This window comes from Ignavibacteriales bacterium, from assembly GCA_026390595.1.
Classification (GTDB): Bacteria; Bacteroidota; Ignavibacteria; order UBA10030; family UBA10030; genus UBA9647.
Genome location: JAPLFQ010000025.1, coordinates 288,357 through 339,807, shown reverse-complemented (window position 1 = coordinate 339,807; position 51,451 = coordinate 288,357). Strand labels below are relative to the sequence as shown.

General features: G+C 53.8%; 46 protein-coding genes and 2 tRNA genes (1 of these 48 running past the window's edge). 7 read left to right on the top strand and 41 right to left on the bottom strand.

The genetic code is table 11. The features are described from left to right. From NTU47_15265 to NTU47_15200, 14 genes are all read right to left on the bottom strand, one after another. Window positions 1–1,522: hypothetical protein (locus NTU47_15265; GenBank protein MCX6135169.1), on the bottom strand; the 1,522-nt coding region annotated here is incomplete at its 3' end. Window positions 1,523–1,580: 58 nt separating this feature from the next. Then, the gene (locus NTU47_15260) at window positions 1,581–1,979 is read right to left on the bottom strand and encodes a response regulator transcription factor (protein MCX6135168.1); all 399 of its coding nucleotides are present in this window, start codon (window positions 1,977–1,979) and stop codon (window positions 1,581–1,583) included. Window positions 1,980–2,060: 81 nt separating this feature from the next. After that, the gene (locus NTU47_15255) at window positions 2,061–2,486 is read right to left on the bottom strand and encodes a response regulator transcription factor (GenBank protein ID MCX6135167.1); all 426 of its coding nucleotides are present in this window, start codon (window positions 2,484–2,486) and stop codon (window positions 2,061–2,063) included. A 63-nt stretch (window positions 2,487–2,549) separates the two neighbouring features. Next, entirely contained in the window at window positions 2,550–2,957 is a 408-nt protein-coding gene (locus tag NTU47_15250; protein ID MCX6135166.1) for a response regulator transcription factor, read from the bottom strand. A 1,407-nt stretch (window positions 2,958–4,364) separates the two neighbouring features. Then, a complete protein-coding gene (locus NTU47_15245) occupies window positions 4,365–4,727 on the bottom strand; it encodes a hypothetical protein (GenBank protein MCX6135165.1) in 363 nt (120 codons plus the stop codon). An 11-nt stretch (window positions 4,728–4,738) separates the two neighbouring features. After that, window positions 4,739–5,230, bottom strand: coding sequence for a hypothetical protein (locus tag NTU47_15240; protein ID MCX6135164.1), 492 nt, complete (start codon window positions 5,228–5,230; stop codon window positions 4,739–4,741). A gap of 268 nt (window positions 5,231–5,498) precedes the next feature. Then, window positions 5,499–8,657 carry an SPOR domain-containing protein gene (locus NTU47_15235; GenBank protein MCX6135163.1) on the bottom strand — a complete coding sequence of 1,053 codons (3,159 nt, stop codon included), beginning with the start codon at window positions 8,655–8,657 and terminating at the stop codon, window positions 5,499–5,501. Window positions 8,658–8,666: 9 nt separating this feature from the next. Beyond that, window positions 8,667–9,392 carry a hypothetical protein gene (locus NTU47_15230; GenBank protein ID MCX6135162.1) on the bottom strand — a complete coding sequence of 242 codons (726 nt, stop codon included), beginning with the start codon at window positions 9,390–9,392 and terminating at the stop codon, window positions 8,667–8,669. Window positions 9,393–9,399: 7 nt separating this feature from the next. Then, window positions 9,400–9,909 carry a hypothetical protein gene (locus NTU47_15225; protein MCX6135161.1) on the bottom strand — a complete coding sequence of 170 codons (510 nt, stop codon included), beginning with the start codon at window positions 9,907–9,909 and terminating at the stop codon, window positions 9,400–9,402. A gap of 15 nt (window positions 9,910–9,924) precedes the next feature. Then, window positions 9,925–10,461 carry a hypothetical protein gene (locus NTU47_15220; GenBank protein MCX6135160.1) on the bottom strand — a complete coding sequence of 179 codons (537 nt, stop codon included), beginning with the start codon at window positions 10,459–10,461 and terminating at the stop codon, window positions 9,925–9,927. Window positions 10,462–10,534: 73 nt separating this feature from the next. Further along, window positions 10,535–11,044 (bottom strand): hypothetical protein, encoded by a 510-nt coding sequence (locus tag NTU47_15215; protein ID MCX6135159.1) that lies wholly within the window; start codon window positions 11,042–11,044, stop codon window positions 10,535–10,537. 69 nt (window positions 11,045–11,113) lie between these two features. Then, window positions 11,114–11,614 carry a hypothetical protein gene (locus NTU47_15210; protein MCX6135158.1) on the bottom strand — a complete coding sequence of 167 codons (501 nt, stop codon included), beginning with the start codon at window positions 11,612–11,614 and terminating at the stop codon, window positions 11,114–11,116. A gap of 429 nt (window positions 11,615–12,043) precedes the next feature. Next, complete coding sequence (locus NTU47_15205) at window positions 12,044–12,544, bottom strand: hypothetical protein (GenBank protein ID MCX6135157.1); 501 nt, start codon at window positions 12,542–12,544, stop codon at window positions 12,044–12,046. A 384-nt stretch (window positions 12,545–12,928) separates the two neighbouring features. After that, window positions 12,929–13,429, bottom strand: a complete 501-nt coding sequence (locus tag NTU47_15200; GenBank protein ID MCX6135156.1) for a hypothetical protein — start codon at window positions 13,427–13,429, stop codon at window positions 12,929–12,931. 435 nt (window positions 13,430–13,864) lie between these two features. Between NTU47_15200 and NTU47_15195 the strand changes: the two genes are divergently transcribed. Both NTU47_15195 and NTU47_15190 read left to right on the top strand, forming a co-directional pair. Further along, window positions 13,865–14,596 carry a HAMP domain-containing sensor histidine kinase gene (locus tag NTU47_15195; protein ID MCX6135155.1) on the top strand — a complete coding sequence of 244 codons (732 nt, stop codon included), beginning with the start codon at window positions 13,865–13,867 and terminating at the stop codon, window positions 14,594–14,596. 17 nt (window positions 14,597–14,613) lie between these two features. Then, window positions 14,614–15,999 carry a sigma-54 dependent transcriptional regulator gene (locus NTU47_15190; protein MCX6135154.1) on the top strand — a complete coding sequence of 462 codons (1,386 nt, stop codon included), beginning with the start codon at window positions 14,614–14,616 and terminating at the stop codon, window positions 15,997–15,999. A 35-nt stretch (window positions 16,000–16,034) separates the two neighbouring features. Here the strand turns inward: NTU47_15190 and NTU47_15185 are convergent, their stop codons facing one another. From NTU47_15185 to efp, 6 genes are all read right to left on the bottom strand, one after another. Continuing rightward, window positions 16,035–16,712 (bottom strand): response regulator transcription factor, encoded by a 678-nt coding sequence (locus NTU47_15185; protein MCX6135153.1) that lies wholly within the window; start codon window positions 16,710–16,712, stop codon window positions 16,035–16,037. Beyond that, window positions 16,705–19,392 (bottom strand): PAS domain S-box protein, encoded by a 2,688-nt coding sequence (locus NTU47_15180; protein MCX6135152.1) that lies wholly within the window; start codon window positions 19,390–19,392, stop codon window positions 16,705–16,707. Before NTU47_15180 ends, NTU47_15185 begins: the two co-directional genes overlap by 8 nt. A 141-nt stretch (window positions 19,393–19,533) precedes the next feature. After that, complete coding sequence (gene gcvH, locus NTU47_15175) at window positions 19,534–19,914, bottom strand: glycine cleavage system protein GcvH (protein ID MCX6135151.1); 381 nt, start codon at window positions 19,912–19,914, stop codon at window positions 19,534–19,536. Between the two features lie 68 nt (window positions 19,915–19,982). Further along, complete coding sequence (gene accC, locus NTU47_15170) at window positions 19,983–21,320, bottom strand: acetyl-CoA carboxylase biotin carboxylase subunit (protein ID MCX6135150.1); 1,338 nt, start codon at window positions 21,318–21,320, stop codon at window positions 19,983–19,985. 72 nt (window positions 21,321–21,392) lie between these two features. Beyond that, on the bottom strand, window positions 21,393–21,866 hold the full coding sequence (accB, locus tag NTU47_15165) for an acetyl-CoA carboxylase biotin carboxyl carrier protein (protein MCX6135149.1): 474 nt from the start codon (window positions 21,864–21,866) through the stop codon (window positions 21,393–21,395). A gap of 87 nt (window positions 21,867–21,953) precedes the next feature. Continuing rightward, a complete protein-coding gene (gene efp, locus NTU47_15160) occupies window positions 21,954–22,517 on the bottom strand; it encodes an elongation factor P (protein ID MCX6135148.1) in 564 nt (187 codons plus the stop codon). Window positions 22,518–22,827: 310 nt separating this feature from the next. Here efp and NTU47_15155 point away from each other — a divergent pair, with 310 nt between their 5' ends. The 3 genes from NTU47_15155 to NTU47_15145 are packed head-to-tail and all read left to right on the top strand — an operon-like array spanning window position 22,828 to window position 26,138. Continuing rightward, complete coding sequence (locus tag NTU47_15155) at window positions 22,828–23,202, top strand: GxxExxY protein (protein MCX6135147.1); 375 nt, start codon at window positions 22,828–22,830, stop codon at window positions 23,200–23,202. 35 nt (window positions 23,203–23,237) lie between these two features. Further along, on the top strand, window positions 23,238–24,416 hold the full coding sequence (locus NTU47_15150; protein ID MCX6135146.1) for a PLP-dependent aspartate aminotransferase family protein: 1,179 nt from the start codon (window positions 23,238–23,240) through the stop codon (window positions 24,414–24,416). A 33-nt stretch (window positions 24,417–24,449) separates the two neighbouring features. After that, window positions 24,450–26,138 (top strand): glycoside hydrolase family 3 C-terminal domain-containing protein, encoded by a 1,689-nt coding sequence (locus tag NTU47_15145; protein ID MCX6135145.1) that lies wholly within the window; start codon window positions 24,450–24,452, stop codon window positions 26,136–26,138. 191 nt (window positions 26,139–26,329) lie between these two features. Here NTU47_15145 and NTU47_15140 read toward each other — a convergent pair whose 3' ends face one another. The 14 genes from NTU47_15140 to NTU47_15075 all read right to left on the bottom strand — a co-directional run bounded on the left by NTU47_15140 (window position 26,330) and on the right by NTU47_15075 (window position 42,523). Then, on the bottom strand, window positions 26,330–29,401 hold the full coding sequence (locus NTU47_15140; GenBank protein ID MCX6135144.1) for a T9SS type A sorting domain-containing protein: 3,072 nt from the start codon (window positions 29,399–29,401) through the stop codon (window positions 26,330–26,332). A gap of 571 nt (window positions 29,402–29,972) precedes the next feature. Further along, the gene (locus NTU47_15135) at window positions 29,973–30,491 is read right to left on the bottom strand and encodes a hypothetical protein (GenBank protein MCX6135143.1); all 519 of its coding nucleotides are present in this window, start codon (window positions 30,489–30,491) and stop codon (window positions 29,973–29,975) included. A 100-nt stretch (window positions 30,492–30,591) separates the two neighbouring features. Continuing rightward, window positions 30,592–32,073, bottom strand: coding sequence for a PAS domain-containing protein (locus NTU47_15130; GenBank protein ID MCX6135142.1), 1,482 nt, complete (start codon window positions 32,071–32,073; stop codon window positions 30,592–30,594). Between the two features lie 156 nt (window positions 32,074–32,229). Continuing rightward, window positions 32,230–33,459, bottom strand: coding sequence for a DUF1343 domain-containing protein (locus tag NTU47_15125; protein ID MCX6135141.1), 1,230 nt, complete (start codon window positions 33,457–33,459; stop codon window positions 32,230–32,232). 69 nt (window positions 33,460–33,528) lie between these two features. Next, complete coding sequence (locus tag NTU47_15120; protein ID MCX6135140.1) at window positions 33,529–34,065, bottom strand: NUDIX hydrolase; 537 nt, start codon at window positions 34,063–34,065, stop codon at window positions 33,529–33,531. 28 nt (window positions 34,066–34,093) lie between these two features. Further along, window positions 34,094–34,513, bottom strand: a complete 420-nt coding sequence (gene ndk / locus NTU47_15115) for a nucleoside-diphosphate kinase (protein ID MCX6135139.1) — start codon at window positions 34,511–34,513, stop codon at window positions 34,094–34,096. Window positions 34,514–34,707: 194 nt separating this feature from the next. Further along, window positions 34,708–36,315, bottom strand: a complete 1,608-nt coding sequence (locus NTU47_15110; protein MCX6135138.1) for an ATP-binding protein — start codon at window positions 36,313–36,315, stop codon at window positions 34,708–34,710. 199 nt (window positions 36,316–36,514) lie between these two features. Beyond that, window positions 36,515–37,537 (bottom strand): succinate--CoA ligase subunit alpha, encoded by a 1,023-nt coding sequence (sucD, locus tag NTU47_15105; protein ID MCX6135137.1) that lies wholly within the window; start codon window positions 37,535–37,537, stop codon window positions 36,515–36,517. A 124-nt stretch (window positions 37,538–37,661) separates the two neighbouring features. Then, window positions 37,662–39,077: an Asp-tRNA(Asn)/Glu-tRNA(Gln) amidotransferase subunit GatA gene (gene gatA, locus NTU47_15100; protein MCX6135136.1), complete on the bottom strand. Its 1,416-nt coding sequence runs from the start codon at window positions 39,075–39,077 to the stop codon at window positions 37,662–37,664. Between the two features lie 300 nt (window positions 39,078–39,377). Continuing rightward, the gene (tatA, locus tag NTU47_15095) at window positions 39,378–39,581 is read right to left on the bottom strand and encodes a twin-arginine translocase TatA/TatE family subunit (protein MCX6135135.1); all 204 of its coding nucleotides are present in this window, start codon (window positions 39,579–39,581) and stop codon (window positions 39,378–39,380) included. Window positions 39,582–39,598: 17 nt separating this feature from the next. After that, complete coding sequence (purQ, locus tag NTU47_15090) at window positions 39,599–40,312, bottom strand: phosphoribosylformylglycinamidine synthase subunit PurQ (GenBank protein ID MCX6135134.1); 714 nt, start codon at window positions 40,310–40,312, stop codon at window positions 39,599–39,601. Window positions 40,313–40,408: 96 nt separating this feature from the next. Beyond that, window positions 40,409–40,660, bottom strand: a complete 252-nt coding sequence (gene purS, locus NTU47_15085) for a phosphoribosylformylglycinamidine synthase subunit PurS (protein MCX6135133.1) — start codon at window positions 40,658–40,660, stop codon at window positions 40,409–40,411. 426 nt (window positions 40,661–41,086) lie between these two features. Continuing rightward, the gene (gene pssA, locus NTU47_15080) at window positions 41,087–41,851 is read right to left on the bottom strand and encodes a CDP-diacylglycerol--serine O-phosphatidyltransferase (protein MCX6135132.1); all 765 of its coding nucleotides are present in this window, start codon (window positions 41,849–41,851) and stop codon (window positions 41,087–41,089) included. A 21-nt stretch (window positions 41,852–41,872) separates the two neighbouring features. Then, on the bottom strand, window positions 41,873–42,523 hold the full coding sequence (locus NTU47_15075; protein ID MCX6135131.1) for a phosphatidylserine decarboxylase family protein: 651 nt from the start codon (window positions 42,521–42,523) through the stop codon (window positions 41,873–41,875). A gap of 732 nt (window positions 42,524–43,255) precedes the next feature. Between NTU47_15075 and NTU47_15070 the strand changes: the two genes are divergently transcribed. Continuing rightward, a tRNA-Gln gene (locus NTU47_15070) sits at window positions 43,256–43,328 on the top strand. A 35-nt stretch (window positions 43,329–43,363) separates the two neighbouring features. Here NTU47_15070 and NTU47_15065 read toward each other — a convergent pair. Then, entirely contained in the window at window positions 43,364–44,542 is a 1,179-nt protein-coding gene (locus tag NTU47_15065; GenBank protein MCX6135130.1) for an IS4 family transposase, read from the bottom strand. 376 nt (window positions 44,543–44,918) lie between these two features. Between NTU47_15065 and NTU47_15060 the strand changes: the two genes are divergently transcribed. Then, window positions 44,919–44,990: transfer RNA gene (locus NTU47_15060), tRNA-Glu, on the top strand. 339 nt (window positions 44,991–45,329) lie between these two features. On the opposite strand, the gene NTU47_15055 is transcribed toward NTU47_15060, so the two are convergent. From NTU47_15055 to NTU47_15030, 6 genes are all read right to left on the bottom strand, one after another. Continuing rightward, window positions 45,330–45,749 carry a T9SS type A sorting domain-containing protein gene (locus NTU47_15055; GenBank protein ID MCX6135129.1) on the bottom strand — a complete coding sequence of 140 codons (420 nt, stop codon included), beginning with the start codon at window positions 45,747–45,749 and terminating at the stop codon, window positions 45,330–45,332. 57 nt (window positions 45,750–45,806) lie between these two features. After that, window positions 45,807–46,927, bottom strand: a protein-coding gene (locus NTU47_15050) for an IS3 family transposase (GenBank protein ID MCX6135128.1) whose coding sequence is annotated in 2 segments (ribosomal slippage) — window positions 45,807–46,663 and window positions 46,663–46,927 — 1,122 coding nt in all. Because the reading frame shifts where the segments join, the coding sequence is not laid out codon by codon here. Window positions 46,928–47,102: 175 nt separating this feature from the next. After that, a complete protein-coding gene (locus NTU47_15045) occupies window positions 47,103–47,888 on the bottom strand; it encodes an outer membrane beta-barrel protein (GenBank protein MCX6135127.1) in 786 nt (261 codons plus the stop codon). 427 nt (window positions 47,889–48,315) lie between these two features. Next, a complete protein-coding gene (locus NTU47_15040) occupies window positions 48,316–49,164 on the bottom strand; it encodes a T9SS type A sorting domain-containing protein (GenBank protein ID MCX6135126.1) in 849 nt (282 codons plus the stop codon). 87 nt (window positions 49,165–49,251) lie between these two features. After that, window positions 49,252–51,411 carry a right-handed parallel beta-helix repeat-containing protein gene (locus NTU47_15035; GenBank protein ID MCX6135125.1) on the bottom strand — a complete coding sequence of 720 codons (2,160 nt, stop codon included), beginning with the start codon at window positions 51,409–51,411 and terminating at the stop codon, window positions 49,252–49,254. Window positions 51,412–51,436: 25 nt separating this feature from the next. Next, a protein-coding gene (locus NTU47_15030; GenBank protein MCX6135124.1) for a T9SS type A sorting domain-containing protein crosses the window boundary here: on the bottom strand, window positions 51,437–51,451 show its end. It continues 942 nt past the right edge of the window; only the last 15 of its 957 coding nucleotides appear in the window; its start codon lies off the right edge, out of view; the stop codon is at window positions 51,437–51,439.

Genomic DNA, 51,451 nt, shown 5'->3' with positions numbered 1-51,451 from the left:
TCCCTGTCAACGCCTGAGCATTCGTGGTGAATGTATGTACTCCGGTTCCGGCGGTGAATGTGCCGGTAGCGTTGTTCGTTATCCCGCCTCGAAACTCGATTGGCGAACTACCGGAATTGTTCCAAGTGCCACCGGCATTGACCGTCACAAGTCCTGTGAAGATCTTGGTGCCCGTAGCAGAAGAGATCGTCAGGTTGCCGCTCGTCCCTGCGCCAACAGTCGTCGTGCCCGTCACCGTCAGATTGAAGCCTGCTGCGGTGAATGTCGTCCCATTTCCGATCGACAGAGTACCACCGATGGTGGTAGCCACGCCCGTTGACACGGAGGCAGTACCTGTCAGCGTCACATTGTTGAAGGTCGTGGAACCTGTTCCACCGATGGTTTGCGGACTTGTCCCGTTAAACGATACAGTCGTCCCAGTGCTCGTAAACGTACCGCCGTTGTTCGTCCAGTTGCCGCCGACAGAATGTGTGAACGCGCCGCCGATCAAAGTCGCCCCGTTGTTGATGGTCAGCGGCACCCCGTTATTGAGGACTTTCGCCGCAGCCATGGTGATCGCGCCTGTGTTGGCGATAATGACTCCACCGGTCGCCGCGAACGGGGTTATCCACTCCTCAGTCGTGGCATTTCTTGCAGTAGCTGTGTTGTATTGAAGCGTTGCACTGCCGCCGTACGTCACGACTCCAGTCGTGACCGTAATGCCTGAAGCTGCATTCCCTTCCATCGAAAGGATGCCATTGACAGTCGGAGTAGTGGCAAACGTCTTTGTGCCGGTACCCGAAATCGTGAGGTTGTTGTAGGTCACGACCGCAGCAGTCTGCGCAGCACCGGTGTAGTTTACTGTGCTCGTACCGGCGGTAAACGTACCACCAGTCCCACTTATGCTGCCGGCAATGTTCAGCGTACTCGAACCGCCATCAAGAGTACCGGCCGTTCTTGTCCAAGCACCCGAGAACGTATGCGTCAGTCCGGCGCCGAAGTTGAGCGTCCCGCCTGTTCCATTGATGGTCAGTCCGGCACCACCAACATTGCCCTGGAACGTTGCCGTCCCCCCGGTCTTCGTCATCGACACCGTGCCCGTCGTCGTGAAGCCCGCGATGGAATGCGCCACCAGGGTTCCGGAAATTGTGACCCCGCCTGAGCCAGAGTATGCCCCTGCGTTGGTGAAATTGCAGCTTGCCAGCGTAAGCAGGAACGTACTCATGTTCAGCGTTCCACCGTTATCAATCTGAAGTGTGGAAGCCGTGGTAAGGTTTGCACCAATAGTCCACACCGCAGTGGCGGTCATGGTGGTACCACTCTCAATGATAAAAATGTCACCTGCAGTTGTAAAATTAGCAGGGTTTGTTCCACCACCACCACTTGTTGTCCCCCAACTGGTTGTAAGATGAGGTGATGTGGCATTTTTACCATAATAAGTCCCCGCCGTTGCCGTCGCACCCAGCGCGACAATGAGCAACGCCGTGAGTACAAACGCGGCAAGGCTCTTCCTCAGAGGCGATATGTGCCTGGTCTGACTCACGAGCGGGAACTAACCCTTGGATCGATATGTGATTTGTGTTCGAGCATTACCTTTTCAATTATGCCGCATTCACCGCCAGCGTTGTACGCCGCGCCTGCTCGTTCATCAGAACCGCGGTCAGCGCGTATTTCATGGAGTTTTTGTCGATGAAATCGTCCGCCCGGAATTCGCGAGCAGCCCGGCGATACACGTCGCTGTTGTGCATCGACAGAATGACGACGCGCGTCTCCGGTGACCGGCGCTTGATCTCGCGGGTGGCATCGAAGCCGTCCTTGTTCGGCATCTCCAGGTCCATCAGGACCAGGTCCGGATGCAGCTGTTCGGCCTTCTCGATTGCGTCGTTACCGTCTACCGCTTCACCGACGACTTCGAATCCGGGCTGCGATCGCAGAAACGCCCGCAGCGAATGCCGGAATCCTTCAAAGTCATCCACCAAAAGCACTTTGACTGTACACATATGGATCCTTTCGTTGAGTTGTATGAGTTGTGATTGATTGTTTGTCATCAAATTCTTGTGAGAGTAGTTTCCTGCTCATTTTCATTTGTTGGGAGCTGCAAAACCTGGTACCACCAGGCCCAAGGCCCCTTCGCCAAGCCTGCGCCGTTCATCGACCACGAGCGCCGCAAGGTCCTTCTTCATCGATCCTTTGTCGATGAACCCGTCCGCCGCCGAGCGCCAGGCCATCGTCCGATACGATTCCCCCGCTTCCTCGGAAAGGATGACGACACGGGTATTGGGAACCCTTACTTTGATCTCCCGGGTCGCCTTGAAACCGTCACACTCAGGCATGTCGTAGTCCATCAGGACGAGATCGGGGTGGAGCTTGACGGTCTGCTCGATGGCTTTGGCCCCGTTCGCGGCCTCACCGATGATCTCGACACCGTGTTGCTTTTTCAGAAACGACGCGAGCGAGCCCCTCAAACCATCGTGATCGTCGACAAGAAGCACTTTGAGCGTGACCATGTTTAATCCCTTCCGAACTAAGAGTAATGCTCAGAAAGCATCTAACTGAGCAATGTGTAAGAACTACTTGCCGCTGGCGACAGACACTTCTGCGAACGTAGGCGAGAATATTCCCTGACCAAACGTTGCCAGCAACCCGGACCTGATGGAGGATTTCACGATAAACCCGTCCGCCTGAACCTCTTCAGCCTGGTTGCGGTAGAATTCGCTGTCATGCATCGTGGCAATAACGACTTTCTTTTCGGGCCATTGGCTCTTGATGATGCGTGTGGCCTCCAACCCGTTTCGCCTTGGCATCGTGATGTCCATCAGGATGACGTCGGGGTCGCACGCCTCCATTTTCTCGATCACATCGACGCCATCGTCCGCTTCGCCAACCACGATAATATTTGGCAGCCGGCTGAGAAAATCACAGACAACCTTGCGGAAATCTCTATGGTCGTCGGCAATAAGAATTCTTATTGCGTTCACGATGCCTCCTGAAGTATATGATGGTTACACCACTCCTAATGATTCTGTGGTTCAAATGTGCGCGAGAAGAGCCTCGATAACCATAGGATATACACCGTAATTTGGGGAATACGGGCAAATACGCGTGTGACTACGGGTCACACCGTAGATAAACTGAGACACTCGGACTCGAACAATGCGAAAAAAAGCGATTTTGGGCATTCGCGAATGTTGAAATTGCGGGATCGAATTGGGGATGTGACACAGCACACGGGGAGGAAACGACGGCGGGCGATTTCTATGATTTCGCGGGAGGAAGTGCCGCAAAATCACGAAATGACGGGCGGTGAGAACACTGAGAGGAGTTGTTTGTGCAAGTTCCGAGAGTGGAACTCTCGCATGAGGTATGTCCGACAGTAGAACTGTCGGACAGCGAGGGTGGATGCCTGCCGTTCTTCGACAGTTGCACTGTTGAAGAAGGCCCATCCTAGAGTTCTACTCCAGGAGATCGAGCTTGATGATCGAGCAATCGAAGTCGCCTGCGTAGAATCTGAGAGTGGAACTCTCGCAACGGGTGGAGGCCGTCCAAAATGTAGGTCGAAATGTCATTTCGACCAGGTTGAGTTTCAAGAATCGTTCATATTCGTCATCTCTTGAACTTACTCCGACGGTTGAAAGTACTATTTGGACGGCCTCACCGGAGGGGATGTTTGTGTCCTCTCCTTCCAAACCCGCTCACTGATCGTGATCCCCGCCATACCACAGGCGGGCTGGTTCGCTCACGATCTCAAGGTGCTGTTCTTTGCCATGGTCGTCGGGAGATTCCAGAAATCGAAGGGAGGGACTTGGTCATTACGTCGGGAGCCGAGCTCCCGACGAGCGTGAGAGACCGAACGCAACTGATAATCAGAACATTGGACCATCAAATCGACGTGATCGTGTTGCGACTTCCGGATTGCTTCGTCCCGACAAACGTCGGGACTCGCAATGACGTGAAACATCAAGGGGTGACTTTGAAAGGTTGGGAATCATGACCCGTTTGAACAAGACGCACTCAGTCAATTGACCGGTCACTGCGAGCGAGCCTGATCCCACTCTCTTCCGGAAGGGACGAGCAAAGCCTGCCCGCCTCGGGCAATTCCAGAAGCAGGCGGGCGTGAGGTTTTTTTTGAGATAGCTCTTGGGCAGATCTGCGGGAGAACGCGGACGTGACGATACATCGCGCCAGTGGCGTTGCGGGAACGGTTCAACACAGAAGAACTATAGCGAAGGAGAATAGAGGCTATCTCAAAAACTCTCAAAGTCATTGCGAGCGATGCCCCGTAGGGGCGAGCGAAGCAATCTCACCAACGTATGCCGAGACAAAAGAGAGATTGCTTCGGCCAAAAGCGCCTCGCAATGACGTGGTTGGCGTTTTTGAGATACGTTCTACTCTGTCAACGTGAAGACAGCTTTTTCTGCGGGTGGTGTCTTGATGTTGAAAGACTTCACAGCAGGATATTTTGGTTTGTTTGCGGCGTACGTTTGTTCAGAGACTTCGAAACCCATTTCCGAAGCGGCAAGCGATCGTGAATCCGTGCCGACCGTGACTTTCAAAGGATTCGCACGCTCGAAGCCCGCTTCGCTCACAGCAACTGACGAGGCCTGTGCGCTTGCGAGAATAACCGGCGCAGACCGATGCACACCGAACGTCACCATCTGACTCGCCGAACTCGAGTTCTGTGCGGAAGCTTCGATCGTGACAATCGCCAACAGCGATGAGACTATGAGTATGTGCTTCAAGAACTTCATTACACGATCGATTAGTTTGTCAACGTAAGTGTCACCACGCGCGCATCGGCGGTGATTTGTCCGACTGATGCGTCTGCTGCGAAGGTATATGTGATCGACTGATCGAGATCGCTCCCCTTGGCCAGACCTGCGACAACTTCCACCGGGCTCATCGCGTTCGATACATCGACGAAACCGTTGCTCAATCCCCTCGAGCTCTCGAGCTTGATCATCAACCGTGTGCCGTTTGGCATCGCTGTGTTGATCGACGCGACGATTTTCATGTTGTCGATGTTCGTCATCATGCTGTACTTCGAACGGCTGTCGCTTATCGAAAGTTCTTCAGACCCCGCGTTGGCATCGGTGATGTACAACGCTCCGGGGTTTCCGCTTACGGCAATTTTTGTTATCGGCTTCACTTCGATGGTAAGCGACTGAACGACGCTCGTACCCGTTTGGGCGAGTGCGACCAGGGGAAAACAAATGCAGAAAATGAGTGACAATCTGAGGGATTTGGGGCTCATGCTCGCTAGGAAATAACGGAAATACTGTGTTAATGTCAAGTTCGGGAATGCGATTTGTTGGTTTGTTAGCATGCGTCAGGAGGGACAAAATAGGTGCCATAACTTCACCGGGGGAGAGCGTCCGCCACACGAGCAGAACCACTCGCAAATCTGTCGTTAAAAGCAGACTCTCAAAAAGTGTCTCAGGTGAGACAGTTGTAGTTTCTACAGAAAATGGATGGGGAATGCGGGTCGGATGATGCCGTCGTACGTAGACCAGGGAGGGGTTCTACTTCAGGTCACGTACTGCCTCGCAGGCGTTTTCAGCGGCTCTTCGTGACTTGAATCCGCCGAGGAGAACCCGATAGCTCAACTTTCCGTCGGGCAAAACGACTGTTCGAACGAACACGGCCAGCCTGGATTTCGGAACCAGAACAGCGGCGACGGAATCTGCAGATGATTTCTTCCGCCAATCTGAATGTTCAATACAGAAAATGAGTTTCTCAGGCCAGAACACCACGTTGCAAGGCATCTGCGCCGGCTTCTCGGCTCTTTGCACAGGGCTGATCGTTTGGTTCTTGATCTCCGTCTGGGGAGCTGGTATGACAGATTTCGGTTTCAGCGCGGCCGCCTCAGCGGGCTTCGCAACCTGCGGCACCGGCTCAATAATTTTCTTCGCGACCGGCGGCTGAGTCTTTTTCCCCTTGTCGGGCGATGTCGAGATCGTGACGCCCTGCGAGATCATCTGAATTCTCCGTCTCTTCGGCAGCGCCTTGAAAGTCTGTTCAGCGGACTGACCCGGAGCAACGTTCAGTTCAACCGCTTCTTTGTCGAAGTAATAATTCTGCGGGAGATTGCCGTCGGCTATGCGAAGTGTCCAGCGCCCGGGCCGAATGTTTGAAAACGCGAAGCGACCGCGACTATCTGTAACCCTGCGATTGACATCATCACCGCTCACGAGTTCCACGATAACATTTGGATGTCCTCCAAGCTCCACAATTGCCGGCTGCGTGGTGTCGTTCGCCGCCTGCTCCTTCGCACCGAACATCAGCACCGTCCCGGTCACGACAACTGACCGGCTGAGCGATACATCGAACCGGCTTTCTTCCCCGCCGACGATGGTCAACTCATGCGGAAGCTGCTGAAGTGTTACGCGATTCAAACCGACGGTCGTCATGTCGACCTGGATAAAGTACTTGTCCGGTTTGAGCGATGGGAAATTGTAGTCACCGTTGCGATCAGTGAGTGCGGTCGCGCCCCCCGCGTAGACGAGGACGTTCCGAACACCTGTCCCTTTTTCCGCATCCATCACACGTCCGATAAGCTGACCGCTGACAGTGCTGCGGGCGATCGGAACTCCGATCGGTACTGAATACTCGACGAGCCACGCAATTTCTTTCTTTTCGAATGACGGGCTGAAGATACTCTGCCGACCGCGGAATGCCACGGTGTGTCCCCAGGGAAACGAGTGATCGAATCCCACATCAAGCAGCGTGTACGATTGTTCCACAGCGCCCCACCCGCGGTTTCCGAAGATCGAAAGTGAGAACTGAGTTCCTTCACCGAGCAGAAGGTTGACACTGAAACTCCCCGCCAGACGCTCCTGCTGCTCGAACGTCGAGGGATCGCGGTCCTTTGTATACTCCGCCGAGAAACCGTAAGTCTGTCCCGAGAAGGGCTGGAGGCTCAGGTACGATGAGTACCGCTGGAACGGGTTTTTGATCCCCGCGATCTTGTCGTCCGTCGAACCGAGATCGGCACTTGCGATCACGGTGACCGCGGGGAGGTTGTAGCCGACACGGACCTGCCAGGTCTCCTCCTTACGGCGGAAATGCGGATCCGGCAGCAGGTCGTCCTGGTCATTCGTCCGGTAGTACACCGCCAGCAGATTCGAGATGCTGAGGCCTGCCTGATAATACCGGTCCCGCGGAGCGAGGAGAAGCGTCGTGTCGTGATCCAGATTCCGCTGCTCGTCCCTGTAGAATCCTTCGAGCCGGATGTCGCGCAGCGGCATCAGGTTGAAGCTGATATTCTTCAATTCGACGTCTTTGTAGTAGCCGCCATACTTCGTCCCCGCGCGTACATACCGGGTATCATAGGCGAGCCAGTTGGCAGATCCGGTCCACCGTGCGGAAAACGCATTGTCCGTTTGGCCGGAGAGGCTGCTCATCCCGTATTCGAGTTCCAACTCGCTCCTGTTCATCGGCTGAGCGAGAGTGCGAATCGTCACAACGCTGCTCGAACCCGGCTCCTGCTTTCCAAGATAATTCAGTCCGACCTGGGCGGCATCGAGAACGCGATAGTTCAGATAGCCGGCCCACTCCCTTTGCTTCGGCGAGAAAAACCGGGCCTCGTTGTAGAACGCTCCCGCCGACATCCTGTTCACTTTCACGTTCCCGCTTGCGCCGAAGCCATAGCGGTTGTATTCGGTCAGAGGGGTGAGGCTGAAATTCTTGTCCCCGACGAATGCTTCAAAGGACTTACCGATGTATGCGAGCTGATATTCATCGCGCCGTCCCAGGACCGATTTCTGCTGTATGTCCGGAGTCCTGATGAGGAGATCCAGCCGGTTCTCCTCGTTGTTCCCCAGCGGACCTGAGCCGGAAAGTTCAAGCTGAGTCCCGCGCTTTTCCTGCTCCCCCGCGAAGCGTATCAGCGCCCGAACCGGGAACCTGACGTAGCGTTCTTCCGATCCAGTGACCCGTGGAACCACTTCGACAAAACTGCTGGCCTTCGCGGTGTTGGCCGTATCCAGCTCGGCAGTGAGCTCAAGAATATCCTGCAACTTGGCCGTCAGCGCCGGGTCGGTAGATACTTTGACGCGGATCGTACGGGTCTCTCCGGGACCGACGTGAAGAGCTGCGGAGTCCGGCACGGCAGGGAATCCGGCACTCGAATGCGCCAACAGGCGCACCACGTTGGCGACGTTCCCCTTGTTGTTAAGCACGAACACTGAGGTATAGGCCTCACCGGCAACGGCGATGCGGGGTGACTCGATGAGCTTCAAACCCTGTTCCTTCACACCCGTGATCGCGATTGTCATCGTGACCTCGGCTGCTTCGGACGGATTGGACGGGTCCTTCACGCCGTAGCGAAGCGTATAGTCCCGGGCCGGTGATTCGGCAGGTATGGAAATGCTCAGGAGCCGGATGTCGCTCCCACCGGCTTCCAACTCAAAGGGAAAGTCCCTGGCGAGTCTCCGCCAACCGGAGGGAGTGACGACGGTTGATTCGAATCGCTTTCGGGATGAAGAGGTGTTGGTGACTCTGAAGCTCAGGGTGAGGAGTCTCCCCGGGGCAGTTTCAACCCGCGTACCGCTGCTGGGGACGACCTCCACAGAACGAGACTGGAACGCATGCGCCGACACGACATGCAGCGCGATGAAGAGGATGAAACAAAAAAATATCCGGCTTGGGAAAACCGGATATGTCAAGATGTGTCGTGTCACAAGTCCGTCTCAAAACTTCAACGTGTATTCAGCGCCATAGACATCTTGGCGGTACCGGACTCCGGAGAACTTCCCTTTGGATACACCCTTGTTGTCAAAAAGCTCGACATAGACGTCGGGCCGACTCCAGAGTTCACCGGAGTTTTCGATGTCGACCTGGAGGATCCGCTTCCCTCCCTCGTCCGGAAGCAGCTTGGTATCCATGAAATTGATCTTCTTGATGCCAGTCTGTGCAATGTGCGTGGCGATCTGGATACCGTACCGGATCGTCTGGCGGATTCCCATCTGGGACTTCTTGGGATCCTTGTTCACGGCAGATTCGGCAGAACCTTTGGCGATCCCTTCCACCATCAACATGCTCCAATACGATCCGACCAGCTTCGTTGTCGCCGTCTCTTCGGGAATCGTCACGGTGTAATTAATGCTGATAGTCGACTGCGGAGGGACTGTGGAATAGGAGGGGCTGAACGCGATCCATTTGGCGTTCGACCGGGCCACCGTCCCGGGATCGGCATAGTTGTTCGTTCCATCGCGGAAGAACATATAGTCGGTCTGATAGACCTTCACCTCCTGCGGTTCATTTGTGTCGTTCCGGACATTGATGATCCCTTCGTACTTCTCTCCGGCTTTCGCTTCCTTGTCGTTGCTCAGTTCTCCGATAACGGAAACCTGCGCCTGAGCGAAAAAGCACACTGCAAGCAGTGCAGTCGTGAGAATCAGAAAATGTCTTGTCATGGGAGTCCTATTGCACTTGCAGTGTGAACGTAACCGTGTGAGAGTCATTGCCCAACTCCACACTGTTGCCCTGGGCAAACGTCGCTGAAGCAGTGAATTGGAGGGTTATGGTTGCATTCGTCCACGCGCCGGTACTGGGGATGTCCTTAATGAAATCCACATCCAGCGCTCCGTCGACCAAGGTCACTTCCCCAGCGGCAGATCCACGTGTGACACCCGTCGCAAGAACTTTGAGTGTGAATGATTGCGTGGGGCATACCGTCCGGACTGTGATCTTCGCAATTGCACCCTTTTTCCAGTATTTAAGCGTACGTGACACGTCGACATCCGGCACCGGCTGTGCTCCCGCAGCACCAGTCGTGATCGTCGTCGCAACGTTCCCACTCATCGTTATGGTTCCGTTTTGAGCCTGAGTTCTTGTAACCAGTACTCCCGCCGCAAACAACACCATCAGGAGCAAAGCCCCCAGTCTTGTGTGGCTCTCTCGCGTGGTCACGGTCGACTTGATGTTTTTCATCTTGTTGACCTTCCCCTACTGCGTTGCTATGGTGAATGTAATCGTGTACGAATCCGATCCTGTCCCCTTTGAAGCAAGCGCATACCCCGAGTACTGAAGCGTGCAGGTTCCGGAGGATCGTCCAACATTCGTCATGAAATCTGTGTCGGTTGTGCTCACTGTTACTTCCGGTGCCGCCGTTCCCGTTGTCGGACTCACTGCGAGGACTTTCAGTATGTACTTCTGGGGGGGAACGGCGACAACCCCCCGCACAGAAATCTTCTTCAACGAGCTATTGATACCCCACAGAAGACTCGTCGCGGTGCTCGTCACAGGTCCCATGAGATCCACACCAGCAGTGACATTCGCGAGGCCGATCGTCAGGCTTACGTTTCCAGTCACAGCGACATTGGTAATTGTCGAAACCGAGACCGAGACGGTGCGAGATGCCGATCCGTAGGGCTGCGCCTGTACCGCTGGCGGGATACATATCAGGGCAACCAGGAATGTGAGCGGCACAAGAGATTTCATCAAGGGGACGGGATGTTGGATGCTGGTCAGTGAGCGAGTCATAGAGTTTTCGCCTCACCCAATATAGGGGCTATCAAAATGAGATTCAAGCGTGTCTCAGGATGGGAATCTGGAATCAACCGCCCGTGACAGTGTAGGTAATCACGTGTGTTTCCGTTCCAATCCCGTCTGAGACCTTGGCGGCTGCCACAAACCGGATCTTGCACTTCCCGTAGCTGCGGGTAACTCCTACAACGAGATCTCTGGTCGTGTTGTCGCTCAGCGTGATTTCGGGAGCGGCAACGCCGGTTGAGCCGGTGATGTCAAGGGCATGGACTTTCACGAGGAACCGCGGGGCAGAATTGTTCGAAGCGACGGTGATCTTCTTGTCGTCGCCGTTGGTAATCCATGTCAGGTTGCCATCCTCGTTGACCGCTTCAACCGGATTCCCCGTCTCAAGGGACGCCTGGTTGATCACCATCGTCACGGCACGCTGACTAACGTCGATCCTGTTGGTTTCGAAAACCTGGAGCGTGAGTGTCTGGCTCGTACTCGCTTCTTGTCCGAAAGCGGGAACCGAGGCCAGAATTCCGAGGGCTGCGGCTATCCAGATTCTCAGGGCGATTTTGCTATTTGAGTAGTTCATGGTCGTTCGATTCTATTTATTCCTGATACGATGCCTTTGAAGTTGGCATCTATCGAATCCACTCTTACGTTAGTTGGTCAGTGTCAATGTCACAACCTTCGCAGTCGAAGCAAGCGTGCCGGCGGAAGCGTTTGCACCGAAGGTGTAAGTGATCGTCTTGCTTGCATCGGCACCCAGAGCAATCGCAGTCACAACACTCGCCGCACTGGCCGGGGTCGTGGCAGAGATATCAACGTTTCCTGCACTCGTTCCCTTGACGCTCGCCAGGTTGATCTGCAGCGTGTAACCGGCTGCCAGGGCTGCGTCGAGGTTTGCTGTGATCTTTACGGTGGAGGCAAAATTCTGTGTGATGCTATAGTTGGTGGAAGCGTCTGTGACTGAGGTCAGTGCGTTCGTTCCGGCAGTACCTGTGGTGATGGTCATTGCGCCGGGGTTTCCGGAGGTTGCGATCTTGTAGACTGCATTGACAGCCAGGCTGACGTTCTGGGTTGCAGTGGCTTGCGCCATCGCGTTCTGAACCAGTGCAAAACTCAGGACCGCTGCTCCGACTATCGTGAGAACCTTCTTCATTGCATCCTCCAACTCTCTAAGATTGATGTTATTGGTGCTTTCTGTTATACAATGCACAAACGCCGTGCCAGTCCAAACGTGCTGATTTCCTTTGATTTTACAGTCCTTTCGTGAGCCTGGTGTCTCATAGTGATTCTGTGGTTCCATTTCGAGATCGCGAGGACTTTATGCGAACCTGTGCAATGCACTGCTTCTGCTGGTGCGTGAGCCCCACCTCGAATGGAGATCTGCGAGCTTGTCTCACCATGCGACTCCGTTTTTCAGTTTGCTCGACCGACGCAAGTCGGACCTTTCGAGTTCAATCCCGGAGTGACAAAGCGAACGGTGAGATGAGGCAATCGAGGAAGCCGTATAAAAACACAGAGAGGGCGTCAACTCCCACATTGACGGCCCTCTCCATGCTCGGAGGCAGCTGGTGAAGCGATACTCTTAGTTGGTCAGTGTCAGCGTCACAACCTTCGCGGTCGAGGCAAGCGTGCCGGCGGAAGCGTTTGCACCGAAGGTGTAGGTGATCGCCTTGCTTGCATCGGCACCGAGGCCAATCGCTGTGACAACACTCGCCGCACTGGCCGGGGTCGTGGCAGAGATGTCAACGGTTCCAGCACTCGTTCCCTTGGCGCTCGCCAGGTTGATCTGCAGCGTGTAACCGGCTGCCAGGGCTGCATCGAGGTTTGCTGTGACCTTCACTGTGTAGGCAAAATTCTGTGTGATGCTATAGTTGGTCGAAGCGTCTGTGACGGAGGTTAGTGCGTCTGCTCCGGCCGTTCCGGTCGTGACGGTCATTGAGCCGGGGTTGCCAGAGGTCGCGATTTTGTATACTGCGTTGACAGCCAGATTGAAATTCTGTGTTGCAGTGGCCTGCGCCATTGTGTTCTGTACAACTGCGAAACTCAGGACTACGAGGGCGATAACTACGATTGACTTTTTCATTGTTGGCTCCAAGTTAGATTTTTTTGTTTGAGGTTTCATATCTGCATTACACTTACTCAAAGCCCGTGCCAAATCGAAAGCAACTGTAAACACAGGGCAATTGCGATGAGAGCCGATCCGAAGCTGTCTCATTAGGCTCTTTATGATTCACTTTGAGACACTCCTGTATGACCTTGAATTAGCCATATTGTTTGGCCTTTTTGCTGTATTATCAGATACTGGAGGTCGCTGTCTCTTTGTGTCTCATCGTGAGACATAAACGGGTGTTTTTGAGTCTGCTCACGATGGTCATGGTCCAAGGCCGGCTAAAAATACGAAGGGGCCGTCAACTCCCAATTGACGGCCCCTCAGTCTTGCACGGAGGCGACGGGCTGTTCCGGCAGACTAGTTGGTCAGAGTCAATGTCACAACCTTCGCAGTCGAGGCAAGCGTGCCGGCGGAAGCGTTTGCACCGAAGGTGTAGGTGATCGTCTTGCTTGCATCGGCACCGAGGCCAATCGCTGTGACAACACTCGCCGCACTGGCCGGGGTCGTGGCAGAGATGTCAACATTTCCAGCACTCGTTCCCTTGACGCTCGCCAGGTTGATCTGCAGCGTGTAACCGGCTGCCAGGGCTGCGTCGAGGTTTGCAGTGATCTTCACTGTCGAAGCAAAATTCTGTGTGATGCTATAGTTGGTCGAAGCGTCTGTGACTGAGGTCAGTGCGTTCGTTCCGGCAGTACCTGTGGTGATGGTCATTGCGCCGGGGTTGCCGGAGGTCGCGATCTTGTACACTGCGTTGACAGCCAGACTGACATTCTGTGTGGCCGTTGCCTGCGCCATTGCGTTTTGTGCAACTGCGAAGCTCAGGACTACGAGGGCGATAACTACGATTGACTTCTTCATTGTTGACTCCAAGTTGGTATTTTTTGTTTGAGGTTTCATAGCTGCATGTAGTCCATCAATCCGTGTGCCAGAGAGCAGGAGCCCAATAAATCCAGAAGAAATTTGATCTGCTGTCTCATGACATGTCTCACCATGAGTATTCTGACTCATCCCGGTACACTGGTGACCATGACGAGTACCCGCCTTTGAAGTTGGGGGATTTTCCATTATATTCTATGGGTTTCGATGATTGAGTGTTTTGCGATCTCATTTTGAGAAACAGCTGCTCTGCGCCAGCAGTGACAGTGTTGTTTGCGCTCTCTTTTGCACAGTTTTGAGTCGTTAATCTTCTGGCATATCAATTGAGTGGATGTAGTGAAACATGATTGTGTCCGCGCGTGATTCCTCGCGATTCGAATGCAAAGAGGAGTGCAACGCGGTCCGAACATCATCCATATGATTGGTGAAACCGCCGTGACCATGAACGCTACGTTTGTCAACGACATCTGGAAGTCCGAATTTCTGACCCGCATCTCGCATGAAATCCGGACTCCTTTGACCACTATTATCGGGTATTCTGAGGTAATGCTCAGCGACCCGCAACTTCCCCAACATGCGAAGCAGGAATATGTAGAGATCATACGCAATGCGGGAAGGCGCCTTTCGGAGTTTCTCGATGAGTATCTCGAGTCGGAGGTCATCCAGCGGAACAAACAGCTTTCTGAAAAGCGGAGCGAGGATCTGTCGCTTCTCACACAGCGGGCGTGTGAAAGCATCGCTCAAAGCGCACAGGCGAAGGGTGTCACCATAGAGCAGCGCTGCCAGCCAGGCGTCTTTGTCGAGGGGGCTGATCCCGAGCGCCTCGTACAGATCCTGGAGAACCTGCTTACAAACGCACTGAGTATAGCGCCGGCGGGCGGACTCATCGAGATCAGCGCCGTACAGCGCCCGACGTCCGTGGAAATAGAGATCGTAAACCGGGACAGAGGTCTTCTGAGTGTCTCAGTCAGCGGCGTTAGTAACGCGTTTCGTTGGATACAGTCTCCCGGCATCGAGATTCATCACGAAGGGCTCGGTCTTGCATTTGCGAAACATGTTGTGGAACTTGAGGGGGGGTTGTTGAACGTTCAGGGATATGAACAGGGGCTTGCTTTCACACTCCAGTTCCCGAGAAGCGGGAATAACTAGGCGAGAAGGATGTACTTATGGCTCAAGAACGGCTCATTTATGTTGTCGATGACGAGGAAACCATCTCCAAACTGCTCGAACACTGGGTTACGAAGAAATGGGGATATCAGGCGCGGTGTTTCCCGACCGGCGAGGCATGTCTTGAAAACCTGAGCGCAGTACCGGATGTCGTACTTCTGGACATCATGCTGCCGGGCATCGGCGGTGTCGACACCCTGAAAGAGATCAAGAGCCAGTATCCGGACGTCCCGGTGATCATGCTCTCCGCTCAGGGAAAGATCGATGTGGCCATTGAAACGCTCAAGCTCGGAGCCACCGACTACTTCTCCAAGCCCGTCGATTTCGCCAAGCTGGAAATAAGCGTCAAGAACGCGATCCAGACTCACGACTTGTCAAGGGAAGTTGCCCGCTTGCGCGAGGCCGTGGGCAAACCGGTACACTTCGACAACATCATCTCCGACAACGGGGCGATGCAGGAAGTGTTCAAGCTTGTTCAGAAGGTGAAAGACAACGAGATTTGCGTCCTGATTCTTGGTGAAAGCGGGACGGGGAAGGAACTGATTGCGCGCGCCATTCACTACAATGGATCAAGAAAGAAGGATCCGTTCGTCGTCGTCAACTGCGCGTCGATTCCCCACGACCTCCTCGAGAGTGAGCTTTTCGGACACGAGAAGGGAGCCTTCACAGGGGCGCACCAGCGGCGAATCGGAAAATTCGAACAGGCTCAGGGGGGCACACTCTTCCTGGATGAGATCGGCGAACTCGACCTCAGCCTCCAGGCCAAGCTCCTTCGAGTCATTCAGAACAAGCAATTCGAGCGTGTCGGAGGGAACGAGACGCTGACCACGAACGTCCGCCTGGTATCGGCCACAAACCGCGATCTTGTGAAGGCCGTCTCACAGAAACTGTTCCGGGAAGACTTGTACTTCCGGCTGGCTACGTTCCCCATCATGCTTCCCCCGCTGCGCGAGCGGCGCTCCGACATTCTGCTTCTCGCAGAGACATTCCTGAAGAAGTTCACCGTCGAAGTATCGAAAACCGGACTAGGCTTCTCGAAAAAGGCCCTTAAGCTCCTCTATGAATATCCATGGCCCGGGAATGTCCGAGAACTGGAGAACGCCATCCAGAGGGCCGTCCTTATGGCAGACGGACCCGTCATCACCGACAAGGATCTCCCGCTGGCAGTTGTGACGTTCGGGTCACGCGAAGACGCGAGCAACAGCTCCCCGCTTTCCCTGGGACCGGAGCACGTGAGGTCGCTTGAAAAAGTCAAAGAGGAAAGCCTTCGTCAGGCTCTGAAAGCGACGGAGGGAAATATCGTTGAAGCGGCACGGCGGTTGAAGATTGGCCGGGCAACGATGTACCGGCTGATGAAGAAATTCAAGATCAACGAGAACCGATAGGAATTAATACGAGGGGCGGCCGCGTTTTAGGGCCGTCAGGATCTGAGCCCGTCCCCTTCCGCGATGATGCCGTGTTCAATGGCATAGCGCACAAGGTTCGCCAGGTCATGGATCTCGAGTTTCTGCATGAGGTTGGTCCTGTGCGTATCCACGGTTCTGGGGCTGATGAAAAGCTGATCTGCAATCTGCTGGTTTGTCAACCCGCTGGCCACGAGCGCGAGGATTTCCCGCTCTCTTCTCGTCAATGTCACATCCACCCGGGCAGCATCCTGCCCCCCCTTCTCGACGCGTTTCACATATCCTTCGGCCATCAGCTGTGAAATCCTCGGGCTGAAGAATTTTTCCCCCTTCGCCGCCGCGCGTATTGCCGTCGCCAACTCATCTTTTCCAGCGCTCTTGAGCACGTACCCCGACGCACCGGATTTCAGGATCTGGTAGACGTATTCCTCGTTCTCATGCATCGTCAGCACCAGGACGTTCGTCTCCGGATACCGTTTCTTGATGATCTTCGTCGCTTCGATGCCGGAGAGCTTCGGCATGGAGAGATCGATCACGACAACCGTCGGGCGCAGCTCGCTTGTCTTGTGCACAGCATCCTCGCCGTCTTCCGCTTCACCAACGATAACAAAGTCCTTGATGCTCTGAAGAAGCGTAGCGATGCCGCTGCGGATCAGCATGTGATCGTCTGCAAGGAGGATGCGTATTTTATCCATTGTTCTCGGAATCCATTCTTGGTACTTCCACAATGATTTCTGTTCCATGGCCGGGATGCGAATCGAGCACAAAGACCCCGTTGAAGGAAGCAGCGCGCTCACGCATGCTCACGAGCCCCATACCCCGGCGCTGGTGCGTCTGGGGTTCGAAGCGGCTGACGTGAAACCCCTTCCCGTCATCTTCGATGATCAGCTTCATCGACTTCGAGTCGCCGATCAGTTGAACATTGATTTCCGTTGCACCGGCGTGCTTGGCGATATTGTTGAGGGCTTCCTGTGCGATCCTGTACAGTCCGACTTCTATCGACGGATCGAGTCTGCCCTCCACCCCGTTGGTATGGACCTTGACAGTAAGCTGGTTGCTCTTGGAGAACTGTTCACCCAAAAACTGGAGTGCAGGGACAAGGCCAAAATCCACAAGCACGCTCGGCATCAGATTGTAGGAGATCTCCCGTGCTTCTGCCATGGCGTTATCGAGCAAGGACTTGATGTCGACGAGCCTCTTGGCGTCTTCCTCCGTCTGCAGGCCGGCGGCATCTTCCAGGATTTCGACATTGAACTTGATGGCCGTAAGCATCTGGCCAAGGCTGTCGTGAATCTCGCGGGCGATACGGCGCCGTTCATCTTCCTGCGCCCGCACTCGGGCGCCCGACAGCAACTCCAGTTCCTTCTCGCGGGAGAGGAGGTTGTCGTACAACTCCGCATTTGCGAGGGCTATGGATGATTTTTCGGCAAGCGACGTGAGCAGCCGCATTTCGCGTGCGGCAAAGTCGTGCGGACGGCGATACCCGATCACCAATTGACCCCGGATTTCGTTCTCGACGATGAGAGGGAACCGGACGGCGGCAATGATCTTCTCCTCCGCAAACGGCGGGAACTGTTCCACAGGGAAGTCCGCCGAGACGCCAAGGTCCTTCATGACAACGGGTTCCTTGGACCGTATGATCGCCGCATGTACCTTTTCGAGGTGCAGCGGCAAATCCGGCATGGGCACCCTGTTTCCCGTGACCGCACGCCAACGAGCCAGGTTGGTATCCAGATCCACCATGATCACGCCGGCCCAGTCAGCGCGGGTGAGCGCCTTGGCATGGTACGAAATTGCATCAAGAACCGATTGAAGGCTCACGCTGGAGACGAGCTGGCGATCGATCGTGCTCATGGTCTCCTGCTCCCAGAGCCAGAGGGCCTGCTCGCGTTCGAGTGATTTTCTCTTGGTAATATCCCGGAACGAAGCCTGGACGGCCGGTTTCCCGTTCCAGGAAACAAGTTTCGCGTTGACTTCGAGATCGATCACCCTCCCCTGTTTCGACAGCCCTTTCATCTCGAAGTTCCTGAGCACATCCTCGCCGATCGCCCGCCCTTCATACCCTTCCAGAACGAGGAAGCGGTTCGATGGGGCGACCGTGTCCTCGAAACTCACATCCTTCATATCCTCCGGCGATTCATAGCCGAATATTTTCGCCGACGATGTATTGACGAATACCAGCTTTCCCTCCTGGACAATCACGATACCGTCGAGAGAGCTTTCGACGATGTTCTGGTATTTCTCCTGCGACTCCTCGAATTTCCGGGCGAGTTCGCGCCGTTCCGTCACGTCGTGATAGATCCCGATCGCTTCGATGAGCCGGCCGTCCGCGCTCAGAACCGGAGAGAGGATGAGGAGCATGTAGCTTACTTCGCCCCTGCTCCGCGGGAGTTCCACTTCCCCCGACCACGCGTGTCCCGACTTCAACACCTCCGCGATGCGGAGCCAGAGCTCGGCCTTTTCCTGGCTGTGGCGGGGCACCTGCACCGCGTCAAAGATCGAGTGGCCGAGGAGGTCAGCCGATGCCATTCCCCTCCATCGTTCAGAGGCCGGGTTCACATAGAGAATCTTGCCATGCAGATTGACCACTTCGATCGGATTGAGCGAAGCATCAAGCAGCGTCTCGTACCGCCTTCTTCCTTCCTCGTTCTTTCGCCCGCGCGCCACGACAATCACCGCCAGGGTTGCCCCGAGACCGAACAGGAAAAATGCGATGAAGAAGCCGCGGTAGGTGGTCACTTCCGCTTCGGCGCGCGCTCGTTGAACCAGAAGTAGATCCTCCTCCAACTCGGAGCGTAACGACCGGTCGAGACTCTCCCGCATCTTGCTGAAAAACAGATTGGGATCTTGGAGAAACGACTGCTGGGGTTGACGGACACCAGACGGGGCTGCCCCACCAACCGAAGCACGTTTCGGCGGGACCGAAGTGAACGCCTTCGTCGATCGTCCGACGAGTTCGTCGAAAATTTGCCAGAGGAGGGAAAAGGCACCCTCAAGCCGATCCCTGTCGGGAGCCGGCAAATCCGTCAGGAGGTTGACATACTCCGTGGCGATGCCGTGGAGAGTCCTTACCCTGGCATCGAAGATAGGGCGCAGGGAATCGCGTTTCGCCGGATCGGCATACGCTTCCTGTGCCACATTAAAAGCCCTGACCGTGTGATCGTACCCGGAAAGAATCAGAGTGTCTCGCGCGGTGGCAGAAACGAACACGCGGTTCTTCGTCTTCGATGTAGTCCAGAAATCCGTTATGAGATACGCGAGTCCGAGGCAGGCAGGGAGTAGCACCAGCGCGATCGCAGCGACAAACGACCGCTGAGCCCGGCTGAGTTTTCTAAACAGCCCAATAACAGGTTTTGCGTCAGCCGGATTCTTCATAGTGGGAAATCATTGACATCTGGCTCAATGCGAACAATCGGCGGAGGGAGTGCCGAACCGTCGCTCATTGATGAGTCAATGTAGAGAAACCACGCCTTTCTTTCAAGACGCGGGCGTGCCGGATCGAGCGCTGCTCGTCCGTTACTTGGCAACGGTTTTCTGATATGCTCCGACATCGAGCAGGGCGGCCAATTCGGCGGGATTTCCAATGCGCATCTTGATCATCCATCCCTTGCCGTAAGGGTCCTTGTTTAACGCATCGGGGCTCGACACGATTTCCTTGTTCACTTCGAGGACCTCGCCGGACACCGGCGCGAAGAGATCGGAGACCGCTTTCACGGCTTCGATGGTGCCCATCGATTTGCCCTGGGCAACCTTCGTACCTACTGCGGGGAGTTCGACAAATACCACATCACCAAGTTCGCTCTGAGCATAGTCAGTGATCCCCACCCATCCTGAGTCACCTTCAACGCGGATCCATTCGTGGTCGCTCGTATACTTGAGGTTGTCGGGAAAATTCATTGTACCCTCGTCTGGTTGGCATCGTGAGACGTTCCGGCCGGACCCGTCTGGTACCGGCGCAACAACGGTCAGTCCTTGTAGTTGAATTGCTCGATAAACTTCGTGTCGAAGACACCGCTCTGGAACTTTTCGTTCCGCATCAGCTTCTTGTGGAACGGTATCGTGGTCTGAATCCCTTCGATGATGAACTCATCCAGTGTGTGATACATCTTTTCCACGACCTCTTCCCGCGTCTTGGCCTTGACGATGAGCTTTGCGACGAGGGAATCATAATATGGCGGAATCTCGTAGCCGGCATACGCATGGGTGTCCACGCGGACGCCGAAGCCTCCCGGCATATGGAAGCTGGTGATCTTTCCGGGAGACGGACGGAAGTCAAATGCCGGATCTTCCGCGTTGATGCGGCATTCCATGGCGTGCCATTCGGGCTTCGCATTCTGCTTCTTGAGTTTCGCGCCCGCTGCGACTTCGATTTGCAGTTTCAGCAGGTCGGTCCCCATTACTTCTTCTGTCACCGGATGCTCAACCTGAATCCGGGTGTTCATTTCCATGAAATAGAAGTTCTTGTCGTCAAGCAGGAACTCTATTGTCCCGGCCCCCAGGTAGTGGACGCTTTTCGCCCCCTTGACGGCTGCCGTTCCCATCGCCTCCCGCAGTTCCGGGGTGAGCGCCGGGGAGGGAGATTCCTCGACCAGCTTCTGGTGACGCCGCTGGATGGAACAATCCCTCTCGCCGAAATGAATGACGTTGCCGTGACGATCCCCCATCACCTGGATTTCGATGTGGCGCGGATGCTCGAGATATTTTTCGAAATACACCGAGGGATTGCTGAATGCCTTCTCCGCCTCATGGCTCGCAGTCCGGTACGCATTTTCGAGCTCAGATTCTTCGCGCACGATGCGCATGCCCCGGCCGCCGCCGCCTGCGGTTGCCTTGATAATAATCGGGTAGCCGATATCCCCCGCCAGACGCTTCGCATCGTTGATGTCGGAGACGACGCCGTCACTACCGGGTATCACCGGAACGCCGGCCTTCCTCATTGTCTCCTTCGCGAGCGACTTGTCGCCCATCGAGGTAATGGATTCGGGTTTGGGGCCAACAAACGTCAAGCCAGATGTTGAACAGATCTCCGCGAAATTAGCATTTTCTGCAAGGAATCCATAGCCGGGGTGAATGGCGTCCGCGTTGGTCACCTCAGCCGCCGCGATCAAGCGGGGAATGCTCAGGTAGCTCTCCTTGCTCTGCGGCGGACCAATGCACACGGCCTCGTCCGCAAACCGCACGTGCAGCGAATACCGGTCTGCTTCCGAATATACAGCGACCGTTTTGATGCCGAGTTCCCTGCAGGCACGGATAATCCGGAGCGCGATCTCTCCCCGGTTTGCTATGAGCATTTTATTGAACAAAGCGATTCCTTACGTAGAAGTTCTTTGGGTTCGGGCTTGACGGCAAACCCCAGGCGGGGCGCGTGCGGCTGACTACGACTTCTCAATCAGGAAGAGAACCTGATTGTATTCGACCGGCTTGCCGTTCTCGACAAGGGTCTGCGCTATCCTTCCGTTGACGTCAGATTCGATCTCGTTCATCAGCTTCATCGCTTCCACGATGCACAACACTGTTCCGACGCTGACTGTCTGACCGACTTCGACATAGTTTTCCGCGTCCGGTGCGGGAGCGCGGTAAAACGTGCCAACGATGGGGGATCGGACTTCATAGAGTTTCGTCTCCGTCTTGGCCGCTTGCGGGGCCTGAGGAGCTGCGGCGGGAGCTGACGTGAGGCTTGGAGCTGTTTGCGCCTGATGAGCGGGCGCGGCGACCTGGGAAATGTACATAGGTTGAGAATTCTTGTGCTTCGCCACGCGGATCTTCTTCCCCTCCTCCTCAATCTCAATCTCGTCTACTTCACTCTTCTCAATAAGCTTGATCACCTTCTTGACGTATGCAAGGTCCATGGATTTCCCGGGGTTATTGTGTGTAACGAGAGCCTTTGAGCTCGTTCGTTGCACTCTCTAAGACTTGGAGAGTGTGGGGCTGCGCCCCTAGCTTTTTACCCGTTCCAGATAGTCCCCCGTCCGGGTATCGACACGAATCACATCACCTTCGTTGATGAACAGCGGCACGTTGACAACGGCGCCTGACTCGACCTTCGCTGGCTTTGTTGCACCCGAGGCGGTATCACCCCGGACACCCGGAACGGTCTCGACAACTTTGAGCTCGACGTTGAAGGGGATTTCGCAGGCCACGATGTCCAGACCTACCATCATCAGCTTCACAGTTTCGCCTTCTTTGAGGAATTTGGCCCCATCACCCAACACAGCGTCTGAAACCGGCATCTGTTCGTAGGACTCCTTGTCCATAAACTGATAGCTTGCCCCATCGTGGTAGAGATAGGTGAAATCTTTCTGCTCCAGACGCACCTCCTCCACTTCCTCGCCGGACCGGTACCTGGTTTCAGTGACCCGGCCGCTCTTGAGGTTGCGCAGTTTTGCCTGGACGAAAGCACGAAGATTCCCAGGTGTGCGATGGATGTATTCGTCGATCCGATGAAGCTCGCCATTGAATTTGATTACCATACCAACACGAAAATCTGCAGTTGTGGCCATAAATCCTTTCAAAATCCTCAAGTTTTTGACAAAAACACCCCGTTTTACACAAAAATGGGGGTGAAATTATACTCAAAAGAACGGCCAATGTCAAGACAATTTCGATCCGGAGGCCAAGGTCACAGTTGTCCGACATGCATAAACTCAATGAGCAGACTCAGACCTCTCAAGCTCCATTTCTTTTCTTTTCCATATGATTAGTGCTATATTTTGTCACTTTTTTGATGCGGAACGGCCAAAACTGAGGGAATGTCCAAACTGATCATGCGCGGATAGTTGCGGATCCTCGCGGACGGGAGTGCTAGGATCAATGTCAACCCTGTTGCACAGCGACATCACGGAGAAGATCATAGGGGCTTCATTTGATGTTCACAATTCTCTGGGCAAGGGGCTAGCAGAAAAAACCTACGAAAACGCGCTCTGCGTCAAGCTTAGAAAGCTCGGTCTGAAAGTGGAGCAACAGAAATGTCTTCCGGTTATCTTTGAAGAGCAGAACATTGGCGAGCAAATCGTTGATGTGGTGGTCGAAAATCTCGTGCTGGTGGAAATCAAAGCAGTTCGATCATTGTCCAAAATTCATGAATCTCAAATCCTGGGATACCTCAGGAACACAAAGTTCGAGCTGGGACTCTTGGTCAACTTTGGAGACCGCGTCGAATTCAAGCGATTCATCTATTCATACTAGAATCTTGGTTCGGAGCCAACTATCCGCGAGGATCTGTGACAATCCGTCACCATCCGCGAAAGAAAGGAACCACCATGGGGTTTTCCACGAAAGCAATCCACGCCGGCATCGAGCCCGATCCCTTCACCGGATCGCTTATGACACCGATTCACCTGACCTCCACTTTTTCCCAGGAGGAAATTGGCAAGAACAAGGGGTACGCATACTCCCGCGTGTCAAACCCCACCAGAACCGTCCTCGAGAAGAACATCGCGGCCCTCGAAAACGGCAAGGAGGGTCTGGCATTCGCCTCGGGGATGGCTGCTGAAGCTGCGGTCTTCCACTTGCTCAAATCGGGCGATCACGTCATCGTCTCGCGCAACGTTTATGGAGGGACGTACCGAATCGCCAAATTCGTCCTCGAGGACTATGGGCTGGAATTCGATTTCGTTGACACGAGCGATCTCAGCGCGGTAAAGGCCGCAGTGAAGCCCAACACGAAGATGCTTTTCATCGAGACTCCGACGAACCCGACGATGGAGATCACGGATCTCCGGGGGGCCGCAAAACTCTGCATTTCCAGAAAGCTGATTTCTGTGGTCGACAGCACGTTTGCGACCCCGTATCTGCAAACCCCCCTCGACTTCGGCATCGACATCGTTCTTCACAGCGCTACAAAATACCTGAACGGCCACAGCGACATGCTCGGAGGGCTTGTGGTTCTCAACGACCCGAAAATGACGGAGCGGCTCCGATTTGTTCAAAAATCCGTGGGAGCGATCCTGAGCCCGTTCGAGGCCTGGATGTGCCTCAGGGGGATCAAGACTCTCGCGGTCCGAATGGCGCGGCATGATTCCAACGCCATGGAGGTGGCACACTACCTTAGCCATCAGCGAAAAGTAAAGAAAGTGCACTACCCCGGGCTTGTTTCACATCCGCAGCACTGGCTGGCTCAAAAACAGATGCGGGGGTTCGGCGGGATGATTTCCTTCGACCTCGGGAGCCTTGATAGGGCAAAGAAGTTTCTGAAATCTGTCCGGCTGTGCGCTCTCGCGGAGAGTCTCGGCGGCGTCGAATCGCTCATCTCTCATCCGGCGACGATGACACACGCGTCCGTTCCACCGACGGAGCGAGAACGAATCGGCGTGACCGACGGACTTGTCAGAATCTCGGTCGGTATTGAAGACATCGAGGACATCATTGCAGACCTGAAACAAGCGCTGGCCGCGCTTTGAAACCTCACATTTCGAGAGATCGAGAACCCGCATATGAAGAAGATCGCACTGTCGTTTCTCCTCCTGGCTGCCACGGCCACACTTCAATCGCAGCTTCAGCCCGTAGACAATTCGTGGGTCGAAAAGACCCTCAAGTCGATGACGCTGGACGAAAAGATCGGGCAACTATTTATTCCCGCCCAAACCTCACCCGAACGGACACTGGAGTGGATACAGAAGTACAACATCGGGGGAATATGGTTTGCGAGAGTTGAGGCGAAGAAGATCGTTGAGAACCTGAACACGTTCCAGCGGGTTTCGAAGTATCCTCTTCTCGTGACTGTGGATTTCGAGAAAGGGGCCGGAACCTACGTCGATGGTGCCACCGATTTACCGATTAACATGGCCCTGGGCGCTTCGCGCAATCCACAATTGGTCTATGAGGCCGCAAAGCTGACCGCCAAAGAAGCTCGTGCCCTGGGCGTGCACCTGAACTACGCTCCGGTGCTCGACGTCAACAACAATCCCAGGAACCCGGTCATCAATACCCGTTCATACGGTGAGGATCCAAAGCTGGTGGCGACCATGGCTGTGGCAGCCATCAGAGGGTATCAGGAAAACGGGCTTCTCGCCACTGCAAAGCACTTCCCTGGTCACGGCAACACCGGGACAGATACTCATGCCAACATCGGTGTCATCGCGGGCTCGCCCAAGGAAGTCGAATCCGTTGAGCTCTATCCGTACAAGCAAGTCTTCCGGCTGGCGAAACCCTCCAGCGTGATGAGCGCTCACTTATGGATCCAGTCGATCGACCTTGACACCATCCCGGCAACTCTTTCCGGGAATGTGATGACGGGTTTGTTACGCGACAGGCTGAAATTCGATGGACTCGTACTGACCGACGCGATGGTCATGGGAGGCATCACGACCCGTTACCCGTTCAATGTGGCTACTGTCAAAGCTCTCCAGGCCGGATGCGATATCATACTATTCCCGGGTGATCTCGAAATCGGGATCAATGCTGTTCGGGAGGCACTCAAGAGCGGCGGACTCACGGAACGACGAATCGATGAATCCGTTCGAAGGATTCTGCGCGCAAAATCGAAAGCCGGACTTCAGAAGCACCGCATCACAGACATTGACAGGGTTGGGCAACTTGTAGGAACGACCGAGAATTATCAGATCGCGAAAAAGATCGCTGCCGGGTGCCTGACGCTTGCGAAGGATGATGCAACACTCATCCCCCTGAAGGCATCGAAGAAGGTGCTCGTCCTGACGATGAGCAATAAGGAAGGGAACTCGATGGTTTCGCGCGGACTTGTCACATTTCCGGACGAAGTGCGCAAGCATGCTCCGGGCTCGACGGAACTGAGGCTGAGCGATTCACTCAGGGCAGATGAGATCGAAAAGGCGCTGGAGCTTGCGCGGCAGGCGGATGTGGTCATTGTTGCAGCCTACGTCAAGATCGTCCTCAGCAGCGGGACCGTGGAACTTCCTGCGACGCACACTGCGTTCCTGCAGCGGCTCATCAAAAGCAATCAAAACCTGGCGTTGGTTTCATTCGGCAATCCGTACATCGGGGGGTCGGTGCCGGAAATCCCCACGTACATTTGCGCCTACGACAACGCAAAAGCCCTTCAGGAAACCGCTGCGGAGGCGTTGTTTGGAAAGGCTCACTTCAGAGGCAAGCTACCGGTGACAATCTCGGAGACGATGAGGTTTGGAATGGGATTAGTGCGTTGAGGACCATAAGAAATCAGAAGGGGCTGTCTCACAAAAAGCAAACGTCATTCTGAACGGAGTGAAGAATCTGCACATATGGATCAGATTCTTCGTCTCGCCTGAGTAACAGCGAGACTCAGAATGACATTTGGGAAAGCCCCTTCGTGCAAAATCCGGGCGTGCGCCCACGTTACAGCACTATCACAACGCGTTTACTTCATCAGAACCAGCTTCTTCACTTCCCTGAAACTGCCTGCCTGGAAACGATAGATGTACGTTCCGCTCGTCAGGCGCTCGCCGTTGAACTGCACGCTATGTCGTCCCGCTCCCTGATATTCCTCAACCAGACTTGCCACTTCGCGTCCAATCATGTCATACACCTTCAAGGTGACCATCGAAGGCTCGCGGAGGCTGTACTGGATCGTCGTCGTCGGATTGAAGGGGTTGGGATAGTTCTGTGCAAGCCCGAACTCCACAGAGGTAGAAGACACAACGTCTTCAGCAGACTCGGAGACTTGTTCATTACTCGCAGCCATCGAACCGTTTTGATCGAGGCCCGTGCAAATGTCGAGAACCCGCGGGGACAGATCCTGCCGTACGGGATCCTTCGCGACCCATCCGCTGCTCCCCGTCGCGCAGATACGGTTGAGAGCATCCTTCAGATAGGCCTGAGCGGTCTTGTTGCTCCCGCGCTGGAAAGCACAATTTGCATCGCTGAGCTTGTCGATCAGATCCGAACGGCTCTTCTCACAGGGCTTTTGAAATCCGTCAGCAGCCAGGCCCCTGACATAATTGATCAGATCGTCAAACCGGCAAGCGATGGAAGGAGCGTCGTCATTCTGGATCACTCCCGTCCCTCTCTCATCGCATAGGCTTGCGTTGTCAGCCTTCGAGAGTCGGACCACAAAGTCCTCATCCTTCTCAGATACCGCATCACCGTTGACGGAGACGATGATCGACTTGGAAGTTTCCCCGGGATTGAAGATCAGCTTACCAGACGTCGCGACGTAGTCGCTCGGCGAACACGCCGACCCGTTCTCCGTAGCATAGTAGACCGTCACAGTTTCGCTGCTTGGTTTGGAGAGACTCACCGTGAATGTTGCCGGGATCTTTCCAGTGTTCCCTTCTTTGACCGACGCGTTGCCGATGGAGAGAACCGGTTTCGAGTCATCATTTTCGATTGTGCCGGTCCCCGTCCCGTCCTGAATGGTTGCTCCTGTCGGGTTTGAGAGGCGGACCGTGAATGATTCGTCAGGCTCATAAAGCACATCACCGGATATTGTAACAGGTATTGTCTTTTCTGTCTCGCCCGCTGCGAACGACAGTTTCCCGCTGGTCGCCGTATAGTCGCTTCCCGCTTTTGCGGTGCCATCTACCGCTGCAAAATCGATTGTCACAGGAGCGGAGGATTTCTTCTGAAGTCTGACGTTAAACACCATCGACTTGCTGCCGGTGTTCCCTTCGTCCATGCGCTCGCTGGAGATCCAGGCCTTTGGCAAACCATCGTCGTTAACGATTGTGACAACTCCGGCCGAAGTTCCCAGGAGTCCGTTCACCGGGCCGGAGAGAATCACAGAGAACGATTCATTAGTTTCCTTCGTTCTGTCCCCCTTGACCTTCACTGTGATGTTTATTGATGTTGTACCAGGGGCAAATGTCACAGTGCCGCTCGCCGCCACATAGTCGCAAGCGGCCTTTGCCGTCCCATCCGCCGTGGCGTACTTCACAGAGACGGTCTTCGTGCTCGCGGCGGAAAGAGTTACTGTCAACACCGCGTTAGCGTATTCACAGTTTCTTTCGGCTACAGAGACACCGCTGATTGAAATCGAAGGGATATCCTGGACGCCGAAGAGATACGTTGACTTTCCTTCGCATCCGTTTGCGTCTTTGGCCGTGACCGCAAAACTGAAATTGGCACCGCCGGCGGTAGGCACTCCGGTCACATTCCCGTTGTTGAATGTCAGTCCGGCCGGAAGGGTCCCGGTTATCGAATACGTATAAGGGGTTGTGCCGCCATTGGCGACGAACACCACATTGTATGCGCTGCCAACAGCGCCCTGCGGAACTGAAGCCGGGCTTACGACGATAACGGGGCATTGGTCATCATTGGTGACAAGGACCGTTCCCTGTATCGACGACGGTGTGGCATTGGAAACGCTGCAATTCAGCGACAACGACTTGTTCGGTTCGTACTTTGTGTTTCCGATGACTTCGACGGTGATGATCTTGTTCACCTCTCCCGCCTGAAACGAAATCTCACTATTCTGATCGACATAATCAGTACCGGCGATGGCGGTCCCATTGCCGCTTATCGAGTACGAGACCGTGACAACCTGGGAACTCGGATTCGAGAGTGTGAGCGCGAAGGCCACGGGTGTTGTCCCCGCATTACCTTCCGTTACACTGGGAACATTGCTGATCGAAATCGTCGGCGGTATGGGATCATTATCGTCAATGGTACCGGTTCCCTCACTCACCGCGCAAACAACGTCGGCTGAAGTGATCCTGACCAGGAATTTCTCCTGTGGCTCATTCGTCATGTCACCAACAATGGGGACGCTGAATCTTCCGACATAACCCGAGTTCTTGTCGATGGTCAACGTGCCTTTCGTGTAGGTATAATCGCTTCCAGCGACAGCTGTACCGGCCACGGTCTCATAATTCACCTTTACACCCGTCGAGGGAAAAGTGGCGGCGTTGACATTGCTAAGACTGACTGTGAAAAGCATAGGCTTTGTACCAGCGTCGCCTTCTGTCACCGACGCATCGTTGATGCTCGCCGTTACCGAAGATCCACTGGCGTCGTCATTGACAATAGTCCCAATGCCGGTGCTTCGTCCTAAGGTCGCGTTCGTCGAGCTAGTTGTAAGCACGACACTGAATGTGTCGTCAGTTTCAAAGTCCACATCGCCGTTCACAAACACGGTGATATCGTGAGTGGTTTCGCCCGCGTAAAAATTGAGGTCCTCAGAAACCGGGTTGTAGTCTCCACCCTCGGAAGCAGTTCCAGGGCTCGTGGCGTAGTGAACAACGACGAGATCATTGCTCGCAGACGACAGGGTGATTCTGAAGGTGAAAGAGGTCGTGCCGGAATTTCCTTCGCTCAATCTCACATCGTTGATGGAGAAGGCCGGAAGTTCTGTCTTATTCCCGAGCTTGGCCGCGCCGGGCGTTCCAGCAAACCCCGACACTGACTTGGCGGTGAGCAGAGATGCATTCCCCTGGTAAGATGCGATCAGGAGAACAAGAAGAAGAGAAAACCATCTGTTCGAAAACAATTTCATTTTTCCCCTTTAGAGATTGTGTCCATGTTGGCGTAGAGCAAGAAAATCGGTTTTCGTCGTTGTGGAAGAGGTCTTAAACATTTACTGGCGCTGATGCCCGTTAGATATTACGGCCAACGGGATTGAACAAAACTCAGGAACAGCTATTCACTAAATTTGCGAAATCCTCAAAAAAACAGTATGACGCAGATCACACATGAGCCGCAGGAGCATCCGACGCCGTCCATCTTTGGTAATTTAGCATTCCTTCCGCGGAATATCAAGGAGCGGGGGAATCGGGAGGGTGACCGCTTCACATGTTCTTTCAAAAAAATGCGCACGATGTCTCACAAAAGTACACTTCGGGAAGAAACTCTTCTCGCTAAACACAAACCCTTCGCATCTGGTGTCTCATTTTGGACATCGGAATGACTTAACGGAGTGACTCTGGTCGCGACGCGTCAAAACATCGGTGCGGCCCGGCTGGAGCGGATAGACAACACGCAATGCGCGTGTCCGATGCTCATATATAGTGGAAGGATCCACGGAACATCTTCTCAGCAGGTTTCTCCAACGACGCGCGTCGGGATGACTACTTCGTCAGTTTTGAAAGAAGCACGTCGCATGCGTTGTCATAGCAGCGGGTGATCTGGATCTTGCCTTCGCTGATGACACTCCGGATCTTGTGCATGGTGATGATCTCGCCATCGAGGACAATCGCGACCTTCCCGCCCAGGTGTGCCTTCGTAAAATCTTCCAACCTCTTGATGTATGTCTTCGCCAGAGTCACCCCCAGGAGCGTACGTCCACTCCCATCCTTCTGCGCAGTTGGAGAGCCCGATAGTATCAATGGAACAAACGACGAGGTATCGATCGCTATGAACAGCGGAGAGGACATCTCTGTGGAATCCACGTACTTACCGTCGTACAGAAGCACGATATTCGGGATGCTGTCCATCCCCGCGACGGCGCGGGAGGATCGTTCACTCAACACAGAATAGAAACCGTTGGGGAGTTGCACCATCGCCGATTTCTGTGAAAACGCTGTTCCGGCGACGATAAGAAGCAGCAGAGAGGCATGACGAGAAGTTCGGATGCATAGCTGTCTCATTGGATTCTCCTTTGTTCCGCATCCACGGCAGGCATAAGGTCCGGCAGCTGCCGACCAGAAAGAAATCCCCGCTCTTCACTCCGGCTCACTGCTTCGACAGTCAGTGTTTTTCCCTCGGTTTGTACTCCGGATAAAGGATCTTGACGCAGTCAGGGCAAATGCCATGACTGAAATGTGCTGGCGTGCGTTCTTGAATGTACGCTTCGATCTGAGTCCAATATCCCTTGTCGTCGCGGATCTTCTTGCAGCTCGCGCAGATCGGCACAAGTCCGCTCAAGGTTTTGACGTCTACGAGCGCGCTCTGAAGTTCCCTGATCAATTTCTCCCGTTCGGCGGCGGCGAGTTTCTGTTCGGTGATGTCATGGCTGATACCGACAATTCCCACGGTGGTACCCTCACTATCTTTGAGCGGTATCTTACTCGTGAGGTGCCAGCGTTGTTCCCCGGTGTCTTTGTGCACGGCAAGTTCCTCCTTCTCCAACAGCGCTTGCCCCGTTCGCACGATCTCCATCTCATCTTCCAGGTATTGTCTGGCGAGCTCAGGAGGATGGAACGATGCGGAAAACTTCCCGAGAACCTCCTCCTGATGCTCCACGCCCATTGAGCGCAGATGTGCCCGATTGTTGAGGACATATCGCCCGAGCGGATCTTTGAAGTAGAAGAGGTCGGGCATGTTTTCGACCACGGCCCGCAGGAGATTCCGCTCGTTGCGTAGAGCCTCTTCAGCACGTATTTGCTCGGTGATGTCACGCCCGATACCCATGAGTCCAACGACAAGACCTTGGGCATCCCGTAACGGGAGCTTCGATGTAGAAAGCCAGTGTTTCTGCCCCGCGGGATCGATGAAATACTCTTCCCGATTCAGAACCGGTTCCCCATGCTCGATAACCGACCGGTCGTCAGCGAAGAACTTGTCGGCAACTTCCATCGAATACAGGGCGTAGTCGTCCTTCCCCAACGCCTCGGCCTCCGCCTGCAGACCCATGTTCCGGATATCGGCCCGGTTCGCGATCGTTTTGCGGCAGGCGCTGTCTTTCACATAGATCACATCCGGAAGGTTGTCGATCAATGTCCGGAGAAGATTTCGTTCATAGAGCAGCGCATCCTCGGTGCGCTTGCGCTCAGTAATGTCCTCATATGTTCCCAGGATACCGATAACAGTGCCGTCGCGATCCCGCAATGGAACCTTCGTCGTCCTCAGCCAGAGTTGATCTCCCATCGGTGTGATTTGCGGCTCTTCGAAGTCAAGTTTTGGTCTGCCCGTGGTCATGACTGCGTCGTCGTCATCACGGTAGAGCTTCGCGACTTCTTTCCATCCGAGCTCGAAGTCATTCTTCCCAACGATTTCACCTGGTTCGGTAAGATCCGCATCTTTCGCGAAAGGTTTGTTGCAGCCGAGGTAGGAGAAGTTGCGGTCCTTCCAGAATACGCGCTGCGGAATCGTGTCGAGGACCAATTGGAGCATCTGGCGGGAATGATAAAGGTCTTCCTCCGTCTGCTTGTTCTTCGCCTCTGCGGCCTCCAGGTAAGCGACCCGCTGGCGCAACTGAGCCAGTTCGGTTAAGAGTTGCGACTGAGTCATACTCGTGTCATTCATTGTTCACGCTCTGCCAGTGGTTCGTACGCTCCAATGGACCCGGGACATGCGTCCATGCGAGAGAGGAAAAAAGTAAGGTGTGCACCCCAAGATGTCAGGACGCACACCTACGGATTCGGATCCACAATCGTATTGCGGGCCTCAGTACAGGAGATGCTTCGCCCGAATCTTCTTGAACTTCTCGACGTCGTCTTTCCACATTTCGACGATCTTTTCGGGAGGCACGTCGGCGTCAATGGCGGCGATCATCTTTGGCGTTCCAGCAAGGCGATTGATCGAACGTCTCCACTTCACGCTGTCAGCGAAAAGCTTCTTCGCGGTCGCGAGCATGTAGACTCCGACTTTCACAGGCTCAAGTTTGTCTCTGTCAGTAATCATGACCCAGACGCCATTGCAGTGCACTCCTTCATATTTCGGGTGCAGCACCAACCCCTCCCGGCTTTTCGGGGTGAATTCCGTCGGTTCGAACCGCACGCCGGGGAGGTTGCACTTATTCAGAGCTATCGCCCATTTCATCGCGTCGATATACGGCGCTCCGATGTACTCAAACGGGAGGTCCGACCCGCGGCCTTCAGAAATATTGACACCTTCGAAAAAGCACGTTCCCGGATACACGATCGTGCTCTTCAGCGTTGGAAGGTTCGGAGAAGGCGCGACCCATATCTTCAAACCGGTCTCGTCATACCACATCGATCGTTTCCATCCTTCCATCTTCACCACGGTCAGCTTCGCCTTCACGCCATCCTTCATCCACTTTTCGTTGTTATACATCGTTGCGAGCTCACCAACCGTCATCCCATGGGCGATGACGATGGGATGGAGTCCGACAAACGAGCGGAGCGAATCATCACGGTTGAATCCTTCAACCCACGTCCCGCGAATCGGGTTCGGCCGATCCAGGACGATGTAGGGGATATTCGCCTCGGCCGCCGCTTCCATCGCGTACGAGAGTGTGCTGATATAGGTATAGAAACGAACACCGACATCCTGGATATCGTAGATGAGCACATCCACGTCCTTCAGCATCTCGGGAGTCGGCTTGTTGATCTTGCCGTAGAGCGAGTAGACGCGCACGCCGGTCTTCTTGTCCACATCGTTGTCGATTTGCGCGCCGGCCGGAGCATCACCGCGGACGCCATGCTCAGGTCCGAAGAGGGCCACGAGCTTCGTCCGCTTGTCCTCGGTGAGAGCATCGGCGAGATGCTTTCCGTTCGAGAGCATGGCGGAGTGATTCGTAACCAGTCCGACTCGCTTTCCTTCAATCAGCTTAAAGTGTTTTTCGAACAGCAGGTCGGCCCCGGTCTTGACCTGGCCAACCAGCGTGGCCGCGGCGAGACAGAGGACCAGAAAGAGAAACCTTGGTCGTATCATAGGGTTATTCCTTGGTTAAGGTGGTGAGGGGGGACAGTACCCCGGTCAGCGACAGGGGCGACTGATACTCTACACTATCTTTGCGCGTCCGATGAACCAGGCTGCGATGGTCATGCCATCCCAGATTTCTCCGGACCGGATGCGCTCATCGATTTCCGCCGGTGTCATCGGCAGGTGTTCAAATTCTTCAGTCACTTCCGGTTTCGTGCCGACATGGGTCAGGCCCCGCGCGACATAGACGCGACACATCTCGTTCGTGATTCCGTTGAACGGGTTGAACTGGCCGGCGTTGATCAACTCCGCCGCCTTATACCCCGCTTCCTCTTCCAACTCCGCTGCGGCAGTCGAAACATAATCGCTCCCGGCTTTGACACCACCGCAGGGGAACTCAAGACTCTCCTCGTCGCACAAGTAGCGGTACTGCCTCAGCATCACGATCTTTCCGTCGTCCTGTACCGGAATAATCATGCTCGAGCCGTTCGTGTGGACGTAGAAATACTCTCCCACCTCGCCGTTCGGCAGCCGGAACGTGTCCTGCCTGTACACCCACCAGGGATTCTTGAAAAGCTCTTTCTGGGTCAGTTTTCTCCACTTGGAGAGGGGCATGCGTCAACCGTGAAGGGTGAGGAGAACGTCAGACAAGCTCACGCTCGGAGAAAAAGAATGCTACTTCGATCTTCCCGTTTTCGGCCGAGTCAGACCCATGGACGATGTTCTCGCCCTTGTTGTCGGCGAACAATTTCCTGATCGTACCTTCGGCAGCATCCTTCGGATCTGTGGCTCCGATCAGCATGCGGAAATCGGCGACAGCGTTTTCTTTTTCGAGTGCGATGGGCATGCAAGCACCGCTGGACATGAATTCCACCAATCCGTCGTAGAAGGGGCGGCCTTTGTGCACGGCGTAAAAAGCCCCCGCGGTCTCTTTCGTCAGGCGGAGCTGTTTCATGCCGAGGACCTTGAATCCGGCTTTCTGAATGCGGGCAATAACTTCGCCCTGAAGGTTCTTCCTAACACAGTCTGGTTTGAGAATTGCAAGTGATCGTTCAACGGACATAAACAGAGCATCCTTTCGGGAAACAGGTTTTCAGTCTGGAGTTTTGAGTTTCGAGTTTGGAGTTTTCCGCCGAAGGCGGATCCGCCTCTGGCGGACAAGTTCTGGGTTCAAACTTAGGTGTTTCACTATTCACTGTTTACTGTTTACTGCTTTCTCACCTTTTCCGCCTCTCCGAAATGAATTTCGGACTACATTCACGTCTTATGCTGGTTCCACCATCTCTCCATCACATCATCCGCATTCGTCTGGGCTCCCTTTTGCTTCCACTTGTCGAAGAAGTAGATATCGGAACTTGCCGGAGGCGGATTTGGAGCGTCGATTTGTATCCGGAGCGGCATCGGGGCGGAATCGCCCACGACAATCGCCTCTCCCTGGCGAAGCGTCGATATGACCGCCTCCAGGCCGCTGAACGTCTCTGGCACAAGCCGCCGGATGTACGCCTGATCGATGGGATTCAGGAGCCGCAGAACGACAAAGTTGTTGCATTGCGACAAGATCGTCTCGGAGATCTCGGAAGGCCTCTGACTGACGATCATCACGCTGACGCCGTATTTACGCCCTTCTTTCGCAATCCTCTCCACCGTGAGGCGTGCCGCCGTCGAGCCCTTCGAATTAAGGGAGAGGTAGTTATGCGCTTCCTCGAGCACGAGGAGTATCGGGAGATCGCGGCGATTGGGATTCCAGAAATTGAAGTCGAAGGCGATCCGGGCGACGAGCGCAACAATGGTGTTCACGACATCGAACGGTATGCCGCTCATGTCCATGATGGTGATCTTCGACTTGCCGTCGAGTCCGAAGATCATCGTCAGCAGACCCTTGGCCGATTCAGAATCAAGGCAGACGCGCGGTTTGAACATGAACGCGTAGCGGGGATCGTTGAGCATGCTGTTCACCCGCATGAGGAAGCGCGTGAACTTGCCGTTGTGGGGACCCTCCTTCGAGCCGCCCGTACCCGACGAGATCCTTTCGGTATCCAGGAACTGGAATTTCGCTCTCACTTCGTTCATGTCAAAGAACACCGGCGAATCAACCGTGATCATGCCCGAGAGGCGCGGGTTCTTCGCCTTCTTGCCGGCATAGATCTGATCCTGAAGCGTCGAAATAATCGATGTCGCGTTCTCATCTCGCGGATCGACAAACAGCTCGACCATTTCTTCAAAATTCATCAGCCAGTACGGCAACTCGAGCGCGGCGATATCGAAATGCTGGCATCCCTCAGGGAACGCGCTTTTGTACTCGTTGTGGATGTCGAGAATCACTATGTTCGTATCGGGGAGCGTCACGACCTTCTGCAGCAGCGACGAGACCGTGCACGACTTGCCTGCGCCACTGGATCCCAGAACGGCGAGATGCTTGCCGAAGAATTTGTTCGGATCGAGATACGCCCGCTCGCTTTCGAACAGCGAGAGCTGCCCGACCGAGAAATTGAACTTCTGGTAGGTCGAGAACGCCGCCTTCAGGTCCTTGTCTTCAAGCAGGTAGACGATCATGTCGACCGTCGGGAGAACAGAGACGCCGCTTTCAAACTTCCCCTTTTTGAGCGACCCGATGAGCGTCACATTCATGAGATAGCGCTGCGTCACCTTGTCGTTCTCGTACACATCCCCCTTCTTGAACTCCGCCACAATCCCGAGCACCAGCATCTGACCCATCGGAATCAGAACGTAGGTTCCGATCTGACCGATATAATAGGTTTTCTGTCCGATTTTCTTGCTCAGCGTCGTGATTTCGGGATCCACCACCACCGTGACAGAGGAGCTCGTCACTTCCCTGACGATACCGACGCGTTTTTCATCCCACATAGTGTTTGCCTCTGCTGTTCATGACGGGCGAAAGAAAAAATGTGCCGTTAACCCTCAGACACATTTTCCAGGAACCCACTCAAAGCTATCACGCAACAACGCTAATGAAGAGAAGGATACTGATGCTCTTGGCGGCCTGGCGTGAGACTCTCCGAGCTTGCGAACGTGTTCTTGAGATCGATTCCGATCTACTCCATTGCTATTTCTTCCCCTTCTTGCGGGGAGCCGGTTTCTTTTTCACCGGAGGTTTCACGCGTTTCTTCACGCCGACCTTTTTGCGCGCCGATTTTGGTTTTGCCTTTGGAACAGACTTCTTCCCTTTCAGCCCCTTGAGAACCCGCTCCATCGTTTCCCCGATGAGCGCGGGACTTTCGACGACATGGATGCCCGCTTTCCGGAAGGCCTCGAATTTCTCAGCCGCCGTCCCCTTTCCTCCCGAGATAATCGCTCCGGCATGCCCCATTCTCCGTCCCGGCGGCGCTGTCTGACCGGCGATGAAACCCACGACCGGTTTCTTCACGTGCTTCTTGATATACTCGGCTGCTTCCTCTTCCGCCGTTCCGCCGATCTCGCCGATGAGGATCATTGCTTCCGTACCGGGGTCTTCATTGAAGAGCTTCACGGCGTCGATAAACCGCGTGCCGATGACCGGATCGCCGCCGATACCGATGCAGGTCGATTGCCCGATGCCGCGATGCGTGAGCTGGCCGACTGCTTCATAGGTCAATGTTCCACTTCTCGAGACCAGTCCGACGCGTCCGGCTTTGTGGATGAATCCGGGCATGATGCCAACCTTGGCCTGACCCGGCGTGATGATTCCGGGACAGTTGGGGCCGATCATCCTGACGCCGAGAGACTTCAGATGATCGTAGACCTTCACCATATCATTCGCAGGAATTCCCTCTGTGATGGCGACGACGAGCTTCACGCCGGCATCGGCCGCTTCCATGATGGCGTCAGCCGCTCCGCCGGCAGGGACGAAGATCACCGACGTGTTTGCCTTCTCTTTCTCAACGGCTTCGGCGACCGTGTTGTAGACCGGAATCGGAGTCGTGAACCGATCCTTTTCATTTCCATGATACGTCGTTCCCCCTTTTCCCGGGGTGACGCCCGCTACAACGTTCGTTCCGTATTCGATCATCTGCTTGGTATGAAAGGTACCTTCGCCACCGGTGATTCCCTGGACGACCAGGCGGGTGTTCTTATCAACGAGTATGCTCATATGTCAGTAGAATATGTTTGAAATGAGAGGATCTGTTGGTGGTTCTCGTAGATCATTCTATGGTTTTCAACGCAGAGACGCAGAGTTCGAATGCCCTGAGCAAGCCCAATGAACTCGACCAAAGTTAAGAAGCGCTTTCCAGAAAATCAGCAACTTTCAGGATAGTGGACTCATCAAATTGGCGCCCGAGGATCTGGAGGCCAATCGGGAGACCCTGCCTGTCTGTCCCGCACGGGATGCTGATTCCCGGAATTCCGGCGAGATTCGCCGATGTGGTGTAGACATCCGACAGGTACATCTTCAAAGGATCATCCGCCTTCTCGCCCGCCTTGAACGCAGTTGTCGGCGACGTGGGAGTGATGAGGCAGTCGAAATTCCGGAAAGCGTCAAAGAAGTCCTTTTGTATCAGCCGACGTACTTTCTGCCCCTTGCGGTAATAGGCGTCGTAGTATCCAGAGGAGAGAACGTACGTGCCGAGCATGATTCGCCGCTTTACCTCCGTCCCGAATCCCGCACTGCGCGACTTGACGTACATCTCTGCCAGGTCCTTTGCCTTTTCGGCCCGGAACCCGTAACGCGCTCCGTCATACCGGGCAAGATTGGACGATGCTTCCGCCGTCGCAAGAATATAGTACGCGGCGATGGTGTACTCGGTGTGCGGCAGGCTGACCTCGCCGACCGTTGCGCCGGATTTCTTAAGGACCTCGATGCTCTTCTCGACAGCTGCGCGGACCTCGGGGTCGAGCCCTTCACCAAAGTACTCTTTCGGAATCCCGACACGCAGTCCTTGCACGTCGCGCGTCAGCGCAGCGAGATAGTCCGGGACAGGCTTGCGCGAGCAGGTCGAATCGCGTTCATCATGCCCGGCGATGACCTGTAGAATTCTGGCGGCGTCCCTCGTGGTCAGAGCGAACGGTCCGATTGAATCGAACGAGGACGCGAACGCGACCAGCCCGTACCGGGATACTCTGCCGTAGGTCGGTTTCAACCCTACCACACCGGTGAACGACGCAGGCTGACGAATGGAACCGCCTGTGTCGGAACCGAGCGACGTGGTGCACTGGCCCGCCCGCACAGCCACGGCTGAACCGCCGCTCGACCCTCCGGGCACACGCGCGTTGTCCTGCGGCAGCCGGACGCGCCCGTACGCGGAGTTTTCCGTCGACGAGCCCATGGCGAACTCATCCATGTTTGTCTTGCCAATCAGGATTGCATCGGCCGCTTTGAGGCGGGAGACTGCTGTTGCATCATAGAGAGAAACGAAATTCTCGAGTATCTTCGATCCGCATGTCACGCGCTCCCCTTCAACGCAGAGCACATCCTTGACAGCGACGACCATGCCGGCCAGAGGCCCGGCGGTCCCGCCCGAGAGCTTCCGGTCGACGGCTCGCGCGCTTTCCAGGGCCTGCTTCGGAAAGACGGAAAGGAACGCATTGAGCTCCTTCCCCGCGTCGATCGCGGCGATGTAGTCCTGCGTCAGCCGCTCGCAGCTGGTACGTCCTGCGCGCAACTCAGACTGTATTGAGTCGAACGATTTCATCGTGGTGGTATACTTCGGCTCTTGCCGCAGCTTGCCGGCAATCGGTTAGGAACTGTCCACTGCTTCCGTGGTCTCTCTTGTAAACACGTTCAGGAACGAACCACCAAGGACGCAGAGAGCCCCCAAGAAAATATCAGGCGGCCTTTGCGGTTTATCTTTGTCTCAACAATCAGAATTCCAACAACCTGCCAATGCTCCGAGCTGCCAGACGTGGAGTGTTGCGAAGGAATTGGTCACCGCACGATCGCCCCTACCCAAGGACCGGGCATCGCCGCGAGGTCTGTTGCAGGAGGACAACAACTACTTCTTGGGCTCTTCGTCGGTCTTCTTGGTATCGATCTGTTTGACGTCTTTTTCGATATCATCCTGGATTTCGCGTGCCGCCTTGCGAAACTCCCGCATACCGGTTCCCAGTCCTTTTGCAAGCTCCGGTATCTTCTTGGCACCGAAGAAAATCAGAATGACAAACAATATGAGAATTATTTCAGGCGCTCCGAGACTCATACTCCTACACACTCCCTTCAAACAAGTTGTGATTGTTGAACGAAACTTTCTATGATCGAATCGAATATCTTTCTGCCATCGGTATGGTGAAGGGCAGGATCCGATGCCCGCTCAGGATGCGGCATCATACCCATGACATTTCCCTGTTCGTTGATGATCCCGGCGATGTTGGAGATCGAGCCATTGGGATTGGACCCACCCGTTACGATGCCGGATTGGTCACAGTACCGGAAGACGACTTGGTTTCCATCCTCCAGACGTTTCAGCGTGTCTTCGTCAGTAAAGTAATTCCCGTCGCCGTGGGCAATGGGGATTGCGAGAATCTCCCCCTTCTTGCAGCGAGAAGTGAACATCGTCCCGGTGTTTTCAACCCGCACGTTGACATACTTGCAGACGAACTTGAGCGAGTCGTTACGCAGGAGTACGCCCGGAAGCAGTCCCGCCTCAACGAGAACCTGAAAGCCGTTACAGATGCCGAAAACGGCCCCCCCATTATTCGCGAACCGCACGACTTCTTTCATGATGGGTGAAAACCGCGCCAAGGCCCCGCAACGGAGATAGTCGCCGTACGAGAATCCCCCCGGAAGTATCACAATATCGACGTCGCCGAGGGACGTTTCCTTGTGCCAGATCAGCCGGGCTTCCTGGCCGAGGATCGTTTCCGCGACGTAGTGGGAATCGTGATCGCAGTTCGATCCGGGAAATACGACAATGCCGAATTTGAGAGCCATAAAAGGACTAACGAGTTAGTGCCGGGTTGGCTAATTGGTGAGTGGTTAGTTAACCACTTTGCAACTAACAACTCAACCATATGACCAATTAACCAATTAACTTTTCTCTTCCACCGTGAAGCTAAAGTCTTCCATCACGGGATTTGCGAGCAGTTTTTCGCTTACTTCCCTCGTGATCTTCTCAGCTTCTTCCTTGTTCTGAGCATCCACATTCAATTCCACGAATTTGCCGATGCGGACGTTCCGGACACGATCGTAGCCAAGCGAATGGGCGCCGTGCTCAACGGCTTTCCCCTGAGGGTCGAGTATCGACTGCCTCAATGTCACCAAGATTTTTGAATGATACAAGTCGTTTCTCCGTCGTTAATTAAGACCCATGTCAAGAATTCTCACGCCCGCCTGCCTCATGGAATTCTCAGAGGCGGGCAGGCAAAGCCGCCCCGACAATCCTTCGACTCGCTGCGCTCGCTCAGGACGTCGGGGTAAACGAAGGACGCAAAGAAAGAAATACTGAGAAGCGTTTTGGACTTACTAGAAGCTATCTCAAAAACCCTCAAAGTCATTGCGAGCGATGCCCCGCAGGGGCGAGCGAAGCAATCTCACCAAGGTATGCCGAGACAAAAGAGAGATTGTCCGCCTCTCTGGATCCCGCACATAGGCGGATCGAAAGAGCGGGACTTCGGCAAAGAGCGCCTCGCAATGACGTCGTTGGCGTTTTTGAGATGAGTTCTAGAGATTGTCTATAGAAAGACGAGGTTCTTCTTGATGCTGCTTTTAGATGTCGATGCTTGAGATCTCGCTCTCTTCTTCCGGTTCCTTTTCCACGTGTGAGGCAATGGATCGGGCCCATTCGTAGATGCCCCGCAATATTCCGAATCCGATGAACGCCGCCATCACCGGGAAGAGAAGATTCCCCTTCGATACGAGGACTATGAGACCGGCGATGGAGAACGCGACCACACGCCACGGGTGAGCGCGGAATCCACGGCGGTTAAACTTCGGCAGCGTGTCATATCGCACTTTGCTGACCATCAGGAGCGAAATGATGAGCACCAGCGCGACAAGTCCGTCGTGTGTCCACCCGTTGAGCCCGCCAAGTTCGGTATTGTACTGAAGGAGGTACGCACAGATGGTGATCGCCGCAGCGGGAATCGGGAGCCCTTTGAAGTGGTCTTTTTCAAACCCGACGAGCTGCACATTGAAGCGCGCGAGCCGGATGGCACCGAATACGAGCGGCAGTGAACTGATGATGACTCCAACGCTCCCGAGCGTACCGAGGTACGCCTGGTAGACGAGGAATGAAGGGGCGGCGCCAAACGATACCACATCGGCCAGAGAATCGAGCTCCACACCAAACTGGCTCGAGGAGCGGGTGATGCGGGCCATGATGCCGTCAAACGTATCAAATCCCCCCGCCAGAACGATAAACCACGCGGCCATCTCGATCCTTCCCTGACTCGCGTTCAGGATCGACAAGAATCCGCAGAAGGCATTCAGGACCGTGAACAGGCTTGGGACAACTGCTCTTGTGATTTTCATAATTCTTTGTCTCCGCAGGAACTATTGAAATTCTGCAAGCACGGTTTCCCCCGCGACTGTCAAGTCGCCCACTTTGGCGTTTACAGCTGCCCGCACGGGGACAAACACATCCACTCTTGATCCAAATTTGATCATTCCGAAACGGTCCCCGGCTTTCACCTGTTCGCCCATCTTCAGCGTGCACACGATGCGCCGGGCTACGAAACCGGCGATCTGTTTAAAGAGGACGCGGCCCTTCGGATTCTCAATGCCGATAAGCATTTGCTCGTTTTTCTCCGACGCTTTCTCTTCGAACGCGGCGAAGTATTCCCCCTTCACATAACGGAGGTGTCCCACAGTCCCGGAAATGGGATTACGGTTGACGTGAACGTTGAGGGGGGACATGAAGATGCTGATGACTGTGGCCTTTGCGCGCAGATACTCCTTTTCATCCACCTCCCGCACCGCGATGATCTTGCCGTCCGCCGGGGCTATGATCAGGTTTTCGCCCGGAGGAGTCGAACGGTTGGGGTCCCGAAAGAAATTCACCGTCAGCATCAGCAAGACCAGGGCCGAGCCGGAGATGACATATTTCGGCACCTTTGGCTCAAGGAAGACCAGCGTAAGGGCAACTACCATGAGGCAGATGATAACCACTGTAAAGAAGACATCGTAGCCGTACTTCGTGATCATAGTGAGGCTGTCAATTCTTTTGTAGATGTGCGAAACGTCCGCCCGGGCCGTTGTGCGGCGCGGCCTTCTGGCGATCGAAGGAGCTCACAACCTGCCTGTCCCGGGTGTGCACCGAAATGGCCGCAGGGGCGCCTGAATTGATAATAGCGGCCGAACTGGTTAGGTTGTGGAGTGCGTCGAGCGGGAGAGATCTCGAGGTGGTGATCGGTGCGGCAATAAGTATCAATGCAGAGGGAATCAAGGCCTGGAGCCAACCTGTAGTGTCCGTTTTCCCTTTTAGTAATCTCGCCCTGGTTCGTTGAAGAGAAATCTCAATAACGCTGTTTCAAAGGCGACAAACAGGATTTTAGACGTACATGCTTTTTGAAATCGGAGAAAGTATACCAAAAAATGGCCCGAAAGTCAAGGTTACCGGGACCGGGGAGTACGGAGAGTGGAGATCGTACGCATTGATTCGAAGTCGCGTGCCCTTACGGCTGTGAAGAGCAGATGAAATTGATTGGAAAATAATTTCTTTTTCTGTACTTTATTACCCGGTTATTATTGCCCCGTGGTGACCTTCGACTGCGCTCAGCACATCCGCGGGAGATGATGCCCGTGGTGTCCTTCGACTGCGCTCAGGACATCCGCGGAAGATGATGCCCGTGGTGTCCTTCGACTTCCCCCTTACGCCCTTCGGGCTTCAGCGGGCAAGCGCTCAGGACTATCAACGGAGCTTATGAAATTCAAGATTGCCCCGTGGTGTAATTGGCAACACGTCTGACTCTGGATCAGAAGAGTCTAGGTTCGAGCCCTAGCGGGGCAGCAAAACATTGCGGATTGCGGATCACTGCTGTCCGGTTAAAAGTTGAATAGATTCAACTGCTTAACGGGAGAGACAGAGTCAATTGGGAATGGGGTCGTTGTAAGTATTTGATTTATCGGTTCTTTCTCAAAAAGGGTGACGCTCAGAATCTGTAGAATTGTGTAAAGTGGCGCATGGATGTCGAGTTCTTTCTTGATGATGGCCACAAGGACGAAAACCGAAAGCGCAATCCAGATTTGGGTGTTGACGGCATTCGATGTTGTGCCATAGAAGACCTTGATGCGAAGATGCTGCTTGATCCACTTGAAGAACAGTTCGATCTTCCAGCGCGAGCGATAGAGTTCTGCAATCAAAGCTGCATCGAGCAGGAAATTGTTCGTAAGGAACACGAACGTACGTTTCTTCTCCATGTCAAAGAACTTGATGCGCCGCAGAGCATCCGGGTATCCTTCGAGTGAACGCTTGATCACCAGGTGAATGGTTTGATCAACGTTGATGCCCCGTGATTTGTCGACCGCATGGGAAACGGTACGTGTAAAGCGCAATCCCTTTTTGGCGCGTATAACGAAGAAGGCTCTGGAAGAATCGATAATCTTCAAGCGCCTGAAGTCTGTATATCCTCTGTCGAGCACGTAGAAGGCACCAGGTTCAAATACGAGTTCGTCAAGAATGTGCACTTCATATAGATTGGCGACAGAAATCCTAGCAAATACAGGCAGATTGCGCTGTACGTCCAAGAGTGTGTGCAGCTTGACTCCTGCGCATGTTCTCAGATGGTTTTGTGCTCGCGCCCATGGGAACAGCGCTAAACACAGTTCGATCGTTGTTGCATCAAGAGCATAGACTGCGCTTTCGATCTCACTGAGCAAGCGATCGTCACGGTACAACACACGGGCTCGGTCGATAAGCACGAGAGCCAGATCCTGATAGATCTTCCATGAGCGTCGTTCATTTGCATAGGCAAGTGTTGACCGTGATATCGTGGATCGTATGCCACTATGATAGAGTGTTGGTCCAAGGGAACGTAGGCATGTCTCAATGTCACGCAAGCTCTCTCGATAGGTCAGTTGCGCAAACGCCATGGAGAGATATTGCTCCCAACAGGAGAAGTGGCGAACACGATGCTCACCACGATAGCGCTTGACGATGCGACGGAATTCATGACGCGGCACGAAGTCCATCAGTTGTGAAAAGACGGTTCTCCCAGCATGCATGCCAATGTCCTTCAGGAATGGATAGTGAGGTAACAAAAGCTCTTCCCAAAGGTACTTCGGAGTTCAAATCGATAACACTGGAAAATCCGTTTAACGCTCACTTGTCAAAGAACTTATAGCAAAACAAAAACTACTTAACCGGACACTACTGATTGCGGATTGTGAATTTCGGATTGGGTGCTTCACGGCAATTCGAGATTGGCAATTGACAATTCGCAATTTCATCTTTACCTGCTTGCGGCATTATTGCGGATTCCAGATTGCCGCGCTTTCTTCAATTCGCAATTCTATCTTCACCCGTGCATCTGGATTGCACCGCGGATTCTTAGTTGCCTCCAATTCGCAATTGGCAATTAACGATTCGCAATTGTCTTCCGGCCCTATCGTCTAAAGGCTAGGACGTGGCCCTCTCAAGGCCGAAATACGGGTTCGAAACCCGTTAGGGCTACACCAATTTGCCAAGCGAATCTTCGTGGTTCCGAAGTAATGTCATCGTACTTTTGATGATTTTGCTGATCCGACACCGCGCCTCGTCCGTGCATCTCCTTGCATCACTTCCATCAAAGTTCGATGTTCCCTCTTCGGTAGTTCGCTGGTTTCGATCGCAGCTTGATCGCGAAACCATCCCCCTAGGTCATGAGACACGGACTGACACAAATCTGAGATCAAACACAATCCTGCTCACCGGCAAGAATACATCGCTGCGCAACCGCTGCAAAAGAACGCCCGCCGTTCAAAATCTCGAACGGCGGGCGTGAGGAGCCACTTCCTCCTTGTAGGCCTAGAGTTACCTGGCGAGCAGTAACTTAGCGGCTGCTGTTTTCCCTGCCATCTGTAGCCTCGCGACATACATTCCACTGGACAACGAAGAGCCATTGAAAATGGCGACGTGAGTACCCACAGTCGTGAATTCGTTCACCAGTGTTGCGACTTCGCGACCAAGTAAGTCAAAGATCTTGAGGGTAACAAGCCCTGCTTCAGGCACCGAAAAGCTGACAACCGTAGAAGGATTGAATGGATTCGGATAGTTCTCCAAGAACAAGCTAGTCTTGATGGTGTTTTCAGTTCGGGCTGATTTTTGTTGATTCGTAGACGCACCTCCAGCCCACTCGCCTAAAGTAGCTAGTGCCAAAGCGCTTAGCGGATCCTTTGGATAACTCGCAATAAGCGAGCGGAAATATTCTGTTGCCTTGACCTTGTCTCCCAAGTCGTACTGACCTGCCCCCAGATGATGTGCCAGTTGTATGTTTAGGATTGTAATGCTTCAGGCACTGGCAAGCCTGAGCTGGTAAAACGATTCTGGTGCTGGTGGTCTGTAGTTCAGAGAGCTATGAGGCCTGTAGTTGTTGTAGTGTCTTCTCCATCGTTCTGTAACAACTCTCGCTTCGGTCAATGTATCAAAGATCTCTCCGTTGAGCAACTCATCTCTGAACCTGCCGTTGAATGATTCGATGTAACCGTTTTGCCAGGGACTGCCTGGTTCGATAAACAAAGTCTTCACACCAAGCAGTTGAAGCCATTCCCGAACCAGCTCCGCAACGAACTCCGGGCCGTTATCCGATCGGATATGCTCCGGCACTCCCCTCGTAACGAACAACTCCTTCAGCGTTTCGATGACATCACTGGCCGTGATCTTTCGGTCAATGCGGATCACCAGACACTCACGGGTGTATTCATCGATAATGTTCAGCATCCGCATCTTCCGTCCTTCGCTTGTCCTGTCGGCAACAAAGTCGTAACTCCAGACATGATCCCGATGTGTTGCACGAAGCCTGATACAAGAGCCGTCGCCCAGCCACAATCGTCGGCGTTTGGGTTGCCGTTGCGGCACTTTCAGCCCTTCCCGGCGCCATATGCACTCCACACGCTTGTGGTTCACATGCCAGCCTTCCTCGCGCAACAGAGTCGTGATACGACGATATCCATACCGACCGTAATCTACAGCGAGATCCGTGATCCGTTCGGTCAGTTGCTGGTTCATCTTCGACACGATTGGATCCAGGCGTTGCGTCGAACGCGGCTGCTCAAGAACTTTGCACACACGCCGTTCAGAACAACCCAGCGCATCCTGCACTTCTCTGGCTGCCCGGCGCTTCTTGTCCGGGCTCAGAAGTTTCCCCGGGCGGCTTCCTTCAGGATGGAGATATCGATCGTCTGTTCCGCTACTACCTTCCGGAGTCTCTGGTTCTCTTGTTCAAGCTCTTTGAGACGCCTGGCTTGGTCAACCCTCAACCCCCCGTACTCTTTCCGCCACTTGTAGTATGTCATCTCACTGATTGCTACCTGACGAACGGCTTCTGCGACTGACTTGCCTTGGCTCTGAAGGACCTCAACTTCATGGAGCTTCGCAATGATCTGTTCTGCCGTGTGTTTCTTCCGTGCCATATTCAACCCCTTTCTTCTCCGATCCAATATATCAAATTGGATCAGCTTTTGGGGGGCATGTCAGAAGCTGTCGTTGGGAGTAACCTGCGCGTCGGCACTCGAAGCGCTCAAGAATAAGATCAGAAGAATCAACATTCGCGATCTGCTCATATCAATGTTCTCCATTCAAGCTCATTCATAACGTGATTTGTATTCCTACTCCAAACCTAAGATTGGTTACGTTGATTTCTGGAAACGCTTCTACCCCATAATGGTCTTCAACCCGCATTTTGATACTGTTAAGTGCATACTCATAATCGACAACTGGTACTACCGAAACTGATTTTGTGATCCCGAGGGATATCCCAATTGAACCTTCAAGTGTGGCTTGCGTCCCCGTGACCTTGCTTTCCGGAAAATTGTACCGCCGAATACGAGGAACCGTGGGTTCACCGCTCTCTGTATAGTTTGAGGATTGACGGACCTGACTAAAGCATACGCCAAATCCTGCACTGCCGAAGACGAATACTCTTTCTGAAGCCTTCAACAATCTGCATTCTAACCCAAGTGAGACAGGGACCATTTGCAGCGTCCATGCCGCAAACGCCTCTGGGTCTTCATTGAAGCCGGGGTAAAATTTAGATGACGTTTTCAAAAGCCCGATCTTTAACATCGTGCTCGTTGCTTGGCTGAAGGCATAGTTGAATCCCACTTCACCCGTAACATTCATTGATGTCTTTTTGAAGTCTCCGTATCCCCAGGATTGGATGAACTCGGACGTCTTTGTCATGGGAAGGTAAGATGCTCCTAGGGAGGCCTGAATTGAGAATGGGGATCCTTGAGCACTGCTACTCTCCGAAAGGCAAAGGCCGATGACGATGATCAGAAATTTGAAGATTGTTGTTGAACTAGCCCGCATGAGTTGCATATTGATTTCCCCTCTCTTTTCAAAAACACTAAGACCGGTCTTACAGCGCGGCAAATATCAACCTTTTTTTATTTCCTTTGGTTCTAGGAACGAATGCCACCCTGCCGAAGTAAGTTGATGAGGATAGTTCTAGTCCTGACACTTGGCATATCATTGTAAACAGAATTCGAATCGGACTACCCGCCTCAAAATATGTCTGAGGCGTGATACCACTCTACGAAATCTGATCGTACGGCAGGCAGCGAATTGCCAGAACCGGACACGATCTTGTCCCCGCTGAGCTTCCGCGATTCCCTAGCGAGCAACATCTTCTGCACGATCGGCCTGCCTGCCGCCTCAAGCCCGTACAGGTACATTCCGCTGGAAAGATGCGAAGCATCAAACCGCACCTCATGACCCCCTGCTGTTTGGTATTCGTTCACAAGCGTCGCAATCTCTCGACCTAGCGCAGTCGGGGATTCTTTGGTTGCGCCAGATGGTATTATTTGATTAAGACCATCCTTTCAACAACGCTCTTTCCGCCGGCATCGAGTCGATAGAAGTATATACCGCTCGAGATCATTGTTGCATCGAAACGTGCTTCATGGATTCCCGCCGTCTTGAATTCAGCTACCAACGTCGTGACTGCTCTGCCGAGGATATCAAACACCTTCAACGACACCATCCCGTCAGTGGGGAGTTTGTATCGGATGATGGTCGATGGATTAAACGGATTCGGATAGTTCTCCAAGGTTAAATTGTTGGAGAACAATTGAGTTGCTTCCTTGGCGGGTTCAGCCTTTTGCATCGCCGAATTGGATTGTCTGATATTGCTCAACCAGAGAGCTTCCTTCACGTCTGGATCGTCAGGGTGGTTCTTGAGTAACGATGTGAGAGGAATGTTCAGAGAAGACGCGTATTGGGGCGATGCGTAGTACAAGTGGAACAAATCCAACAACGCAAGTTTCTCCTGTTCGGTGGCGGGATTACTGGCGGCTACGGCATTCAGAAGATCAATTGTTTCGCTCTTCTCTGGTTTTAAAGACAACATCTTCGCCAGGAGCAACTGAGAAACGGCTTCAGGCACTCTCTTTTCAACCAGGTTAGAGCGGGTGAGCCTGATTATGTCGTCGTCCAAGGTTGCTCGATAGAGCTGCAAGAATTCCACCGCCGCGAACGTTGGCGCCTCAGGGGCGGGATTCGTCGCAATTAATTTATGTAAGATTTGCTTCGCATCGTCATACTGGCCGTTGATGCGGTCTTCCACTGCCGTCTGGAGAGATTTTCTCCATTCTTTGTCCTTTTCGACACCTCCGAGATTTTGTCGCGACAGGAGAATTGCTGGCGCCATTACTTGGATTAATCTAGAGGCTGCACCTGGATCTGACGTCAAATAAGGGCTCCACTCGATGAGAGAAGAGGCATCATACAGTTGGAACTACACAGGATCGGGAGGATTCGCCCCCCACCAAGTTTGCTCCGCCACAGCCTCGCAGTAAGCGCCAGCGAAGACGCGCGCCGTCGTGGTCGAAGTAATGCGGTTATAGCCGTAGGACGAATTGTTTGTTGAGCCGATGTACGCGCTGGACCAGCTATTTAGCTGCACGCCGTAGTACCCCCCGCTGATTGTGTTGTTGCCCTTGGAGGTGCTATAGTAATATCCCACCCTTCCGAACGCAGGATGAGCGGCACTGTTACAATACACACCCCCTTCCGCATTTGAGGTAATCGTATTTTCCCAGATATTGCCATTAGTGTTGTAGAACCTGACACCGTAACCACCATTGGAGCTAATGGTGTTGTGGTAGATTTCCGGATCACCTGCATCAATGAATGACACTCCGCCGGTCCCAAAACTGGCGTTGTTGGATATGTTGCAGTAGTGAATCTTGACGCCAGATGCGCCGTTGACGGTGAGCGCAGAACCTCCATAAGTCAGAACGTGCTCAATGGTGCAGTTTTCCAATGAAGAATTATTAGCCCCAGTTCCACTTATTACGATTCCACTCCAAGTAGAGGAACTGGTGAAGGTTGCATCCGTGGCGCTGAGAGTACCGTACACTGTGAGAGAAGTGCCGTTCGCGAAACTTACTGTTGAACCCGGCAAGATCACCAGGCTTACTCCTGAGTTCACGGTAACCGAACCTGTAGCAATGACGTTTCCAGCCCAGACGGTGTTTGTGGCGATGTTCCCTGAGACTGATCCTGAAATCGCATTCTTGTAGATCTTTATTGTGAAGGCACCATCGTTTGCACTGACCAACTGCATCGCGATATTACTAAGCATGCCATCACGCGTGTAACTTGATGGATTGGCATTTGGAACAAGCGTAGTCTTATACCCAAAATTAAACGGATCAAGACTATCTCCATTGAACCCCGGCGGTTTCCGGTCAACGCCAGCGAGATCGACCAGCTGCAGTTTTGATCTACCTGTTGAAGGATTCGCTGAAGATTTTTCTGCTTGTTGTGAAGAGTAATTCCACGCCCAATTCCACCGGCCATCTGCACTTACTATGTCAAGACCACCCCAATAGTAGCCGTCAAAGAAATAGACATAGACACCAGGGTAAGGGGCCTTATCAAGAGGATCTATTCTTTGTCTGTTTTCGATAACAAACCATTGGTTTGAGGTACCGATTTGCACCGCGCAAGCATCTCGGGTTGTAAAGAAATCTCTTAGTGTGACCGTGGTGGGATCAGAACTAGGATATGTGAAATCCATCCATCCGAGCCATCTTCTCTCGACAGAGTTAAATGAACTCCCGCCGTTTTCATCGCTCATTGCACCGAGAGTAGCGAAGTTGTGGATGAAGTGACCACGGCCGAAAAAGAAGTGTGAGGTTTCGTGGACCGCTAGTCCCACGGCATCGTCAAATGGCATAACAGTGCCTGCGCCATCATTAGGATGAAAAGCCACTGTAAGGCCAGATCCCGGCGCGCCGCCATATATGACTCTCCCATTATCATTTGTGGGACAGCTATCAAAGCCGAGTTCGGCAATCCCCCACCAGAAATAGGGTGCTGTCTGAGGTACACTCCTGTAAATCAATATGACAAGGTCAACACGATTGTCAGCACCAGGGACAACATCATAGTCGCCACTGTAGTTAAAGTTATCGTACAATGCAAAATTCACGTTTTGGTCGATTCTTTGCAGGATCTCATAATTCACCTGCCCGTAACTCGAATACTCGTTTGCGTTCAGATCGGTAAGAACAACTTGGGGATAATAGTCTCCTATGACATGAAGCGCACCATTTGAAAAACCGTACATCCGCTTAGAGAGGCTTCCTGTCGGATAATTCCCGTTTTGATCAACCGAGCTAGCGACGAAACTCGCTCCCCAATTAGGAAGCGAGTTCGCCGGCCAATTGGCGTCAGTAATCGATTGATCTTTGAACTGCACAAAGACGACATATGCTTTGATCGTTCCAGTAGAGGGTAGCCATATGCCTCCATATGACGGAAAGGTTGTGTTATCCAGCACTTGTTGCTGGCTCCCCCCAGTGCTAGATCCGCAGAACGAGTCTTGGGCGCAGACATGCGCCGGACTCATCAACCCGATTAGTGCCAATAATAGGATGAGGTATCGCATAAGCGGCTCCTTTTGTCAATGTTGGTTATTGAATTGCGAG

Coding starts and splice junctions, on each gene's coding strand:
- NTU47_15260 (MCX6135168.1), bottom strand. CDS start 1,979: ATGTGTACAGTCAAAGTGCTTTTGGTGGATGACTTTGAAGGATTCCGG.
- NTU47_15255 (MCX6135167.1), bottom strand. CDS start 2,486: ATGGTCACGCTCAAAGTGCTTCTTGTCGACGATCACGATGGTTTGAGG.
- NTU47_15245 (MCX6135165.1), bottom strand. CDS start 4,727: ATGAAGTTCTTGAAGCACATACTCATAGTCTCATCGCTGTTGGCGATT.
- NTU47_15240 (MCX6135164.1), bottom strand. CDS start 5,230: ATGAGCCCCAAATCCCTCAGATTGTCACTCATTTTCTGCATTTGTTTT.
- NTU47_15230 (MCX6135162.1), bottom strand. CDS start 9,392: ATGACAAGACATTTTCTGATTCTCACGACTGCACTGCTTGCAGTGTGC.
- NTU47_15225 (MCX6135161.1), bottom strand. CDS start 9,909: ATGAAAAACATCAAGTCGACCGTGACCACGCGAGAGAGCCACACAAGA.
- NTU47_15220 (MCX6135160.1), bottom strand. CDS start 10,461: ATGACTCGCTCACTGACCAGCATCCAACATCCCGTCCCCTTGATGAAA.
- NTU47_15215 (MCX6135159.1), bottom strand. CDS start 11,044: ATGAACTACTCAAATAGCAAAATCGCCCTGAGAATCTGGATAGCCGCA.
- NTU47_15210 (MCX6135158.1), bottom strand. CDS start 11,614: ATGAAGAAGGTTCTCACGATAGTCGGAGCAGCGGTCCTGAGTTTTGCA.
- NTU47_15205 (MCX6135157.1), bottom strand. CDS start 12,544: ATGAAAAAGTCAATCGTAGTTATCGCCCTCGTAGTCCTGAGTTTCGCA.
- NTU47_15200 (MCX6135156.1), bottom strand. CDS start 13,429: ATGAAGAAGTCAATCGTAGTTATCGCCCTCGTAGTCCTGAGCTTCGCA.
- NTU47_15195 (MCX6135155.1), top strand. CDS start 13,865: ATGATTGGTGAAACCGCCGTGACCATGAACGCTACGTTTGTCAACGAC.
- NTU47_15190 (MCX6135154.1), top strand. CDS start 14,614: ATGGCTCAAGAACGGCTCATTTATGTTGTCGATGACGAGGAAACCATC.
- NTU47_15185 (MCX6135153.1), bottom strand. CDS start 16,712: ATGGATAAAATACGCATCCTCCTTGCAGACGATCACATGCTGATCCGC.
- NTU47_15180 (MCX6135152.1), bottom strand. CDS start 19,392: ATGAAGAATCCGGCTGACGCAAAACCTGTTATTGGGCTGTTTAGAAAA.
- gcvH (MCX6135151.1), bottom strand. CDS start 19,914: ATGAATTTTCCCGACAACCTCAAGTATACGAGCGACCACGAATGGATC.
- accB (MCX6135149.1), bottom strand. CDS start 21,866: ATGGACCTTGCATACGTCAAGAAGGTGATCAAGCTTATTGAGAAGAGT.
- efp (MCX6135148.1), bottom strand. CDS start 22,517: ATGGCCACAACTGCAGATTTTCGTGTTGGTATGGTAATCAAATTCAAT.
- NTU47_15155 (MCX6135147.1), top strand. CDS start 22,828: ATGTCAACCCTGTTGCACAGCGACATCACGGAGAAGATCATAGGGGCT.
- NTU47_15145 (MCX6135145.1), top strand. CDS start 24,450: ATGAAGAAGATCGCACTGTCGTTTCTCCTCCTGGCTGCCACGGCCACA.
- NTU47_15140 (MCX6135144.1), bottom strand. CDS start 29,401: ATGAAATTGTTTTCGAACAGATGGTTTTCTCTTCTTCTTGTTCTCCTG.
- NTU47_15135 (MCX6135143.1), bottom strand. CDS start 30,491: ATGAGACAGCTATGCATCCGAACTTCTCGTCATGCCTCTCTGCTGCTT.
- NTU47_15130 (MCX6135142.1), bottom strand. CDS start 32,073: ATGACTCAGTCGCAACTCTTAACCGAACTGGCTCAGTTGCGCCAGCGG.
- NTU47_15125 (MCX6135141.1), bottom strand. CDS start 33,459: ATGATACGACCAAGGTTTCTCTTTCTGGTCCTCTGTCTCGCCGCGGCC.
- NTU47_15120 (MCX6135140.1), bottom strand. CDS start 34,065: ATGCCCCTCTCCAAGTGGAGAAAACTGACCCAGAAAGAGCTTTTCAAG.
- ndk (MCX6135139.1), bottom strand. CDS start 34,513: ATGTCCGTTGAACGATCACTTGCAATTCTCAAACCAGACTGTGTTAGG.
- NTU47_15110 (MCX6135138.1), bottom strand. CDS start 36,315: ATGTGGGATGAAAAACGCGTCGGTATCGTCAGGGAAGTGACGAGCTCC.
- sucD (MCX6135137.1), bottom strand. CDS start 37,537: ATGAGCATACTCGTTGATAAGAACACCCGCCTGGTCGTCCAGGGAATC.
- gatA (MCX6135136.1), bottom strand. CDS start 39,077: ATGAAATCGTTCGACTCAATACAGTCTGAGTTGCGCGCAGGACGTACC.
- tatA (MCX6135135.1), bottom strand. CDS start 39,581: ATGAGTCTCGGAGCGCCTGAAATAATTCTCATATTGTTTGTCATTCTG.
- purQ (MCX6135134.1), bottom strand. CDS start 40,312: ATGGCTCTCAAATTCGGCATTGTCGTATTTCCCGGATCGAACTGCGAT.
- pssA (MCX6135132.1), bottom strand. CDS start 41,851: ATGAAAATCACAAGAGCAGTTGTCCCAAGCCTGTTCACGGTCCTGAAT.
- NTU47_15075 (MCX6135131.1), bottom strand. CDS start 42,523: ATGATCACGAAGTACGGCTACGATGTCTTCTTTACAGTGGTTATCATC.
- NTU47_15065 (MCX6135130.1), bottom strand. CDS start 44,542: ATGCATGCTGGGAGAACCGTCTTTTCACAACTGATGGACTTCGTGCCG.
- NTU47_15040 (MCX6135126.1), bottom strand. CDS start 49,164: ATGGCGCCAGCAATTCTCCTGTCGCGACAAAATCTCGGAGGTGTCGAA.
- NTU47_15035 (MCX6135125.1), bottom strand. CDS start 51,411: ATGCGATACCTCATCCTATTATTGGCACTAATCGGGTTGATGAGTCCG.